This window comes from Anoxybacteroides tepidamans, assembly GCF_014201465.1.
Classification (GTDB): Bacteria; Bacillota; Bacilli; order Bacillales; family Anoxybacillaceae; genus Anoxybacteroides; species Anoxybacteroides tepidamans.
In genome coordinates this window covers 1-57671 of record NZ_JACHEP010000018.1, presented here as the reverse complement: position 1 = coordinate 57671, position 57671 = coordinate 1, and the positions used below count along the sequence as shown (strand labels likewise).

The 57671-nt window shown below is 42.9% G+C and carries 42 protein-coding genes, 3 pseudogenes and 2 riboswitches (1 of these 47 running past the window's edge); of the genes and pseudogenes, 40 read left to right on the top strand and 5 right to left on the bottom strand.

Annotation, left to right across the window (positions count from 1 at the left end; translation table 11 throughout):
- The 13 genes and pseudogenes from HNQ34_RS13205 to HNQ34_RS13145 form a co-directional block, all read left to right on the top strand.
- Nucleotides 1-552: the 3' portion of an ABC transporter permease gene (locus HNQ34_RS13205; protein ID WP_183255366.1), read on the top strand. 453 nt of this gene lie to the left of the window's left edge; 552 of the gene's 1005 nt are visible here — the last part of the coding sequence; the start codon falls outside the window, past its left edge; it ends in the stop codon at nucleotides 550-552.
- Between the two features lie 10 nt (nucleotides 553-562).
- Nucleotides 563-1729 (top strand): Gfo/Idh/MocA family protein, encoded by a 1167-nt coding sequence (locus HNQ34_RS13200; protein WP_183255365.1) that lies wholly within the window; start codon nucleotides 563-565, stop codon nucleotides 1727-1729.
- Nucleotides 1726-2697, top strand: a complete 972-nt coding sequence (locus HNQ34_RS13195; protein WP_183255363.1) for a sugar phosphate isomerase/epimerase family protein — start codon at nucleotides 1726-1728, stop codon at nucleotides 2695-2697. Before HNQ34_RS13200 ends, HNQ34_RS13195 begins: the two co-directional genes overlap by 4 nt.
- A gap of 605 nt (nucleotides 2698-3302) precedes the next feature.
- Nucleotides 3303-3443: pseudogene (locus tag HNQ34_RS13190) on the top strand (DsbA family protein); the annotation flags it as partial.
- A gap of 248 nt (nucleotides 3444-3691) precedes the next feature.
- Nucleotides 3692-4945: an RNA-guided endonuclease IscB gene (iscB, locus tag HNQ34_RS13185; RefSeq protein ID WP_312856132.1), complete on the top strand. Its 1254-nt coding sequence runs from the start codon at nucleotides 3692-3694 to the stop codon at nucleotides 4943-4945.
- Between the two features lie 453 nt (nucleotides 4946-5398).
- Nucleotides 5399-6190, top strand: coding sequence for a putative hydro-lyase (locus HNQ34_RS13180; RefSeq protein WP_183255357.1), 792 nt, complete (start codon nucleotides 5399-5401; stop codon nucleotides 6188-6190).
- Between the two features lie 344 nt (nucleotides 6191-6534).
- Nucleotides 6535-7296, top strand: a complete 762-nt coding sequence (locus tag HNQ34_RS13175) for an IclR family transcriptional regulator (protein WP_183255355.1) — start codon at nucleotides 6535-6537, stop codon at nucleotides 7294-7296.
- On the top strand, nucleotides 7283-8029 hold the full coding sequence (gene pxpB / locus HNQ34_RS13170) for a 5-oxoprolinase subunit PxpB (protein ID WP_183255353.1): 747 nt from the start codon (nucleotides 7283-7285) through the stop codon (nucleotides 8027-8029). The genes HNQ34_RS13175 and pxpB overlap by 14 nt, the downstream gene beginning before the upstream one ends.
- Nucleotides 8007-9011 (top strand): 5-oxoprolinase subunit C family protein, encoded by a 1005-nt coding sequence (locus HNQ34_RS13165; RefSeq protein ID WP_183255351.1) that lies wholly within the window; start codon nucleotides 8007-8009, stop codon nucleotides 9009-9011. Before pxpB ends, HNQ34_RS13165 begins: the two co-directional genes overlap by 23 nt.
- A 2-nt stretch (nucleotides 9012-9013) precedes the next feature.
- Nucleotides 9014-9772, top strand: coding sequence for a 5-oxoprolinase subunit PxpA (gene pxpA / locus HNQ34_RS13160; RefSeq protein WP_183255349.1), 759 nt, complete (start codon nucleotides 9014-9016; stop codon nucleotides 9770-9772).
- 84 nt (nucleotides 9773-9856) lie between these two features.
- Nucleotides 9857-11029 (top strand): NRAMP family divalent metal transporter, encoded by a 1173-nt coding sequence (locus HNQ34_RS13155; RefSeq protein WP_246364184.1) that lies wholly within the window; start codon nucleotides 9857-9859, stop codon nucleotides 11027-11029.
- 652 nt (nucleotides 11030-11681) lie between these two features.
- Nucleotides 11682-12727: pseudogene (locus HNQ34_RS13150) on the top strand (IS701 family transposase); the annotation flags it as partial.
- A gap of 9 nt (nucleotides 12728-12736) precedes the next feature.
- A riboswitch (cyclic di-GMP riboswitch) is annotated at nucleotides 12737-12820 on the top strand.
- 13 nt (nucleotides 12821-12833) lie between these two features.
- Nucleotides 12834-15209, top strand: a complete 2376-nt coding sequence (locus tag HNQ34_RS13145) for a PAS domain S-box protein (RefSeq protein WP_183255345.1) — start codon at nucleotides 12834-12836, stop codon at nucleotides 15207-15209.
- 463 nt (nucleotides 15210-15672) lie between these two features.
- Here the strand turns inward: HNQ34_RS13145 and HNQ34_RS13140 are convergent, their stop codons facing one another.
- Entirely contained in the window at nucleotides 15673-16833 is a 1161-nt protein-coding gene (locus HNQ34_RS13140; protein WP_183255344.1) for an iron-containing alcohol dehydrogenase, read from the bottom strand.
- 23 nt (nucleotides 16834-16856) lie between these two features.
- Complete coding sequence (locus tag HNQ34_RS13135; protein WP_183255342.1) at nucleotides 16857-17903, bottom strand: AbrB family transcriptional regulator; 1047 nt, start codon at nucleotides 17901-17903, stop codon at nucleotides 16857-16859.
- Nucleotides 17904-18970: 1067 nt separating this feature from the next.
- Here HNQ34_RS13135 and HNQ34_RS13130 point away from each other — a divergent pair.
- The 5 genes from HNQ34_RS13130 to HNQ34_RS13110 all read left to right on the top strand — a co-directional run bounded on the left by HNQ34_RS13130 (nucleotide 18971) and on the right by HNQ34_RS13110 (nucleotide 23373).
- Complete coding sequence (locus tag HNQ34_RS13130) at nucleotides 18971-19918, top strand: aldo/keto reductase family protein (protein ID WP_183255339.1); 948 nt, start codon at nucleotides 18971-18973, stop codon at nucleotides 19916-19918.
- 131 nt (nucleotides 19919-20049) lie between these two features.
- Nucleotides 20050-21027 (top strand): ABC transporter ATP-binding protein, encoded by a 978-nt coding sequence (locus HNQ34_RS13125; protein WP_183255338.1) that lies wholly within the window; start codon nucleotides 20050-20052, stop codon nucleotides 21025-21027.
- Nucleotides 21017-21790 carry an ABC transporter permease gene (locus tag HNQ34_RS13120; protein WP_183255335.1) on the top strand — a complete coding sequence of 258 codons (774 nt, stop codon included), beginning with the start codon at nucleotides 21017-21019 and terminating at the stop codon, nucleotides 21788-21790. Before HNQ34_RS13125 ends, HNQ34_RS13120 begins: the two co-directional genes overlap by 11 nt.
- A gap of 2 nt (nucleotides 21791-21792) precedes the next feature.
- Nucleotides 21793-22581, top strand: a complete 789-nt coding sequence (locus tag HNQ34_RS13115; RefSeq protein ID WP_183255333.1) for an ABC transporter permease — start codon at nucleotides 21793-21795, stop codon at nucleotides 22579-22581.
- A gap of 399 nt (nucleotides 22582-22980) precedes the next feature.
- Nucleotides 22981-23373, top strand: a complete 393-nt coding sequence (locus tag HNQ34_RS13110) for a hypothetical protein (RefSeq protein WP_183255331.1) — start codon at nucleotides 22981-22983, stop codon at nucleotides 23371-23373.
- 254 nt (nucleotides 23374-23627) lie between these two features.
- Here HNQ34_RS13110 and HNQ34_RS13105 read toward each other — a convergent pair whose 3' ends face one another.
- Together HNQ34_RS13105 and HNQ34_RS17575 are read right to left on the bottom strand one after the other, a co-directional pair.
- On the bottom strand, nucleotides 23628-24809 hold the full coding sequence (locus HNQ34_RS13105; protein WP_183255327.1) for an MFS transporter: 1182 nt from the start codon (nucleotides 24807-24809) through the stop codon (nucleotides 23628-23630).
- A gap of 94 nt (nucleotides 24810-24903) precedes the next feature.
- Nucleotides 24904-25145, bottom strand: a pseudogene (locus HNQ34_RS17575) (hypothetical protein); the annotation flags it as partial.
- Between the two features lie 367 nt (nucleotides 25146-25512).
- On the opposite strand from HNQ34_RS17575, the gene HNQ34_RS13100 reads away from it, so the two are divergent.
- The 20 genes from HNQ34_RS13100 to HNQ34_RS13005 all read left to right on the top strand — a co-directional run bounded on the left by HNQ34_RS13100 (nucleotide 25513) and on the right by HNQ34_RS13005 (nucleotide 50151).
- Nucleotides 25513-26577, top strand: a complete 1065-nt coding sequence (locus tag HNQ34_RS13100) for an ABC transporter substrate-binding protein (RefSeq protein ID WP_183255325.1) — start codon at nucleotides 25513-25515, stop codon at nucleotides 26575-26577.
- A 23-nt stretch (nucleotides 26578-26600) separates the two neighbouring features.
- On the top strand, nucleotides 26601-27374 hold the full coding sequence (locus HNQ34_RS13095) for an ABC transporter permease (protein ID WP_183255377.1): 774 nt from the start codon (nucleotides 26601-26603) through the stop codon (nucleotides 27372-27374).
- A gap of 2 nt (nucleotides 27375-27376) precedes the next feature.
- Entirely contained in the window at nucleotides 27377-28114 is a 738-nt protein-coding gene (locus tag HNQ34_RS13090) for an ABC transporter ATP-binding protein (protein ID WP_183255323.1), read from the top strand.
- Nucleotides 28115-28587: 473 nt separating this feature from the next.
- Nucleotides 28588-28672: riboswitch (cyclic di-GMP riboswitch) on the top strand.
- Nucleotides 28673-28693: 21 nt separating this feature from the next.
- Nucleotides 28694-29521: a GGDEF domain-containing protein gene (locus tag HNQ34_RS13085; protein WP_183255321.1), complete on the top strand. Its 828-nt coding sequence runs from the start codon at nucleotides 28694-28696 to the stop codon at nucleotides 29519-29521.
- Nucleotides 29522-29965: 444 nt separating this feature from the next.
- Nucleotides 29966-31900, top strand: coding sequence for an electron transport protein (locus HNQ34_RS13080; protein ID WP_183255319.1), 1935 nt, complete (start codon nucleotides 29966-29968; stop codon nucleotides 31898-31900).
- 68 nt (nucleotides 31901-31968) lie between these two features.
- A complete protein-coding gene (locus HNQ34_RS13075) occupies nucleotides 31969-32106 on the top strand; it encodes a hypothetical protein (RefSeq protein WP_183255317.1) in 138 nt (45 codons plus the stop codon).
- 851 nt (nucleotides 32107-32957) lie between these two features.
- Complete coding sequence (locus HNQ34_RS13070; protein ID WP_183255315.1) at nucleotides 32958-33689, top strand: SIS domain-containing protein; 732 nt, start codon at nucleotides 32958-32960, stop codon at nucleotides 33687-33689.
- A 102-nt stretch (nucleotides 33690-33791) separates the two neighbouring features.
- Nucleotides 33792-34982, top strand: a complete 1191-nt coding sequence (gene nagA / locus HNQ34_RS13065) for an N-acetylglucosamine-6-phosphate deacetylase (RefSeq protein WP_183255313.1) — start codon at nucleotides 33792-33794, stop codon at nucleotides 34980-34982.
- A complete protein-coding gene (nagB, locus tag HNQ34_RS13060) occupies nucleotides 34969-35724 on the top strand; it encodes a glucosamine-6-phosphate deaminase (RefSeq protein ID WP_183255312.1) in 756 nt (251 codons plus the stop codon). Before nagA ends, nagB begins: the two co-directional genes overlap by 14 nt.
- On the top strand, nucleotides 35721-36443 hold the full coding sequence (locus HNQ34_RS13055; RefSeq protein ID WP_183255310.1) for a GntR family transcriptional regulator: 723 nt from the start codon (nucleotides 35721-35723) through the stop codon (nucleotides 36441-36443). The genes nagB and HNQ34_RS13055 overlap by 4 nt, the downstream gene beginning before the upstream one ends.
- A gap of 53 nt (nucleotides 36444-36496) precedes the next feature.
- The gene (gene nagE, locus HNQ34_RS13050; RefSeq protein ID WP_183255308.1) at nucleotides 36497-37864 is read left to right on the top strand and encodes an N-acetylglucosamine-specific PTS transporter subunit IIBC; all 1368 of its coding nucleotides are present in this window, start codon (nucleotides 36497-36499) and stop codon (nucleotides 37862-37864) included.
- A gap of 142 nt (nucleotides 37865-38006) precedes the next feature.
- The gene (locus HNQ34_RS13045) at nucleotides 38007-38924 is read left to right on the top strand and encodes a DUF7916 family protein (RefSeq protein ID WP_183255306.1); all 918 of its coding nucleotides are present in this window, start codon (nucleotides 38007-38009) and stop codon (nucleotides 38922-38924) included.
- Between the two features lie 503 nt (nucleotides 38925-39427).
- Nucleotides 39428-40765 (top strand): FAD-binding oxidoreductase, encoded by a 1338-nt coding sequence (locus tag HNQ34_RS13040; RefSeq protein ID WP_183255304.1) that lies wholly within the window; start codon nucleotides 39428-39430, stop codon nucleotides 40763-40765.
- On the top strand, nucleotides 40762-42120 hold the full coding sequence (locus HNQ34_RS13035; protein ID WP_183255302.1) for a (Fe-S)-binding protein: 1359 nt from the start codon (nucleotides 40762-40764) through the stop codon (nucleotides 42118-42120). Before HNQ34_RS13040 ends, HNQ34_RS13035 begins: the two co-directional genes overlap by 4 nt.
- The gene (locus HNQ34_RS13030) at nucleotides 42117-43553 is read left to right on the top strand and encodes an FAD-linked oxidase C-terminal domain-containing protein (RefSeq protein ID WP_183255300.1); all 1437 of its coding nucleotides are present in this window, start codon (nucleotides 42117-42119) and stop codon (nucleotides 43551-43553) included. The genes HNQ34_RS13035 and HNQ34_RS13030 overlap by 4 nt, the downstream gene beginning before the upstream one ends.
- Nucleotides 43554-43669: 116 nt before the next feature.
- Nucleotides 43670-45853 carry a malate synthase G gene (locus tag HNQ34_RS13025; protein ID WP_183255298.1) on the top strand — a complete coding sequence of 728 codons (2184 nt, stop codon included), beginning with the start codon at nucleotides 43670-43672 and terminating at the stop codon, nucleotides 45851-45853.
- Between the two features lie 206 nt (nucleotides 45854-46059).
- Entirely contained in the window at nucleotides 46060-47259 is a 1200-nt protein-coding gene (locus HNQ34_RS13020; protein ID WP_183255296.1) for an NAD(P)-dependent malic enzyme, read from the top strand.
- A gap of 25 nt (nucleotides 47260-47284) precedes the next feature.
- Entirely contained in the window at nucleotides 47285-48064 is a 780-nt protein-coding gene (locus HNQ34_RS13015) for a fumarylacetoacetate hydrolase family protein (RefSeq protein ID WP_183255294.1), read from the top strand.
- A gap of 170 nt (nucleotides 48065-48234) precedes the next feature.
- A complete protein-coding gene (locus tag HNQ34_RS13010; RefSeq protein ID WP_183255292.1) occupies nucleotides 48235-49005 on the top strand; it encodes an IclR family transcriptional regulator in 771 nt (256 codons plus the stop codon).
- A gap of 153 nt (nucleotides 49006-49158) precedes the next feature.
- Complete coding sequence (locus HNQ34_RS13005) at nucleotides 49159-50151, top strand: NADPH:quinone oxidoreductase family protein (RefSeq protein WP_183255290.1); 993 nt, start codon at nucleotides 49159-49161, stop codon at nucleotides 50149-50151.
- A gap of 63 nt (nucleotides 50152-50214) precedes the next feature.
- Here the strand turns inward: HNQ34_RS13005 and HNQ34_RS13000 are convergent, their stop codons facing one another.
- Nucleotides 50215-51117 (bottom strand): LysR family transcriptional regulator, encoded by a 903-nt coding sequence (locus HNQ34_RS13000; RefSeq protein WP_183255288.1) that lies wholly within the window; start codon nucleotides 51115-51117, stop codon nucleotides 50215-50217.
- A gap of 133 nt (nucleotides 51118-51250) precedes the next feature.
- On the opposite strand from HNQ34_RS13000, the gene gltB reads away from it, so the two are divergent.
- Both gltB and HNQ34_RS12990 read left to right on the top strand, forming a co-directional pair.
- A complete protein-coding gene (gene gltB, locus HNQ34_RS12995; RefSeq protein WP_183255286.1) occupies nucleotides 51251-55810 on the top strand; it encodes a glutamate synthase large subunit in 4560 nt (1519 codons plus the stop codon).
- 40 nt (nucleotides 55811-55850) lie between these two features.
- A complete protein-coding gene (locus HNQ34_RS12990; protein WP_183255284.1) occupies nucleotides 55851-57332 on the top strand; it encodes a glutamate synthase subunit beta in 1482 nt (493 codons plus the stop codon).
- The last annotated feature ends 339 nt before the right edge of the window (nucleotides 57333-57671 follow it).

Below are 57671 nucleotides of genomic sequence, written 5' to 3'. Positions count from 1 at the left end.
AAAGGATTAGCAATGTGGATTACCGATACCGCTCCAGTTCCGATTGTTCACTCCACGTTTAACTTTTTATTCGGTTCAGGGGATATTGGATCCATCCCTATTTTACTAGTATGGACGCTCGTTATTACGGTGATTGGTCATATTATTTTGAAGAAAACAGCGTTTGGAAGACAGACATTGGCAACTGGCGGGAACGAGATGGCTGCCAAATTTACTGGCGTGAAAACGTCGAAAATTAAATTTCTTGTCTTTGTAGGATCAGGTTTAATGGCGGGATTTGCCGGACTGCTATATGCAGGTCGGATGCATGCAGGAAGATTTACGTTTGGTGAAGGGGATGAGTTATCAGTTATTGCCGCTGTTATCCTCGGTGGAACAAGTTTATTTGGCGGGGTTGGTACAGTTATTGGTACGGTCATCGGTTCTTTAATGATTGGTACTATTAACAACGGTTTAATCATTATGGGATTGGATGTTAGCCAACAAATGATTGTAAAAGGACTCATTATTATTTTAGCAGTGGCATTTGGAAGAAAAACATTGAAAAAATAGGAGGAAGCATATGTCGCTGATTAAAGTAGGGATTATTGGTACTGGTTTTTCAGCAAAATCGCATATAGAAGCATTAAGGCGATTAAGTGGCGTTGAAGTGGTTGCTATTAGCGGCAGCGCATTAGAAAAGGCGAAACGAATGGCAGAACAGTTTTCCATTCCGAATTTTTATGGGAGTGTAGACGAGTTAATTGAAGATTCGGAAGTAGACGTTGTTCATAATTGCACGCCAAACTATTTGCACTATACCGTGAACAAAAAAGTGTTAGAAAAAGGGAAGCATCTATTATCGGAAAAGCCATTAGCGATGACGAGTGAAGAATCCCGCGAATTAGTGGAGTTGGCTAAATCGAAACATGTAGTAGCCGGAGTATGTTTTAACTATCGGCATTATCCATTAGTGGCTCAGGCAAAGGAGCTTATTGATAAAGGGGAATACGGACCTGTGCATCTTGTGCATGGGACGTATCTTCAAGATTGGCTTCTGTACGATACCGATTATAACTGGCGGCTAGATGCAAAGAGAAACGGTAAATCCCGCGCTATTGCTGACATCGGCTCACATTGGTGTGATACCGTTCAATATGTGCTTAATAAAAAGATTGTCGAAGTATTCGCAGATCTAAAGACCGTGCATCCCGTACGAAAAAAACCGATTGGTGAGGTAGAAACGTTCCAAAGCAGAGGCCAAGAAGCGTTTGAAGAAATACAAATTGACAGTGAAGACTGCGGAAGTGTGATCGTTCATTTTGAAGACGGGACTCATGGAGCATTTGTTGTATCGCAGGTAAATGCTGGACGAAAAAACTACCTTACGTTTGAAATTGCTGCAAAACAAGGTACGCTTTATTGGAATCAAGAAGAGCCGAATAAATTATGGATTGGCAGGCGGGATGGAGGGAACATGGAGCTTATGCGCGATCCATCGTTGTTATCCCCTGTTGCCGCTGCTCTTGCTCACTATCCTGGCGGGCATCAAGAGGGCTGGCCGGATGGGTTAAAGAATTTATTTATTGATTTTTATACAGCGGTAAAAACATATCCGAATGTATCGGCATCCTCTTTTGCGACGATAGAAGATGGCCACCGCATTATGCAGTTAATCGAAGCGATTGTAAAGAGTAATGAAGAAAAAAGATGGGTCAAAGTAGAAACAGGACAGGAGGTGCTCCGATGAAATTAGGCGTGTTTACCGTTCTTTATCAAAACCTAGCATTCGAAGACATGCTGGATAAGATATGCGAGATGGGTATTGAAGCAATCGAGTTAGGTACTGGCAATTACCCAGGGAATAGCCATTGTAATCCAGATGAACTGTTGGAAAATCCGGAAAAAATAAGAACTTTCCAGCGTGCGATAGAAAGTAGAGGCTTAACAATTAGTGCGCTTAGCTGCCATGGTAATCCACTTCATCCCGATAAGAAGTTTGCAACTCAATCCCATGAAGTATGGAGAAAAACGATATTGTTGGCAGAGCGTCTAGGCGTTCCTGTCGTTAATGGTTTTTCCGGATGTCCTGGAGATCATCCGAATGCAAAATATCCGAATTGGGTTACATGTTCTTGGCCTCCTGAATATTTAGAACTATTAGATTGGCAATGGAATGAAGTCGTTATTCCTTATTGGAAAGAAGAAGCGAAATTTGCGCAATTACATGGAGTAAATCAAATTGCATTTGAAATGCATCCGGGGTTTGTCGTATATAATCCGGAAACTTTATTAAAATTAAGGGAACATGTAGGTCCTAGTATCGGTGCTAACTTCGACCCGAGTCATTTAGTATGGCAAGGGATTGATCCGGTAGAAGCGATTAAAAAGCTGGGACGGGAAAATGCGATCTTCCATGTTCATGCAAAAGATACGTACTTAGATCAAGCTAATATTCGAGTAAACGGTGTACTAGATACAAAGCACTACAGCAGAATTTTAGATCGCGCTTGGACATTCCGATCTGTGGGCTATGGCCATAGCGAAAAGTTTTGGAAAGATATGGTAAGTGCTTTACGGGCAGTAGGATATGATTATGTTCTTTCTATTGAACATGAAGACATGCTTGCCTCTATTGATGAAGGATTAAGTAAAGCAGTAAATTTGCTAAAAGGAATTCTCTTTAAAGAAACGCTCAGTGAAATGTGGTGGGCGTAAACGTATATATGCCGAAGCAAAGGATTGCCTGTTGATTATAGGTAATCCTTTCATAATTTTAGGGAGGTGTTTAGCGTTGAAATTCAAGTCGTTCACCAGCACGATATGTCCGAACATGGACTAGGCACGGCTGTTTTCGCAGTCTCTTCCAAAGGGGCAAGAATACTTTGACTGACGATTATCATCATAAAGTTGTATTTGCTAATTGAATTTTGAGCCACTCCGATTACATCCTTGTGAGCCACTTAAAAATTGACAAATGGTAAATCTGGGGCGTCTTGACATGGAGCCTCTAGAGGCATGATTTCACTCGAAAGGCGACACATCAAGGTGTTTCGATAGGCAACAAGCCTATCATGCCTCTCACTCCATATCAAGACGGTGTTTTCGCTGGAAATGGAGTGGCTCACGTTTTTACGAGCGAAGTGGCTCAATTTTATGTTAGCAAAAACAAAAGTAAAATAATGGATAATCAACACTCGTGTTATAGGAAGAATTTACGATAGGTTTCAATGAAAAATTAAGGAAGCATATGATTCGACATAAAGAATTGAAAGATGTATATTTGAGATACAAAAATGAGTTGAAATTGTGGAGGTTTTTTAATGACATTGAGTATAAAAGTATATTCCGACTATGTTTGTCCATATTGTTTTCTAGCCAAAAAACCACTGGAAGATGCTGTGCAAAATAAAGATGTTAACATTGAGTGGATGCCTTTTGAACTAAGACCTAAGCCAAGTCAACTACCCACCACTTAAAGCCTTGGGCTTTTGAAGTGGGGGCTTGTAAAAAGCCCTAGTTGACTACCCCAAGTCTTTCGAGGACTACGTTGGTTGGGTCATGACACCTACGAATGCTCCTCTAGTTCGTAGCCACTGTCGTTGATGGTTAAAAGTCCTGATGGGTAGGGACGGTGCTGTCAACATCACAAGCCCTTCCAACATGGGGGAAGAGGAAGAACACTCCGCGAAAGGAGGTACACGTCTTGTTCGTGTACGTGATCAATAAGCATGGGAAACCATTGATGCCGTGCTCGCCAAGAAAAGCAAGGATATTGTTAACAAACAAAAAAGCAAAAGTAGTAAAAAGAACCCCGTTCACGATTCAACTACTATACGGTAGTAGCGGATACAAGCAACCTATTTCTTTAGGTGTAGACGCAGGAGCAAAACATGTGGGGCTATCCGCTACCACAAAAAATCAGGTGCTTTTGGAAGCAGAAGTACAATTGCGTACGGACATTCAAGAATTGTTAGCAACGAGGAGGCAATTTCGCAGAAGCCGAAGAAATCGAAAAACAAGATATCGAAAAGCCCGATTTTTGAATCGTAAGAAGCCAAACGGTTGGTTAGCCCCTTCGATTCAGCATAAAGTGGAGAGTCATATCAAATTAGTCAAATGGGTACATTCGCTGCTTCCGATTACCCATATCACCGTTGAAGTGGCGCAATTTGATACTCAAAAGATAAAGAATCCTGATATTCAAGGTGCAGCATATCAACAAGGAGAGCAATTGGGCTTTTGGAATGTGAGGGAGTATGTATTGTATCGAGACGGTCATACATGCCAATGGTGCAAAGGAAAGTTGAAAGACCCTGTACTGAATGTCCATCATATCGAAAGCAGAAAGACGGGTGGCGATTCTCCGAGTAATCTCCTTACACTGTGCAAAACTTGCCACGATAGGATTCATCGAGAGGGATTAGAACACGAAATACAGCGGAGATTCCCTTCGTTGAAAGACGCTTCCCACATGTCCATGATGCGTTGGTTCATCTGGAATGGACTAAAGAAAGTGTATCCGCATGCGAAGCACACGTATGGATATATCACCAAACACACTCGTATTGTGCATAGATTGGCAAAAACGCACATGGTCGATGCTCGTTGTATCAGTGGGAATCCTCTTGCCACACCGAGCGACACGGTGTTTCTGTTGAAATTTGTTCGCAAAAATAACCGTCAACTACACAAAGCAACCATATCAAAAGGCGGAAAAAGGAAAGCCAATAAGGCGGAACGGTTGGTCAAAGGGTTTCAGCTATTTGACAAAGTGATGTACCATCGCCAAGAATGTTTTGTGTTCGGCAGAAGAAGTAGCGGATATTTCGATCTTCGGTTGTTAGATGGCACAAGAATCCATGCTTCGGCAAGTGTTAAGAAACTAAAAAAAGTGGAGCATGCGAGCACATTATTAATCGAAAGGAGGAAGGGTGATTCCTCCCCGACTTTCGCTCTTGCTTAGAAGTCGGGGTCTCCTCGCCCGATTATGATGAATTAAGTAAACAACGCTCTGTTGAAGCGATGGAAGGATTTGTTTGCGATGTGGACGGCTGTTGCTAAAACAGTTTAGTTTCAGGTGTTGATAAGGATCATCTCGGTTAACAGCCCGCCATTTGCCTTCATTTGAGTTAAAAAAGCTGCCCTTAAAGATTCTTGAAAGAGTTCTTTGAAGGCAGCGTTTTTAAATTATTTAGGCGTTGGGAAGGTTTTATGTTAATTTTTTATAAAATCTATAAAAAGTGGTTCATCACCAATTCGGATTCACAGGTTGTGAAGTGTGAGTTAATAGAGTAAAATGATGGTATTTATAACCCCTTGGTGCTAGATAGAGACCTTAGAGCAAAATAGCCCTTGCATGAAATTTCCTTTAAAATGAAAGCGCCAACCTACATATGAAAGGAGAAAAAAGAGAGAAATGAACGAATTATCAACTGCCCACCCGTCTAAGGTTCGTGACTATATTCGCAAAAACGAATGGAGGCAGCCTACCGCAGGTCTTGCCAATGGCTACACGCAAGCCAATCTAGTTATCTTAAAAAAGGATCTGGCTTTTGAATTTTTATTATTTTGCCAGCGCAATCCCAAACCTTGCCCGGTTATTGATGTAACAGAGCCGGGTTCTCCGGTTCCGCAGCTCGTTGCTCCTGACGCTGATTTACGAACGGATCTCCCGAAATATCGAATCTATCGAAACGGCGAATTAGTTGAAGAAGTCGATAATATTGTTTCCTATTGGGAAGATGATATGGTTGCTTTTTTGCTTGGCTGCAGTTTTACTTTCGAAAAGGCTTTGCTGGATAACGGAATTTCGGTTCGCCATATCGAATGCGAAAGTAATGTGCCGATGTATAAAACGAATATTCCTTGTGTGAAAGCTGGACGTTTCGAAGGTCCTATGGTTGTTAGCATGCGTCCGATTCCGGAAAAAGATGTCGTGCGCGCCGTTCAGGTAACGAGTCGTTTTCCAGCTGTTCACGGAGCACCTATTCATATTGGGAATCCTGCATCCATTGGCATTCGCGATCTGCAGAAGCCGGATTTTGGTGACCCTGTTCCTATAAATGATGGGGAAGTCCCAGTGTTTTGGGCATGTGGAGTGACACCACAAGCGGTAGCGATGCAAGTGAAGCCGGAATTGATGATTACCCATGCACCAGGGCATATGTTTATTACAAATTTACGCGAGGAACAATTTGGAATATTATAACGAAGAAATGGATTGCAAAAGGAATCAGCTTTATAAATTAAGCTAGATTCCTTTATTATTTTATTATAATTTAAACATCTCCCCTATCCTTGCGCATTTTCTCCACTCTAGAGAAGAGAGCTTATTAACTATATAAGCTCAACTGTTTTACATCCCATTCATTGAGCAAATGTATACATGTCGTCGATAAGCAACATAATTACTAAGATGCAAAAATCTTTGCTGAACTTATATAATTCGTAAATTCTCATTGATTTTTATTTTATCGATAAATATAATGGATTATAAAAAATATTCATTTTTCGGAACATTTATTTCGTTATTCGGAACAAAAGGGGATTTTTATGAATAAAACGGTAGTAAAAACGCTCGAACTATTGCAATTGTTTATAACACATGAACAGCTGACGCTGCAAGAAATGGTGAAGCTGACAAAACTGCCAAAAACATCGGTTTTCCGGATGATTCAGTCATTAGTGGCAAGCGGCTTTCTAAAAAAAGATGGGGAAGCTTATGAACTTGGGTTGTCCTTATTGCAGTTTGGCTGTTTAGTTGCAGAACGATTGGATGTTCGAAAAGCAGCATTGCCAATTATGAAGCAATTAAAAGAAGAAACGAATGAAGCGGTTAACTTAGTCATTAAGGATGGCGATGAAGCAATTTATGTAGAAAAAGTAGAAACATCAGAACCCGTTCGAGTGTATACAAGGGTAGGAAGAAGAGCCCCGCTTTATGCTGGAGCTTGTCCGCGCGTGCTGCTTGCCTTTATGCCAAGTGAAGAGCAAAAGAAATATCTTGACCATGTCGAATTGATCCCAATTGCCTCAAAAACGATTGTTGATCGTGAGCAATTAAAGACTGTGATAAATGAAGCAAAGGAAAAAGGATATACGGTGAGCCATTCGGAATTAGCCGACTATTCTTCTGCTGTTGCTGTTCCGATTTTTAATCACGAAGGAAAGGTTGTAGCAGGATTAAGTGTCGTCGGACCGGAAAATCGCTTTCAGCCTTCTTATATTGAACAATTAGTTCCACAATTAAAACATGCAGCAGAACAAATTTCAAAAGCACTTGGTTTTATTGGAGGAAAAAATGTTGAGCTATGAGCTGATACCGCTTAGTGAGAATGCGTTAGTAATCAAATTTGGCGAACAAATTACTCCCGATGTTCATCAACGAGTTCGCCAAGTTGCTACCTATTTTACAGAGCATCATGTCGAGGGAATTATTGAGGTCGTTCCTGCCTATACAACTGTTACCGTCTATTATGATCCAGTACAGTTCGCAAAAAATACAAACCGGAAATCGGATATAGAGGTTCTTCCTTTTGAAAGAATTTGTACCGTACTGAAAAATATCCTTTCGTCATTAGAGTCTGCCAATACTCCTCAAGGAAATGAAGTCGTGATTCCTGTTTGTTATGGAGGAGAGTTTGGACCGGATTTAGAAGAAGTAGCGAGAAGAAATCAATTAACACCTGAAGAAGTGGTCGATATTCATACGAACGGTCATTATCTTGTGTACATGATTGGATTTGCGCCGGGATTTGCTTATTTAGGCGGCATGTCAGAAAAAATTGCCACACCGCGGAAAAATTCGCCACGATTACATATTCCTGCTGGATCTGTTGGCATCGCCGGAATGCAAACGGGAGTATATCCGATTGAAAGCCCAGGAGGATGGCAATTAATCGGAAGAACACCGCTCCAATTATTCCGTCCACATCATCCTCAGCCGAGTTTACTACAAACTGGAGACCGTGTTCGCTTTCAAGCGATAACGAGGGAAGAATATAAGCAGCTTCAGGAGGAGAACAATGGGGATTCGTGTTATTCGTAGTGGATTACTAACTACGATTCAAGATTTAGGTCGATTTGGTTTCCAAAAGGACGGCGTGATTGTGAGCGGGGCAATGGACCAATTTGCGCATCGCATCGCCAACATTCTTGTCGGAAATGAAGAATCGGAAGGTGCGCTGGAGATGACGTTAATTGGTCCAACACTTGCTTTTGAGGAAGATGCATTGATTGCAATATGTGGCGGGGAGTTTGAAGCAAGCATCGATGGACAGGAAGTACCGTTATGGCGCCCTATTTTGGTTAAACAAGGCAGTGTACTTACGATCGGGCATTGTCGCGTAGGATGTCGGGCTTATTTGGCTGTGGCCGGAGGTTTTCATCTTCCCAAGGTGATGAACAGCCAATCCACGTATTTACTTGCACGTATCGGAGGTTTTCAAGGAAGAGCTTTGCAAAAAGGAGATGTGCTTTTGCTTCGGGAATCAGGGCGAAAGCTTGAGTTGTTGCGATTCTATAAGAACAAAACACTTCTTCCTTTTATAGCGATGAGCTGGGGAATTTCATTTGGGCTTCGTGCCTATTTTTACGGATCACCAAAAACGATTCGCGTCATTCGCGGTGCACAATTTACTGATTTTACGACGCAAAGCCAAGAATGTTTTCTGACTCAACCATATGAAGTAACTCCTCAATCGAATCGAATGGGCTATCGCCTTGATGGACCTTCACTTGAGAGAAAACGGTCAACAGAAATGGTTTCGGAAGCAGTCACTTTTGGAACAGTTCAAGTGCCGGCTGAGGGAAAACCGATTGTATTGATGGCGGATCGTCAAACGACAGGCGGTTATCCGAAAATTGCGCAAGTCATTGCTGTCGATTTGCCGATTTTAGCACAAACAAGACCAGGAGAACGGATTGTATTTCGCGACATTTCATTTGAAGAAGCACAACGATTATATCTTCAACGCGAATTTGAGCTTAAGCAATGCAAAAAAGCGATTATATCGAAAATGGGGGAATAAGGGTGTATCGCGTCGATCTTAATTGTGATATGGGAGAAAGCTTTGGAGTATATCGGATCGGGAACGATGAAGATATTTTAAATTACGTGACATCAGCGAATATTGCTTGCGGGTTCCATGCTGGTGACCCATCAACGATGCGCAGAACAGTCTACATGGCGTTAGAAAAAGGGGTGAGTATCGGTGCACATCCGGGGCTGCCAGATTTAATCGGATTCGGAAGAAGAAACATGGCGATTACCCCGGAAGAAGCGTATGATCTCATTGTTTATCAAATAGGAGCATTATATGGTTTTGTAAAGGCTGCAGGCGGAAAGATGCAACACGTGAAACCGCATGGCGCCTTGTACAATATGGCTGCAAAAGACCGCGCACTTTCAGAAGCGATCGCAAAAGCAGTTTATGACATTGACCCAACGTTAGTGTTGTTTGGATTAGCAGGAAGCGAATTAATTAAAGCAGGAGAGAGAGTTGGCTTAAAGACAGCCAATGAAGTGTTTGCCGATCGTACATATCAGCAAGATGGTTCGTTAACACCACGTCGTGAACTTAACGCTTTAATTCATGACGAACAAGAAGCGATACAGCAAGTGATTCGCATGGTGAAAGAAGGAAAAGTGCGGTCACAGCAAGGGACTGATGTGGAAATCCAAGCAGATACGATTTGCATTCATGGCGATGGAGCGCATGCGTTAACATTTGCGAAAAAGATTTTTGAAAAATTAACAGAGGAAGGAATTAAAATTCAATCAATTCGTTAATGACAAGGAGGAGAAGAAATGGTTGAAAAAAGTGAAACAAAGAAGGACACAGTGATAAAGGCGACAACAAAACAACCTTCGCGTATGAGTTTGTTGATTGGTGCGGTATTTTTAATGGCTACATCAGCCATCGGACCGGGATTCCTCACGCAAACAACCGTATTTACACAACAATTGGCCGCAAGCTTTGGTTTTGTCATTTTTATTTCTATTTTACTTGATATCGGCGCACAGATGAACATTTGGCGGATTATCGCTGTTTCTGAAAGACGAGCGCAAGATATTGCAAACTTAGTATTACCAGGGCTTGGATATTTCGTTGCTGTCCTTATTGTTCTTGGCGGCTTGGCATTTAATATCGGGAATATTGCCGGTGCTGGTCTTGGCATGAATGTCCTTTTGGGAGTTTCACCGGAACAAGGTGCCATTATCAGCGCAGTAATTGCTGTTGCTATCTTTATTGTGCGTGAAGCGATGAAAGTGATGGATCGCTTTACACAGTTATTGGGAATTGTCATGATTGGTTTAACGCTATATGTAGTATTTACAGCAAAACCGCCAGTTGGGGAAGCGGTAGTAAAAACGTTCATCCCTGATAAGATTGACATGATGGCCATTGTCACGCTCGTCGGTGGTACTGTTGGAGGCTATATTACGTTTGCAGGAGGCCACCGTTTGTTAGATGCAGGGATTAAAGGGAAGAATGCTTTACCGGAAGTGACGCGCAGTGCCATTTCTGCTATCGGTGTCGCTTCTATTATGAGGGTCGTACTATTTTTAGCAGCGTTGGGTGTTGTTGCTAAAGGGCTTGCACTTGATTCTTCCAACCCGCCAGCTTCTGTGTTTCAGTTAGCGGCAGGGAACATAGGATATAAGCTGTTTGGCATCGTTATGTGGGCAGCAGCGATCACATCGGTTATTGGTGCGGCTTATACATCTGTATCCTTTATTCGTACGTTTCACAAAAATTTAGAAACGTACCATCGATGGATAATTGTTGCTTTTATCGTCATCTCTACCATTGTTTTCGTATCGATTGGAAAGCCGGTAAAAACGTTAATTCTTGTCGGTGCATTAAATGGTTTAATTTTGCCAATTTCTCTTGGAGTCATGCTGATTGCTGCATACAAACGCAATATTGTTGGCGATTATAAACATCCGCTTTGGATGACGATTTTTGGTAGTATTGTCGTGATGGCTATGGCTTATATGGGAATTTACACATTGATCACCCAAATTCCACAGTTATTTTCATAAGCTAAGCAATTGTCGAACAGTACCTGTGACACTTTAGAGTATGGCGAAGATTGGTAGGATAAAACATCCATGAGTAATTTTTACTCTCCACCCAAACATGAAAACAACGCTCATGGATCGTTTCTTTTCACAGAAAAAGAGAGCCTGTGATATTCCAAAAAAATCACTTGGCTCTCTTTCTATTTTTAAGGTCCGTCACTACAACGTGTGCTTGACAAGTAATCGGTTTTACCGAATAAATATTATGCATAAATAAGCAATTTCCTTTTAACTGTAAGTAGAGCATTTTATTAAAAAGTCAAGCACCATTTTCGGTGAAGATCCCTTTTAAAGGGAAAAATGATAAAAAACTCGAATACCGATGAGTGGGTTGTTTTTTGTTCGTTTCTCTTTGGAAAAATCAATATCGCAAAAAGCTCCGGATGTAAAAAGGATTGACATTTAGGTTGCGAAGTTTATACAATGTTAGTGATATAAGGCAAAAAAAAATAAAAGTTGTCTTTGTAAGCCCCATTTGTACAATTACTTATTTACTGTAGATGAGCAAATCCACTAACATAAATTTAAAATCGAACAAAAAAGGAGACATGAATCCGATTCCTTGATTAGAATAGATGTGTCACCAAACCATTCACAAGGAGGTTCATGTCTCATGGATCAATTAGCACATCATCAAGGAACCCACAAGTTTTTCACGATGTTGGGATTGGCGCTTTATTTCTCGAAACCTGTCAAGAAGCATCTCGTTCATATCGTTGATGCGATGATCACGAAAGGCTTTTCTGGAACATTGACCGATCTTCACCATTGGAGCTTCCATCCGAATCATCGTACGACACTCAGCGATTTTTTCACGACAAGCTCTTGAGATGAAGACATGTTACTTCACAAGCTCCAGCAGTAAATGCTTCGTCGTATCGAACGGATCGTCAAACAAGGGAATCAACCCATTTTTGTTTCGATCGATGATACGATTTGCCGCAAAACAAAGCCTTCGTCACGGACAACGCACGCCATTCAAGGGTGTGATTGGCATTATTCCCACACAGATAAAAAGTCCATTTAGGGACATTCTCTCGTCTGGCTCATGGTTCATACGATGACCCAAGCGCTTCCCTTCGCGTTTCGCCTTTACGACAAGGCAGCTAGGAGGAACTCACGATCGAGATGCTTTCTTCTTTGGATGTGCACCGTCCCGTTTGTTTATGTGCTGATGGACTCTTTGTATCCATCGCAAACGCTTATGGAAGCCTGTCTGAAAAAGGGATTCCACGTGATCGCGATGCTCAAGACCAATCGGCTTCTTTATCCAAAAGGTATAGCGGTTCAGGCGAAGGCGCTTGCCCGCTCCATCGAACCGAAAGACACTACCTCATCACGGTGGGCGAAGAGCGTTATCGCTATGAAGGTGCGCTCAACGGTCTCGATCATGCCGTGGTGCTACTCGCTTGGAAAGCTGATCAGCCGATGACAACTGAACATCTTCATTGCGTCTTGAGCACCGACGGGAATTGAGCGATGAAGACATCTTGTGCTACTATACCACACATTGGTCAATCGAATGGTTTTTTTCGGCAAGCGAAAGACCAGCTGAAGCTCGATGGGTACCGCGTTCGCGGGCGTCGGGCGGTAAAACGGTATTGGGTCTTGGTACAGCTTGCTTATGTGTACAGCATGTTCGAGTCCAACAGCGATTTTAAAGTTTAATCCAGATAAAGGCAAACCTGTACGAAAGTCGGGGACGCAAAGCCACAGGTCTAAGGCAAATGCTATGACGGCTGGGTTGCCGAAGGAGGAACTACAAATGAATCTGTTATCGAGAGAATCATTCTTTGAAATCTACAGATCTATTATTGAATATAATCCTGATGCGATTTTTATTCTTTCCATAGATGGAAAGGTCATTGAAGTGAACCAAGCCGTAACGATTATGTTTGGCTATTTAAAAGAGGAGGTTCAAGGATGTTCATACAAAAAGATGATGTTTCCAGAATTAGAAAAAATAAACCGATATTTTGATGAGGTATTACAGGGAATTTCATCAGAGTTTGAGACGGATGCATTTCATAAAAGCGGGAGTATTTTACATATTCGAGTCAAGTTTATTCCCTTGATTATAGGTGTTGAAGTAGTAGGTGTCTGCTGTGTTATAAAAGATGTAACAGAGCTACAGAAGATGAAAGCATTTTTAAGCGAGATGGAACAAAGGGTTAAAGCTCTTTTCAATTCCACTGGTGATGCTATTGACATTTTGGATTTGGAAGGGAATGTTCTAGATGTAAATCCTGCTTTTGAAGAAATGTACGGATGGAAAAGAGAGGAAGTAATTGGAAAGTTATTGCCGATCATCCCCGAATATCAGTTAGCTGAGGCTCAATCTTTAGTGGAAAAGGCGAAATTAGGTGAAAATATTACTGGATTTGAATCGATTTGTATCAAAAAGGACGGCACGCCTATCGATGTTAGTTTAACACTTTCGCCTATTCGGGATTCCAAAGGAAACATTATTGCAATATCTGGAATTACTAGGGATATTTCAGGACAAAAACGATTGGAAAGATCTCTGAAAGAAAGCGAAGAACGTTATAAATCGTTGTTTGAATACAATATCAACATGATTTATTCCATAGATTTGAATGAATGTTTTATCGATGGAAATCCATCGTTTGAGCAGGTTACAGGATATTCTGTTGATGAACTTCGTGGAACGTCTCTTGTACCGCTTATTGTCCCAGAGTATTTAGAAGTCATGAAAGAAAGTTTTAAGAAAGCTGTTCAGGGAGAGACTCAGCGATATGAATGTTTCATTTACAATAAAGAAGGACGAATGATTCCTTTGATGGTAACAAATGTTCCCATCATCGTGAATAACGAAATTGTAGGTGTATACTGCATCGCTTTAGACCTATCTGATGTTAGAAAAGCAGAAAAGGCATTAGAAGAAAGTGAAGAGCGTTATCGAAAGGTAGTCGAGTTGTCGCCAATGGGAATTGTTGTTCAGCAGAAAGGAAAAATTCTCTATGCTAATCGAGCCGCTTTGAAAAGTATGAAAGAGGAAAATCTAATTGGTCAATCGATTTTCTCCTATATTCATCCTAATTATCATGAATTGGTCAAACAAAGAGTTGCGGAGGCGGAAATAGGGGAAGAGTTTCTCTTTACCGAAATGCAATTCATCCAACGAGATGGGACAATCATTGATGTGGAGGTCGGTGGAGTGTTGATGATTTATAATGGCAGTCCCGCCACGTTGATCATGTTTAGAGATATAACCAAGGAAAAACGTTTTGAAAGAGAGTTAAAGGAAAGTGAAGAGCGCTATCGTTTGATTGCGGAAAATATGACCGACCTTGTAGGGATATTAGATCTTAATGGAGTAGTAAGGTACGCTTCCCCATCCCATGAATTCGTATTAGGTTACCCGCCCGAATTTTATGAAGGAAAACTTGCCTTTGATTTGGTTCATCCTGATGACATTTCGCATGTTCAAAAGCAATTTATGAATATAGTTCGGGCAAAGGAAACTCAGATTGTTGAGTTTCGTTACAAACATGTGAAAGGAAATTATGTATGGGTGGAAGCAAAGGGGACGCCTGTTTTGGATGAGATTGGGAATGTTATCCATTTCCAAGTTGTAGCCAGAGAAATTACGGAGAGAAAATTGTTTGAAGAAAAACTAAGATATATGGCTTATCATGATACATTGACTGGAATACCTAATCGCAGTTTCTTTCGAGAAAGATTGAAACAAGCCCTAAAAGAAGCAGAGCGATATAAACGAAAACTTGCCGTCATGTATATGGATATGGATAAATTCAAATACATTAATGATACATTTGGTCATGATGTAGGGGATGAACTTCTCAAGCAATTCTCTCAAAGGGTGCAAGGCTTTCTTAGAGAAAATGATACGCTTGCACGACAAGGTGGAGATGAATTTACCATTCTTCTTTCTGAAATCAAAGAGGAGGAGGCTATACAAATAGCTGAACGAATCTTGACCTCTCTCCAAAATCCATGGTATATTGGGGAACACGTTTTTCATACGACTGCTAGTATCGGAATTGCCTTTTATCCTACAGATGGAACAACGCCTAGTGAACTGATGAAACATGCGGATGTTGCGTTATACGAGGCGAAGAGGAATGGTAAAAATAACGTTAAGACATATTCATCATAGACTCGATGTCTGTCAGAGCGATCCCAAAGCGCCTACTTTTATGTATGTCTTGTTATTTTGCAAAAAAAACAGGAAGTCGCCAATTGACTTCCTGTTTCACCATGTTTTTAGCTGATTCATTGTCTGATCTGTTGTACCACCGTTTGTACCATACGAATGGTCACTTCCTGATGGGTTACGAAACGAATGATCCGACTGGAATTGCTAATATTCCGGAATCCTTCAGACGAGCAACAAACTGTTCATTCGCTACACTTGTTTCTTTAATATTACAAAATCACAAAGAATAGTATTCGTTTCCACACCATCAACATCCGTCCGTAAACTTATATAGACCCCGATGCCGAAAAAATTCGGCGCCATCGGAAGGATGAAAATACTCTTCTGTTGAATGTTTTAAGCTATCCGCCATTATGCATCAGCGATTGGGATCCGCTGCGCTTTTTTTAAGTGCTTATACGATTCAAGCATTGTACGCTTCTTCTAGAATATTAAGATAATCTTCGGCCGTCACCGTTCGGACGTTGCTTGGAGTAGAGCGGTTTTGCATTGCCAATTCCACAATTTTTCCGAAGTCTTCTTTACGAACACCAGGTAAGTCTTTTAGCTTTGGAATATCCAAATTATGAGTAAATGCTTCAATGCCTTCAATCAATTTTTCGACTGCTTCTTCATCTGAATCTGATTCTGTCGCAAACTTCATATACCGCGCCAATTTGGCGTGCATCGCCTTGTTCTCTTCCGCATTAAATTTCAACACAAACGGCAAAAAGACAGCGTTCGCGACACCATGTGGTGTATCGTAAAGCCCACCTAGTGCTTCCGCTAAACAATGGACAGCCGCTACGTCAGCAGACCCGAAACATAACCCTGCAAGCAAACTACCTTGCAGCATGTCGTATCGAGCTTCTACGTTTCGGCCATCCCGATATGCTTCAGGAAGGGCTGATACAATGATTTCCATTGCCCTTGCTCCCATTGCTTGCGATATTGGGTTCGTCACTTTGCACGTATAGCCTTCGATTGCGTGAACTAACGCATCAACCCCAGTCGCAGCCGTCACTGATTTCGGCACGGTGAACGTAAGCTCCGGATCAAGAACAGCCAGTATCGGACGCAACGCAACATCTTTCAACGTCAATTTCCGGTGGGTGGAAGCTTCCGTAATGACGGATGAACGGGTGACTTCAGAGCCTGTTCCCGCTGTTGTGGGGATACAAATGATTGGAGCAACGTTCTCATACCGCCGCTTTCCTTCGGCATACTCGATCGGTGTCCCGCCATTCGGTCCAATAAGAGCAATCGCTTTTCCGGTATCCATGGCGCTTCCGCCGCCGATGGCGACAACGGCATCCGCGTTCTGTTCGTTAAAGCGCTTCGCACCTGCCAAGCATTCCGTGTCGCGCGGATTTTGTGACAACTCGCTGAATAATGTTGCGCGGTAGCCAGCAGCCTCCAATTTCGCTTGGATCGGCTCAACCAAACCCGCCTGAACGACTCCTGGGTCACTGACAAGTAAAATGGATTTTCCGATTTGCAGTGATTCCAACAATTCCGGCAGCTGCTTTGATTTCCCGATTCCCATTTCAATGCGTGTCGCGCAGTAATATTGAAAACTCTTCATTATGTATTCCTCCTAAGCAATATTTAATTTTGAAAAAACCATTTTAATACGTTTGGTACAACGAGAATAATAAAAAGAAGACGGATGAATTGCAGCGAGCTGACAATCGCCGGGTCACCGCCTACCGATTCGGCTGTCAATACCATTTCGACAAGTCCGCCCGGCGCCATGCTTAAAATCGCGGTTGACAATGAAAGATGGGTCATTTTCGCAAACAGGTAACCGCAGCTGAACGAAACGGTAATTAGCACCAATGTCAGTAAGAAGTAGATCCAGCCAAATTTCCCGCCAAGTTTCAAATCTTCGATAGTTATGCGATTGCCCATGCTCATTCCAACGCTAATTTGCGCAAAAATCAATAGCCAAACCGGAATTGTCGGCAATGGTATGCCGATGACATTCATAACTGCTGTCGCTGCTAAAGGTCCGATGACAAAGGCGGCAGGAACAGTGTTTCGAAGCAGCCAGCCAGCAGCGATACTAACCGCAAACCAAAGATAGTGGCCGTTTGACTCATGAGCGCGGAGATGGAACAAATTATTTCGTGAAGAATGACCGTCAAATAAATGAACGACAACAAACGGTACAATGAACACAACGGTAAGAAGACGAATCGTTTGAAAAATCGTAACAAGCGCTGTATTCGCTTTTAACGATTCGCTTGCCGCAACCATTTCGGATAATCCGCCGGGGATTGAGGCAAACACGCTCGTCACGCGGTCGATCCCGATAAATCTTGTGACGAAGATGCTGTTTAGCACATTGATACTAATAATGACAATCGTAAGTGTGAAAAACGGGACGATATATGGTCCGACAGTGATAAACGTTTCTTTTGTAAACGATTGTCCGAAATAAATCCCTAAAATGATAAGCCCTACATTTGTAAGGACTGTCGTCGTCGCTAACGTCCGTTTCGTTCCCGTCTTCCACAACAGCATCCCCGTAATCGGCCCAAGCATCCAAGGAATAGGAAGGCTTAAAACATAAAACAAAAGTCCGCTCAATCCTGCAATGACGTAGGTCTCGAGTATTTTAGTTAATGAAAGTTTTCCATTCGTCAGTAACATTTTCTAAAGCTTCCTTTCTATGCTTCCTGAAAATACCCAAGTTCCAAAATATTGGTTTATCACCACGAAATGTACTTGACAAACAAGTGATGTTGTGAAGCGAGCGATACCGCTTATTGTTTATTTAACTTTCATTTACAATTATGTATAAACAAGTATCAAATCTGCTTTTATAATCAAGCACAACTTTTGGTGAAGAGCCAAAATGTTCGAGGAGAGCATACGTATTTTCTATATCTCAGTGAAAATATTGATGTGACGTTTACAAAAGAATTTTACGTTTTATCCGCCTATCTTCTATTCTAAGTGAAAATATTGGAATTTGAAAGGAATTTGTAATGAAATCAGCTAACAGTACGAATATATAGATGCAATTTGAAGCTTTAACGTTTTCGTCTTTTATGGAGTAATCGGTGTTTTTCGACTGTCGGGTGACCGAACAACAACGCTTCCAGACAAATACATTTGTCTGTGAAGCGATTGGTTGTTCGGTCCTCTGTCACGCGAAGGCGTGACGAAGGCAAGTCACAGACTTGCTTCTGACAGTCGAAAAAAATAGGGAGTCTACTTTTTCGTCAACCATAAGTTAAATCTCGCAGTTGTATTTATATAGTCGCTTAACCGTATAAGAATTAGGGGCAGACTACTGGAGCGTCAACGAGAAGCGAAGATCGTGCGTCAAACGGTGAAGAAATTAGAGGGGTTAGGGTATGAAGTGAAGGTAGAAAAAGTGGGTGCGTAAGGGAATTAAACCATATATAAACTTTAATACTTACTTTGGAAATTATATTCCAAAGGCTAGGTGGGGGTTGTTTTTTGCCAAATTTTGTTTTCAGGATAGTATGTCTAATTATTAAGATGAAACACATTTAAATCTTTAAATGAATGCTGTCGAATGGGTTGCAGGAGTTGTAGAATTTTGTTGATTATGATTGGTTGCGAAACATGGGTTACTATAATAAATTTAGATTGGAAAGCCGACATAGAGTAAACCGCTTGAGCTGATTAAAAATGGTTTACATATGTTGAAAAATCATCTGTATTTAAAACAAAGGAGGAGTTATCCAATGAAGTATCGCAAACTTGGACGAACAGGGTTAAAAGTAAGTGAAATTAGTTTAGGAAGCTGGCTTACATATGGAAACTCTACGGAAAAAGAAACGGCTATTAAGACAATCGATAAAGCATATGAGTTAGGAATTAACTCGTTTGATACGGCAAACGTATACGCAAGAGGAGAGGCAGAAAAGATTGTTGGGGAAGCATTACGAAAATATCCAAGAGAATCTTATGTTATTGCAACAAAAGTATTTTGGCCGATGGGAGAAGGTCCGAACGATCGCGGTCTTTCAAGAAAGCATGTGTTCGAACAGCTTCATGCAAGCTTAAAACGTTTGAACTTAGAATATGTAGACATTTACTACTGTCACCGGTATGACAAAGAAACACCAGTCGATGAAACGTTGCGAACGATTGATGATCTCATTCGGCAAGGGAAAGTTTTGTATGTTGGTGTTAGCGAATGGACGGCTCAACAAATTCAAGAAGCTCTCGGCACGGCAGATAAATATTTGCTCGATCGCATTGTTGTAAACCAGCCTGTCTATAATATGTTGAATCGTTATATTGAAAAAGAAGTCATTCCGGTTTGCGAACAAAATGGAATCAGCCAAATTGTTTTTTCTCCATTAGCACAAGGAGTTTTAACAGGAAAATATAAACGGGGCGAAAAATTACCGGTGGGAAGCCGGGCAACAGATCCAAAATCGAATATGTTTATGAATGAGCTATTAAAGGATGAAGTTTTAATCAAGGTTGAGCAATTACAAAAAGTGGCTAATGAGTTAGGTATTAAGCTTTCACAATTAGCTTTAGCTTGGGTTTTACGTCAACCGAATGTTGCCAGCGCATTAATTGGGGCAAGTAAACCAGAGCAGGTGGAGGAAAATGCGAAAGCGATAGATGTTCAGCTTTCCAGTGATGTAATCGCAAAAATTGAGGAAATTCTCGCATAAATGTCCGTGCTGTCAACGAAAAGAGGAGTGACAGGCTTCAATAAAGTAAGAAGCCTGTCTTTTTGTTTGCACAGCGGCAATCGCTCGTATTAATATAAATCGGAAGAGAAGCGAATGAGGGAGGGGAAATCATGATTGCAGTGAAGCATTTACATAAATCGTTTCGAGTTCATGTTCGACAGGCACGGTGGATTGACGCGGTGCGCCATTTATGGAGGCGGCAATACCGAACGGTCGAAGCGGTGAAAGATATTTCCTTTACAATTGAAACAGGGGAAATTGTCGGTTTTTTAGGTCCGAATGGAGCGGGAAAAACGACGACGATGAAAATGTTAGCGGGACTGTTGTACCCAACATCTGGAGAGATTACAGTCGGAGGATTTGTTCCGTTTGAACAAAAGCCAGAATTTAAAAAAATGATGAGTCTCGTTATGGGGCAAAAGAGCCAGCTTATTTGGGACATTCCTCCGATGGAAACGTTTTTAGTAAACAAGGCGATTTATGACATTGATGACCGCACGTTTCGGCGGACGCTTGAAGAACTCGTGGAGTTGCTTGAGTTGCAGCCGCTGCTGACCAAACCGACGCGAAGCTTATCGTTAGGGCAGCGAATGCGCTGCGAGCTGGCAGCGGCGCTATTGCATCGACCGGCTATTTTATTTTTAGATGAACCGACGATTGGGCTTGATGTACATACGCAAGAAAAAGTGCGGCGCTTTATTGCCGAGTACAATCGCGAATATCAAACGACCATTTTATTGACATCACATTACATGGGCGATGTGACAGCACTTTGTGACCGCGTGATGATTATCAACCACGGGATGCTCATTTACGACGGTGAGTTAAGCGTATTAACGGAAACGTTGGCACCGTATAAGCGGTTGGAAATCCATTTCCCTATAGTCCCTTCAGTGCCGTGGGACGATTACGGGGAAGTCGTGGCGATGGAAGACGGAAAAGTGACGCTGCGCGTTCCCCGCGACAAAGTAGCGGAAGTATCGGCACACGTTTTGCAACACTTCCATGTACATGATTTAACCATTCAAGACCCGCCGATGGAAGAAGTGATTACGCGGGCGTTTCAGGAGGGTTTGCATGGTTCGTAAGTATATTGCTCTCCTTCGTATGAAGTATGTAGAAATGTTAGCATATCGCCTCGCAACGATTGTGTGGATGACGGGAGCGGTGGTACAGCCGCTTATTACGATGATCGTCTGGATGAACATTAGGCCGTCGCAATCGGATGCATTTGTTTTCTATTTTATGGCGCTTATTTTCGTGGAGCGGATGACGAGCGCATGGGATGTATGGGAGCTTGATCGGGAAATCCGCCACGGCACGTTTTCGACATATATTCTTCGGCCGCTTCATCCGATTCACTGGGCAATTGCGGAAAATATCGTTTATAAAGGATTGTTTCTTGTTGTGCTTGTACCGTTTTGGGCGGTGTTGGCTCTGTTTGTTCCCGTGTTGCGCCTTGATGTCACAGGAACGCAAATGCTATTGTTTTTGCCAGCGCTTGTTCTTGGGATGATGTTGCGATTTTTATTTAGTTATACTTGCGGCCTTCTTGGCTTTTGGATCACAAAAGTTACAGCGGTATACAGCATGATGGAAGTTGTTTCCTTGTTTTTGTCCGGACGGATTGCGCCGTTGTCGATGTTGCCGCCGGTGTTACAGCAATGGAGCATTTTTTTGCCGTTTCGCTATATGATCGGATTTCCAATTGATATTTTGACCGGAGCGGCAAATCGGGCGGATATTGCCTTTGGATTTTTAGTTGCATCCGTGTGGGTCATGCTGTTGATCGTTGCATTATGCTTGCTATGGAAAGCGGGATTGAAGAAAAATCAGGCGGTAGGTGGATAAGAATGGGGAGATACTGGCGAATTTTCCGCGAATTTTTTCGAGCGTGTTTTGTCGAAGAACTGGAGTATCGGAGTGAATTTCTCAGCAATTTACTGTCCAGCTTTTTCGGTATCGGAATTGCAATTCTAACTGTAAAAATCTTTTTTTACCAAACGGATCAATTAGGCGGATGGACGTATGCTGATGTGCTTGTGCTGCTCGGTGTGTTTAATACGCTGCGGGGATTGATCGATTTTGCGTTGCGTCCCAATATGCCGCGCTTGCTTGAACACATTCGCAAAGGAACGTTGGATTATATTTTAACGAAACCAGTTGACAGCATGTTTTACGTTAGCTTTCGCCATTTAATGTTTTGGCGGCTGATTGATGTGCTGCTCGGCCTTGGTGTGATCGGGTACGGATTAGTCCAACAGCATTATATGCCTTCATTGTTAGACGTGGCGATGTTTGTCATAAGCATCGGTTCCTCGTTCGTGCTCATTTATGCCCTTTGGATGATGTTAATGACTACGTCATTTTGGGTTATTCGCATCGATGATTTATCCTTTATTTTTGATTCATTTTTCGAAACGGCCCGTTTTCCGTCCGGCATGTACCGCGGCTGGCTTCGTATCATACTGACATACGTACTGCCGGCTGCGGTCATTACGAACATGCCAGCACTATCTTTGTTAGGAAGATGGAATGTTGTCACCACAGCGGTATCGGTTGGCATCGCCGGGTTCTTTTTATGGCTATCCCACCGCTTTTGGCGCTTTGCGCTTCGCTCGTATACAAGTGCGAGTAGTTAATTTTATTTCGGCCTAAAAGCAAACGAACTTGTAACGATCGATATTAACCACATTTTTTCATTTTGATGTATAGATCCCCAAAACAGAGCCGCTTCATAGCTATCGGAGGTGAAGCGAATGATATTATGTTTAGCAACAGGAGAGAGTCACGGTGATAGCAGCAAAAACATTGTTATTGGACAAGTGTGTTGATTAACCAATAAAAACCAGTTGACATCGCTCTATTCCTAGCTTTTCTGCCGTAGTCGGCAAGCATCAGTATAAATGGTTTAGAAAACATGATTATTGCTTAATGCCCTCGGCATCTGCGCGCGGTTTCTTGATGAGTGGCCATTTAAGAAGGAAAATGTTAGCTTTTTGTCGTATGGGAATAAGTAACTACCATTAGGAGGTGATTCAATGAACGATGGACAAAAAGCATGGCTGGACAGCTTGACGGTGGAAGCGTTGGAGCGTTTTTCTGAAGGCATGATGGCGGTTGCGGAAAATGGCGAAGACAAAGAAAGGCAGCGATTTTATGAAGGAATGGCGGTCGCTAGCAAACTCGCAGCGATGAAACTTAAAGGGGAGTTTGAATATATTGATGAGACATTGATCCGTCATATGTACGAGAACATGAAAATGCTGAACGTGGTAGAAATAAACGATACGTTCGCAACGGCTCAAGAAAATATGAACGAACGCTGCTCTTTTTGCTTGCGTGAAAAAGCTCGCCTTGCCAGAGGGCCGTTTGCCTCGATTTGTGAAGACTGTCTGCAATTTGGGCTGCAGGTTATTGAAAGTCAAAAATGATGGTTTCACAACGATAGAGGATGAAAAGGAAACAAGATGAAATGTAGTAAAGATATATATGTGGGGCGGTCGTTGTGACGGGGCATTTATTATAGATGCAGTTTGGAACTTTAACGGGTTCGTCTTTTATGGAGTAATCGATATTTTTCGGCTGTCGGCAAGTCACAGACTTGCCTCTGACAGTCGAAAAAAATAGAGAGTCTGCTTTTTCTTTTTCGTCAGCCACCCTTCCTCGATTATGGTAAACGTGGGAACTACTCGAGCCGCTTCTGAGCATAGCCGATCAGCGGATAGCTTACTAGCAATAACGTAACAATAAACGTGATGACGCCAAGCCAATGAAAGTGCGTCCAAAAATAGCCGCCGGCTGTGCCAGCAAGGCTGGAACCTAAATAATAAAATAAGAGGTAAAGGGAAGACGCTTGCGCTTTATTCGTCTTTGTACGTTCGCCAATCCAAGTGCTCGCAATCGAGTGACAGCCGAAAAAGCCAAAGGTAAATAGCGAAAGTCCGATGATTTTGACAACAACAGACGGAACGAGCGTAACAGCTGCACCAAGCACGGTCAATGCGACTGAAATGCTTAGCACCAGCGCATGGCCGTGTAAATCGGCTTTTCTTCCCATATAAACGGAGCTAAAACTGCCGAATAGGTACACGATAAATAGAAATCCAAGCACGGACTGGCTGAACGAATACGGCGGTTCACTCAATAAAAAGCCGATATAGTTATACAGCGTTACAAATCCGCCCATAAATAAAAAGCCAAGCACAATGAGAGCCATTAACGGTTTATTGCGCAAATGAACGGTATACGCCTGCAGCGCAGTTTTGCCATTGAGCGGTTTTTTTATCGAATGACGAGGCGCCGGGAGAATGAGAGCAAAAACCACGCTTAATAGAAGTGAAATTGCCCCAATGGAAAATAACGCCGTCCGCCACGAAAACAAATCGGTCAACACGCCTGTTACAATTCGCCCAGCCATGCCGCCGATGCTAGTCCCACTAATATAGAGACCCATCACTTTTCCGATCCCAGCCGGATGAAATTCCTCGGCGACGTAGGCCATCGCCAGGGACGGGATGCCCGCGGCCGTCATGCCGAGAAACGTGCGTGCAAGGACAAGGGAAAGAAAATTAGGGGTAAGTGCCATGACCATCGCTAATATCGATGTCAGCAGCATGGACATTACCATCACATTCTTTTTGCCGATGCGGTCGGATAAACTAGCCGCTATGAGCATTATTACCGCTAACGTTCCAGTAGACGCGGATACCGTTAAACTAGCAGAAGCGGCGGAAACGTGAAATTCTTTCGCAAAAATTGGCAACAGCGGCTGTGTCGTGTATAAAATGGCAAAGGTGACAAATCCGCCGAAAAATAGTGACAAACTTGCTTTTATGTATTCGACGCTGCCTTTTTGGATGTACGTCAATGTTCTCGCCTCTTTTGTTTCGTTTATTGTTAATATAATTAAATGTAACTTAAAAACTGTAGATGAGCAAATTTGATGAATATTACGAGGCGATTCGATGCTTGGAATGAAAACTTAGGATGAATGGATATCGGTCAGCGCTCTGGCAAATTCTTTTGTCGTTAAGGCACGATATATAGGTGGATGATTCATCACAGGCTTAATACAGCACCAGCCCCAACATTGATCTCAAAAACTTGTCGATTCTTTGGTGATATGATAATCTATTCATAAGACATGAACCTCTTTGTAAGAATGAGTTGGTGGCACATTTATTCTAACTAAAATAGGGTCCATGTCTTTTTTTCTGTGAAAATAACGATCCGTGTGTGAATATTTTCATGCTTGGGTAGCGAGCAAAGCTTGTTCATGAACGTTTTATTTGTAAATTTATGTTAGAAAATTTACTCAAGTGCAGTTATATAGATTATGCACAAATATGCTGGGGAAGCGTTGGAGTATTCCTAATAAAGAATTTCCTATTTTTCGTTTTTGTTTTCCTCTCCATACAAGCCGATATGATATAACGTGGCGAGTGATCAGCTGGATGTAAAACAAAATTTCAACTTATATACTTGACAAAAAATACGATTTTTACATACAATAACCCTATTAAACAGGTAGGAAATATAAGAATAAATAAAATAATAGGGGGAAGACTAAAATGAAAGAGATAAGATGGAAAAAGAGATTAATCGTTGCAACGGCAGCTTTTGGGTTGCTTTTTGGCACAACAGCGTGCGGAAATAATGGAAATGTTTCAACCTCACAGCAATCAAGCGGATCGAATCAAAAAAGCGATAGTGATCAACTGCAAGAAATACGTATAGGTTATTTAAATGTCATGGACGATGCGCAAGCGATGTTGGCGAGCGAAGGTGGATTTTATAAGAAACATGGTTTAGATGTAAAGATGCAAATGTTTAATAGTGGCACGGATCTTATTAAGGCAATTGTTGGCGGACAACTGGATGCTGGCGTGCTTGGGTTTACGAATGCGTTAACGTGGTTAGATAAAGGTGCAGATATTAAAATTGTTGGCGGGGCTCAAATGGGATATCACAGCATGTTAGTACGCAAAGACAGCGGAATCGAGTCATTGGCTGATTTGAAAGGAAAATCCGTCGCTTCTCAGCAACAAGGCAGCACGGCTGACATTGTGTTGAACGGAGTTGTCTGGAAAAAAGCAGGTATTACGAAGAATGATGTTCAAATGCAGTATGTTTCACCATCTGTCGCAATACAGTCTCTTGCGGCTGGAAAAGTAGATGCCGCTTTTGTATTCGAACCTTATGATTCGATTGCCCGCTTAACGACGCCTGTTAAGCAAATTTATGAAGTGGGACAAGAATGGCCGTTCCCTTGCATGGTCGTCATTACATCTGGAAAAATGGTTAAAGAAAACAAAGACGCTGTTTATGCTTTGTTGGATGCACAAAAAGAGGCAGTTGAAATGTTAAAAGAAAAACCGGCAGAATCAGCTAAGTTGATTACGAAACACTTTATTAAAGAAAACGAACTTGAAACGTCAGACGGCAAAAAAATAGCGGCAATGAAAGTGATTGAAGAATCTATTAAATCACAAACGTTCGAATGGAAGATTACTCCTGAGCAAGTTGAAAAGATGCAGGAAATTGCCGATATGATGGTCGAACAGGGGATTTTAAAAAGAAAGATCGATGTGAAGAACGCGCTTGATTTAAGCTGGCAAGAACAAGTAAAAGAATAATAGCAGGGATGGCGGTGCAAAAGATGAACTCGCAAACGTGGAAAAAAATTTGGCCTTATGCGGCAGCAATCGGAACGTTGTTATTGATCTGGCAAATCGCTGCTTTTTTCTCCCCGCCTTATTTGCTGCCGGGAGTTCCGGCCGTGTTGGAACGATTAGGTGCTGGAATAACAGAACCTGAATTTGTTACGTCTTTAAAAGAAAGCTTGTTTCGCCTTGTCGTCGGTTATCCAAGTGCATGCTTACTCGGTGGGCTATTAGGATTATTGGCAGGTCTTTCACGAGGATTTGCTGTTTATTTGCGAAGCTTGATTGCCATTTTACAATCGATTCCGCCAATTACTTGGATTCCGTTTTTGATTATTTTGTTTGGGTTTGGTAATGTTCCGATTATTACTGTCATTATTATTGCGAGCTTTTTCCCGATGGCTTTATCCGTCATGAACGCAACAGAAGGAATTAACCGTACACATCTTGAAGTGGCGAAAGTATTAGGGGCTACGAAAGGGCAACTTTTACGAAAAGTATACCTACCCGAAACGCTGCCTTCCTTTATCACGGGAGCTCAAGTCGCATTCGGAAATGCGTGGCGTTCTCTCATTGCGAGCGAAATGGTGGGCGGAGCGTCAAGTGGCCTTGGATTTTCCATCAAATTTGCCGGAGAGGTTGCGCAAATGACAGACGTATTAATGTATATTGTGATCATTGGTCTGATTGCTGCTTTCTTTGACCACGTCATACTTGAGTGGTTAAAGCGGCGAATGTTAAAGTGGCGTTATATCGGGGGGGCGAAATGATCATGCAGACATTAGAAATACAAAAGGTTCATAAATCGTTCGGCTCTCTAAAGGTGCTCGAGGATGTCAGCCTAACGATTGAAAAAGGAAAATTTGCTGCTATTGTCGGTCCTTCAGGATGTGGAAAAAGCACGCTCTTGCGAATGGTAGCAGGATTAGAGAGACCGGATGAGGGAACTGTTCAAGCAGACGGAAAAACGATTGATCATCCTTCCCCGCGGCGGATGATGATTTTTCAGGAGCATGCCCTGTATCCATGGTTAACCGTCGGAGAAAATGTTGAGATGGGGTTGGAACTGGCCGGTATTTCAAAGGAAGAGCGGCGGAATCGGGCACAAAAGGTTTTAAAAACAGTAGGGCTTGAAGGCTTTTACCATTATTATCCGAGTCAGTTATCAGGTGGAATGCGTCAGCGTGTTTCGATTGCTAGAGCGCTTGTTATGGATCCAGATGTATTGCTTCTTGACGAACCATACGGAGCGTTGGATGCTATGACTCGCCTAACAATGCAAAACGAGCTGCTGAAAATTTGGGAAGGTTCTGGAAAAACAATGCTGTTAATTACTCATGATATTGATGAAGCTTTATATTTAGCCGATCGAATTTTTGTCATGAGCTCTCGACCAGGAAAGTTAGTTCGAACGATCGATCTCGATCTTCCAAGACCCCGCAGCCGTCATGGCCAACGAATAGGTGAACTAAGACAAGAAATTATGCAGCTTCTTGGGCTGGAAGAATAAAGAGAATTGCGACAGTTCGAGTTAGTTTGTTTTGGGCAGTATGGGGCTGACCGTACCTGTAAGCGCCTGATCTCACGCACAATTCATCATAGTTTATACGATGATTGTGTGGAAGGTCGCTTCATCGGGTCAGCCTCTTTTTTCTGTGAAAATCATCGATCCATGAGTGGTGATTTTCATACCCCGGTAGAGAGCGAGACTCATTCATGACGTTTTATGAAAAACAGTGTTGCCGACGATGGTGTGGACTGCGGAAAAAGAGAATTCTTTCCCTTTTTTGATGATAGCTTCTGAACGGTGAACCTATCGTCATCGGAGGTGTTCAATCGTTTTATAGGCAATGTCTTGCTTTTTTCCTTTCACTTAGGAGAAGCATTTGCTGGAATGAACCTATGTGATACAGTGTTGGAGTTTATATATTTTACAATAGAAATTGATACTTTTATATGGTATTATTATCATAGTTTTTTACTCTACGAAAAAGGCAAAACTGTCGAAAGGCGGTGACGCAAAGCCAAAGGTCTAAGGCGGAAACGCTATGACGGCTGGGCTGCCGAAAGGAGTTAATATTCAGTAAACATGAATAAAAAATTATTATTATGGTTATTTATTGTCATTACAATGATTTTACCGTTTGTTCTCTTTATATTTTTTCCTTACAACGCTATATGGTCATTGCTTTTGATACCCATAGTTTTTGTTGTTGTTGCTTGTCAAAAATGGGGCGTTGCTATTTCGATCACTTTTCTTCTAAGCGTGTTGGAATATGCCTTTACATTCACTTATTACGGTTTTTCTCGTACACTTTTCGTTGAATTGTTGATTGGTACAATTATAAATTATTCCATATTTTTTACGATAGTATACTTTAAAATTCAATATGAAAAATTACTCAAAAAGGTTCAAAAACTCACTGTAATTGATCCGCTTACAGGCGTTTATAATAGAAGATATTTTAATTTGTATATAGAGAAAGCTATTCCCTTAGGTGAACGAACAGGGTCACCTTTTCATCTCATTCTCATTGATATTGATCATTTTAAAAAAATCAATGATACGTATGGCCACATGTTTGGGGATGAAGTGTTGAAAAAGGTTGCTAGATTAATTAAAGCAAATGTCAGGAAATCGGATGGTGTTGTTCGTTTAGGTGGAGAAGAGTTTGCAATTTTAGTGTCTGAAACAACGACCGAGGAATGTCAATTGCTTGCCGAACGAGTTCGCCAAGCCATCGAATCAGCTGATTTTATTTATGAAGGCAAGAAGGTGCATGTAACTGTTAGTGTGGGATTAGCCACATATAAAGGTACGTCAGTGCCAAAACTGATTGAACAAGCGGATCAAGCGTTGTATCAAGCGAAAGCAAACGGGAGAAATCAAGTGGTTATATTCAGTCATCATTATTGATGGCTTTTTTATTTTGCTTGACGTGTATTAAACAATCGAGCGATCACATGAAAGAAGATTGTGTCAATCATGAATTTGTTGTTGTGTTTTTTGAATATCTTATCTGAATTCATGATTGAAGTTGTGGGTCTGTAACCGTTCCTTGCATAGCTATATTTTTCGCCAAATATACATTTTTAAACGCAAAAAGTTCATGGGGTTCTAACATTTCGTGTGTTCCTGTTGTTCGCATTGTGTTTCACTACCTTCCGAGAAATAGTTTGTGCCATGATCTGACATGTATGTCTTGCGAATATTGTAAAAAACAAACGGATTGGTCAGACTAGCTTTTTACTATACATTTCATGCCAAACAAGAGATGAGCGTGCTAAGAAGTGACTAATTCGAAAACAGTGAGGATACAATATACATGTTACAGCTTTTGCAATAGGTGGTGAATAACAGATGCGCAACAAGTATATCGCTATCATCATTGTTTTGCTTCTCATCGGAAGCAGTTTTTTCTATTACGCTCATGTCGAGTATGCCTTGTTGCCGGCGGAGGAAGATACGAAGCGATACGCGGCAAATGAACGGACAGGTGTGGACGTTTGGGGAAATTGGATAGACCAACAAAATGGAAACATTAAAAAGTTGTCAGTACATGAAGCGGATCCATCTTCCGTTGCCGGAGCAGTCCGAGTCGATGATCGGCTGCTTCAATTAGGACGGGAAGTATTTTATAAGGAAACGTTCGGAAATGAAGTATTTTTAACGGATATTATGGGAATTGTCAACGGTCCGTTGACGATGGCCAACATAGCAAAAGCCATTATGGCGCTGCGGGGAAAAGGAACAACCAATTTACAAGTTGAGCTGGCCGAAGACATTACCATCGGCGACCGAATATACAAAAAAGGGGAGAAAGTTGACACTGGTATTGATGTACCAAAAGGAGCATACGCACCGTTAGGAATGCCGGTTGTCTGGAATGACGGGAGGCTTCGCGTCGGTATTAGCTGCGCGGCGTGTCATGCAACTGTGGATCCAGCAACGAAAAAAGTAGTAGAAGGAGCTCCGAACAACGATTTAAATGCTGGCCTTTTACTAGCGCTCGCAACCAATTCAGCTGCTTATTTTACACATGCCAATATTACTTCATTGCAACATTACATTCATTCAGTTGACCGATCGATAGTGGATTCAAAAGGAAGGAAAACTCCCCTTCCTGACCCGCGGTTGCTTGAGAAGGAAGTTGATCGGATTTTTGGCAGCTGGCCGCGCGGCAATTTTGATTCAACGATTGATATGAAAGCAAATCCTTCACAAATACCGGATTCTTTTACACTCGGCGACCACCCATATGGATGGAGCGGATTTGCGGCTGCGGGACCGTTTCGAGGGTTGGCTGTGTTCAGCAATAATGTTCATGCGCAAAATGCAGATTCACTATCGCAATCAGAAATTAGTCAAGCGCTTTTTGGGATCGATAAGGAAGTATATCTCGGAACGATATTGCAAAATGCTGCGAATCCTAAATTCCGATATGAACCGAATAAAAAGGAAAAGCCGTCAACGTTTTTTACAAAAGTGGATCCGACCCCTGGCGTTGTCGGAGTCAACAAGCTCGTTGCTCCACCGCAATTTCCGAAGGTGTCGCTCGTTGCCCCGGACGGGCTAATCGTCAGTGAACCAGGATACCGGTTTAACGAGCAAAATTATGCGGTAGCTGCTTGGCAAAATACCATTAACCCTCCGGCAGCAACAGAGCGAGTAGCGCAGGAACAAATTGAGCACGGCCGCGACGTATTTGTCCGGGCAGGATGTATTCATTGCCATGCCGGTGCTTATTTAACCAATAATCGCGTTGTTTCTGCGAAAGTGGTCGGCACCGAGCCGTCGCGGGCGCAAGCGTTGAAGAAAACAGAAAAAATATTTGGCGAAGCTGTCTTGTACGCGCCAGATACGCCTGTTCCTATTCCGGACAACCCGCAAATATTAAAAGTACCGACAGAACATTTGGATAAAGAACAAATACGGTTGGCATTTGCACACGGTGATTCTCTAGGAGGCTATAAAGTGCCAAGCTTAATCGGGGTTGCTTGGAGCGCTCCGTACCTTCATGACGGCGGTGTTGCTGTAGGGCCGAATGGAGAGATGGGATTAGCCGGAACGGTCGAAAAAGGAATCGTTCCTGATGCACGCAACAGCCTTCGTGCTCTCATTGACCGAACTCTCCGGCAGCAAGTTATACGCGCTAACAGCTCGGAGCAAAAACTTCGCAACGTTCATGTAAGCGGCGATGGTCATCGCTATTGGATTGATGAACAAAACGGCTTTACAAAAGTCGAGCAAGAAGCGGTTATTAACTATTTGCTTTCCCTCACTTCTCCGAAATAAAATTGGAAGCTGTTCACTTGAAAAAAATCTTCCCTTTTGCCACATACTAATGGACAAGGGGGAAGAGTATGAAAGAAACATGCTTCTATTGTCAATGTGAGTGCAACGAAGTTCATTATGTTTCCTTTTATACATTAGACGAAGAGCGCGTGGAAACATTATGTCCGGAGTGTTATCAAGAATGGCTGCAAGGAATCAAAGGATAAAAAAACCGCACCTTATTGTATAGGTGCGGTTAAAAAATTTTTGTCATGTTTCTGAGTATAGCGAGGATTAATGATATGGGAAGCCGCAATTTCCTAAACAGAATATGACTTTCTTGCACTGAATTTCCCGTCGACTAAAGCCCTAGGAGTTCTTAGGGAGGGTACGGCGTGACTTTGCATGAAGCCTTGATCACGTTCCCTAAGACTTTCACAGGCAAACACCACATCGATGCCTATCGCTCTGTGCGTCCGATCAAGCCGCTTTTTATCATCTATATAAATACAACTGGGAGGTTTAACTTATGGCGGACGAAAAAGTAGACTCCCTATTTTTTCGACTGTCGGAGGCAAGTCTGTGACTTGCCTTCGTCACGCCTTCGCGTGACAGAGGACCGAACAACCAACCGCTTCACAGACAAATGCATTTGTCTGGAAGCGGTGTTGTTCAGTCACCCGACAGTCGAAACATACCGATTACTCCATAAAAGACGAAAACGTTAAAGTTCCAAATGGCATTTATAATAATCCCATTATATACATGAGGATTTGATAAGTTTAATGGTCTTTTATCGACTCCATTCTGTAAGAAGTAAAAGTAATAAGTTCGCGACCTTGATCCCGCCACGCTCTATACGGATAAACGCTTGATAAGGCGAACGTGCAACGCTTCTTTTTGATTGGGAGGGTGTCCGATTTTAGGACACCTTTTTCTTCAAATTCATTGTAGAGCGATCATCTTTTTACTGCAATTTTTTATTTCCAACATTTTCATTTATAACATGTACATTGACTTTTGTGTGATAGATTTGTCAAAATTTTATGAAGGAAATTGTTATGAAAGGATGTTTGCGATGTTTGAGTATTTTCAGCATCTTCATCAGTTGCTCACAGCAGTAGAACAAAATGAAAGAGAAACATTATTGCTTGCGGCCACAAAAGTAGCAGAATGCATTCAAAACAATGGGATTGTCCAGCTGTTTGGCTGCGGGCATTCGCACTTATTGGCGGAAGAAGTATTTTATCGGGCAGGGGGGCTTGTGCCAATTAAGCCAATATTGATTGAGCCGTTGATGCTTCATGAAGGAGCTATTCGTTCATCGCAACTAGAAAAAGAAATCAATTATGCTCGCACGTTTTTAGAGAAAGAAGAGATTTGTCAAGGAGATGTTGTGTTTATCATTTCAACATCGGGGTGTAATCCGGTACCAATTGATGTGGCGTTATTTGCTAAACAACATGGGGCTTATGTTATCGGTTTAACATCGCTAGCATGTTCGAAAGCGCTACCACCTTTGCATCCAAGTGGAAAGCGTTTGGCGGAGTGTGTAGATCTTGTTATTAACAATTATTCTGTAGAGGGAGATGCAATTTTAACCCATCCTTTGATTTCGGTTCCGTTTGCTCCAACTTCGACTGTTATTGGCGCAGCGATTTTACATGCGGTTTTTGCTGAAGCGGCGATCATCATTGCAACCGAAGGAGCTACTCCTCCGATTTTTGTAAGCAACAATATTCAAGGTGGGAAGGAACATAATCAAAAATGGGTCGAAATGTACTGTGATCGAATAAAGTTATTGCAATGAAAATTTTTTGTGCTGTCAAATTCGAAGTAGAAATATTTTTTAAGTGGTATAGACAACTAGATTATAAGATGTTAATATAAGTGTAGAAGGAAGGTGTAAAACGTGGATCGATTTTTATTAACGAATGCAACGGTATACGCAGAAAGAGAGCGAATAGAACACGGAAGTATATTGGTGGAAGATGGGAAGATCACTTATGTCGGTTCAATGATGCCGATTTCGGATGCAAAAGTGATTGAGCTTGACCATTGTGATTGCATAGTCCCTGGTTTTATTGATATTCACATTCATGGGGCTTCTGGTGCAGATGTGATGGATGCGACAAAAGAGGCGTTACAAACGATGGCGTCTGTTTTGCCGCAGGAAGGAACGACGAGTTTTCTTGCGACAACGATGACGGCACCTGTTGATTATATTGAGAGAGCGGTGCGAAATGTAGCGCATTATATGCAGTTTCATAATCAGCCGGGAGAAGCCGAAGTGCTCGGGATTCATTTAGAAGGGCCATTTCTGTCACCAAAGCGGGCGGGAGCACAGCATCCATGCAACATTATAGAACCGAATGTAGAGCTGTTTAACCAATGGCAAAAGGAAGCAAATGGAAACATTCGCCTCGTCACGCTTGCTCCAGAAGAACATGGCGGACTGGCGCTTGTTTCTTATTTAAAAGAAAACGGTGTTGTCGCTTCAATAGGTCATTCCGATGCCGTTTATCAACAAGTAAAAGAGGCGATTGAAGCAGGGGTTACACATGCAACTCATTTGTTTAATGGAATGCGCGGGATTCATCATCGCGAGCCGGGAGTTGTCGGGGCGGTGCTTATGCACGATGAAGTGGTCTGTGAGCTGATTGTTGATGGAACTCATGTCGTGCCGGAAATGGTTCGCTTTGCTTATCGAAACAAAGGAAGGGAAGGCCTCATTGTCATTACGGATGCGATGCGTGCGAAATGTCTCGGAGAAGGAGAATACGAGCTAGGAGGGCAGCGAGTCATCGTTCAAGGGCAGCAAGCGACATTGCAAGACGGAACGTTGGCAGGAAGCATTCTGAAATTCAAAGATGCGGCGAAAAAAATGATCGAATTTACTGGTTGTTCACTAGAAGACGTGATTTTCATGGCAAGTTGGAATCCTGCCAAACAATTAGGTGTTCTTGATCGTAAAGGAAGTATTCGTGTAGGTAAAGATGCGGATCTTGTTGTACTCAACGAAGCGTATGAAGTCGTCATGACATTTTGCCGCGGAAAATTAGCCTATTCAAAGCTAGAGGTGTTTGCAGATGAGAGTCATTGAAGTGAACGATTATTATGAGTTGAGCCAAAAGGCGGCAGAAATGATTATTGATCAAGTTAGAAAGAAACCCGACTCTGTACTTGGTTTAGCGACAGGGGAAACAGTACTCGAAACATACGCCGCCATTGTGAACGACTACCAGCAAAATCAAACATCTTATCGACATATTCGCACTTTCAATTTAGATGAATACATTGGTCTAGCAGCTGACCACCCGAATAGTTATCACTATTATATGAATGAACATTTATTTCGCTTCATCGATATTCCGATGTCGCAAACATACATCCCAAATGGGCTTGCAGATGATATTCCAGAAGAATGTATTCGTTATGAAAAGTTGATTGGACAATGTGGCGGAATTGATTTACAAATACTAGGAATTGGAAGGAACGGTCATATTGGTTTTAATGAACCAGGCACTTCTTTTGACTCGACTACTCATGTTGTTGAACTTGCTCATTCAACAAGAAAAGCAAATTCACGCTTTTTTTCTTCTCTTGAAGAGGTGCCAACTCATGCAATTACAATGGGGATTGCAACGATTATGAAAAGTAGACAAATCATCTTATTAGCATCTGGGGAGAGGAAAGCGCATATTATGTCTCAACTTCTCGAAGGGGAAGTAACACCGAACATTCCAGCTTCGATTTTAAAAACACATCCGAATGTCACGATTATTGCTGATAAAGAAGCTTTATCACTTATAGGCAAAGAACAAAGAAAGGTGTATGTGCAATGATTAATAAACATTCTCCTCTTCCAATTTATTACCAACTAGAACAAAATATTAAAGAAATGATCGAAAAAGGGGAGCTGAAACCAGGGGAAATGATCCCATCGGAAAGAGAATGGGCGGAAACATACGAAATTAGCAGAATGACTGTTCGTCAGGCAATCAACAACTTAGTGAATGATGGCTATTTAGTAAGAAAAAGAGGAAAAGGAACGTTTGTCGCTACAAAAAAAATTGAACAGCCTTTAAAAGGATTGACGAGCTTTTCCGAAGATATGCGTGCAAGAGGAATGGAACCGGGGGCGAAAGTACTTGATTTCCATATAATTCCTGCTAATCCATCTTTAGCAGAGCAGCTTGATGTCCGAGAAGGAGCAGACATTTATGAAATTCGCCGTATTCGGCTTGCTGACCAACTGCCGATGGCTTTAGAAACAGCATATATATCTTGTTCACTCGTTCCGAATTTGGCGGCGGAAAATATAAGCAGTTCTATTTATGATTTTATTGAAAATAAACTAGGATTAACGATTCGATTTGCAACACAAGTATTAGAGGCATCGGTGGCACGAAAGATGGAAGCAGAAATGTTACAAATTAAAGAAGGTGCCCCAGTTTTACTCATTCAGCGAAATAGTTATTTAGATAACGGACAACCACTAGAAGTTGTCAAATCTGTTTATCGAGCAGATCGTTACAAATTCATGATTGAGATGGAACGATAACGGAAGAAAAGCAAATCATTTGCTTTTCTATATACAATCAAGGGGGAATTACAATGTTAGGATTTTTGCAGCGGATTGGGAAGGCGCTTATGCTTCCGATTGCCGTCCTTCCTGCGGCAGCGCTATTACTCCGTTTAGGGCAACCAGACTTACTGAATATTCCGTTTATTGCGGCAGCAGGGGATGCGATTTTTTCGAATTTAGCTTTATTGTTTGCACTTGGTGTAGCAGTAGGGTTGGCTAAGGATGGAAATGGTGCGGCAGCTTTAGCAGGTGCGATTGGGTATTTTGTATTAACAAAAGGAACAGCAGCAATCAATAAAGATATTAATATGGCGGTATTAGGTGGAATTATTTCTGGTGTTGTCGCAGGTATGTTGTACAATCGCTATCATAATATAAAATTACCAGATTGGCTCGGTTTTTTTGGCGGCAAACGATTTGTGCCGATTATTACCTCATTTGTGATGCTTGTGTTAGCCTTAGTTTTTGGGTATGTATGGCCTCCAATTCAACACGGAATTAATACGTTAGGTGAATGGATTGTTGGAGCAGGTGCGCTTGGAGTCGGTATTTTCGGCTTTTTAAATCGTTTATTAATCCCTGTTGGATTGCATCATGTGTTAAATAGTTTAGTCTGGTTTGTATTTGGTGAATTTAATGGTAAAACGGGCGATTTAAATCGTTTCTTTGCTGGAGATCCTAGTGCAGGTATTTTTATGGCTGGCTTTTTCCCAGTGATGATGTTTGGGCTTCCAGCAGCGGCATTTGCTATGATTGCTGCAGCGAAAAAGGAGCGTCGTAAAGCGGTTGCTGGTGCACTGATTGGGGTTGCATTCACATCGTTTTTAACAGGAATTACGGAGCCAATTGAATTTTTGTTCATGTTTTTATCACCGCTGCTTTATTTTGTTCATGCAGTTTTAACAGGTCTTTCTTTATCGATTGCCACGGTTCTGGGGATTCATCACGGGTTTGGTTTCTCAGCCGGAGCCATTGACTATTTTCTAAACTTCGGAATTGCGCAAAAACCGTTGTTATTGCTTGTGCAAGGAATTGTTTATGGTGTGATTTATTTCGTTGTCTTTTATTTCCTTATTAAAAAATTGGATTTAAAAACGCCTGGACGCGAAGATGAAATCGAAGGGGAGTTTACTGAAAGCGGCATTGCTCAATCAGGTGTCAAATATGAAGAACTTGCAGCTAAATATATCGAGGCGTTAGGTGGAAAAGAAAACATTGCACACATTGATAATTGTGTGACGCGTCTACGGTTAAAAGTGCATGATATGTCAAAGGTGAACGAAAGTGAGCTAAAAAGATTGGGAGCAAAAGGTGTCATTCGCTTGAATCAAACCGATTTGCAAGTCGTAGTCGGTACAGATGTAGAATTTGTAGCAAATGAGATGAAAAAATCATAGTTATAATACTTTACGCACTTTGAGGCTGATCAAAAAGCAAAGTGTCATCCAGACATTTATTGGTCAGCCCTGTGTCTTTTTATAGTCTCATAATTTAGAAAAAAACAGATGTTGTTTAATTACATATCGAAGGAGTGTCCTTATGAAACGTTTATTAGATTGTACAGCTTCTGATTTTCGCTGTATGAATGGGAAACAATTAAAGCAATCGATTAAAGCATCTGAAGGAAGAGTGATTGTTTCGGAAATCATTGGAGCGTTTACGTCTCTTTATCCATCAGTAACAAACGCGGAAATCGCCGCTGCTTTTGGTGCTGATTTATTGCTGTTAAATTTTTTTGATGTGTTTGTCCCGTATTTTAATGGTTTAGATATGAATGAGCCGAATCAAATTGTAAAACGTCTTAAGGAGCTAACAGGACGTCCGATTGGTGTCAATTTGGAGCCTGTCGATCCGAACGCTAAACAGCTGGAAGATTTAACATCGCTTTCTAAAGGGAGATTGGCGACAGATGAATCGTTGCAGGAAGCGAAGAAGTTAGGGTTTGATTTTGTTTGTTTAACAGGCAATCCTAAAACAGGCGTTACTAACGACGAAATTGCAAAAGCGATTGAAAAGGCGCGTTACGTCTTTGGGGACGATGGTTTGATTATTGCAGGAAAAATGCACGGGGCAGGTGTTGCCAACGAAATCGGGGCAGGCATTGTTTCCGAAAAAGTAATGGAACGTTTTATTAGCGCAGGAGCTGATGTTATTCTCATGCCGGCACCTGGAACCGTTCCAGGGGTAACATTAGAAAAAACAGAAAAACTTGTCCGGTTCGCACACGAAAAAGGAGCATTAGTCATGCTGACAATTGGTACAAGTCAAGAAGGAGCGGACGAGCATACGATTCGCCAAATTGCGCTCACAAGTAAAATGGCTGGGGCAGATTTATATCATATCGGTGACGCTGGTTACCATGGCATTGCAATCCCGGAAAACATCATGACTTATTCAATTGCGATTCGCGGCAAACGTCACACATATGTCCGCATGGCCAGCTCTCCATTACGATAAATGAATGATGACCGCACTATGAAAGTGAAATACTTTCATAGTGTGGGTGAGATGAAACTTTTAGTTCCTAAGCCTCTCCAATCAATTCATGCCCAAAGTTGTGATGTTTCTCTTCTTCTACAATTTACATTCTTAAACAAAATGTGTACCACGCCCTAATTCTTGAGTTTTTAGTGCTAATTCCATTTTTCAAATACATTAGGGATTCTAAAAATTCTATTCCAGTTTTCTCATCTCAATAGTAAAGTAGGATTATATAGACTATTTAATAAATTCTAAAAATTAATTGAAAAATAACAGGAGAGATGGTTTAATAGTAATGTAGGGAGGCGAACAAAAAAACAAACGGCTCATGTATTTTGTTTATATACATTTTTTAGAAGTGGGGTGGGGGACATTTGTTACAACTTAGACGGCGCAGCTTCATACAAAGAAGTATATTTTTTTCTCTATAATAAGAAACAGTGTTTGTTATTACAGAACAAAAAGAGGAGGGTTGAGCCTTGATTGTAACAGAACTTGTAGCAGAATTAAAAGCGATTTTACCGGAAACACAAGTGGAAACGGAAAAACAAGCATTGCATCCACTTGGCAATAGCGGCAAAGTAGCGGTATATCCACAATCAGAGGAAGAGGTTTCCAAAATCCTTCAATATGCTAATACTAACGGGAAAAAGATCGCCATTATCGGCGGCGGAACGAAACGCGGATTTGGCGGTTTGGTCGAATGTGCAGATATTTTGCTGTCATTAGCGAATTACAGCGGAATTGTCGAACATGCGGTAGCTGATATGGTCGTCACCGTTAAATCAGGTACCCCGTTTCAACAATTACAAGATTATTTAGCTGAGTATAATCAAAAAGTGGCATTGGATCCTGCGTGGCCGCAATACGCAACGGTTGGCGGTGTCATTGCCGCGAATGAAAGCGGTCCTAAACGGCTTGGTTATGGTTCTGCTCGAGACAGCGTGATCGGGTTACGAACCGTTTATCCGGACGGAACGGTCATTCGCTCAGGCGGCAAAGTGGTAAAAAACGTGGCCGGCTACGATATGAACAAGTTATTTATTGGATCGATGGGAACGCTCGGGATTTTATCGGAGGTGACGATTAAACTCCGTCCGCTACCGAAATATGAAAGCCTTGTGCTACTATCTTTCCAAGAAGGAAATATAGAGAAAATTCGTTCGTTTGCTGTGCAATTTCTCGACTCGATGATGGAGCCTGTTTGTTTGGAATTGTTAAACCCATCTTTGTCCGAACGACTTGTCGGTCGCCGTGCTTACACGTTAGCGATCGGTTTTGAAGATGTTGAAAGCGCCGTTCATTACCAAGAAGAGTTTGTCAAACGCATTCAACCGTCTGACACGGCCATTACCATCCTTGCCCAGCAAGAAGCCCAATCCTTTTGGAGCTCTTTCTACACGATCTGTCCGAATGGTGCGGCCGCTCATTATGATGAGAGCGCTAACATTGAAGCGGCTGTCAAAATTGGAGTTGTCAATCTCGATGTTATGAAAGTTATTCGGGAGAGCGAATTGTTGCAAGATGTTTGTCATGTAAACATCGAAGCACACGGAGGATTAGGGCACGGATTATGTCAAGTGTATATAAGAGGAGCAGCTGAATCAGTAATAGCGGCGATTGAACGGTTGCAGGCGATGGCAGCACAGTTAAGAGGATATGCTATTGTCAAGCATTTGCCGTTTGCACTGCGTCGCAACATCAATGTGTGGGGAGAAAAGCCATCCTATTTCTTCTTGTTAGAAGGAATCAAAACGAAAATCGACCCGAATCGAATTTTAAACGACCAACGGTTTGTAGGGGGGGATCTAACATGAGTTTGCGGGAAAGTGATATCAAGCAAGGACCGGTGTGTACGACAGGCAGTTTAGGAAATTATTTATGGAACGATTTGCCGGATCCGAACAAATGGGCGGATTGCGTCCATTGCGGCATGTGTTTAGAGTCGTGCCCAACATATGAACAGACGGGGCAAGAGCAACATTCGCCGCGTGGACGGGTGCATCTAATGAAATCGGTAGCGGAAGGCAAACTCGAAATCAATGAAGACTTTATCGATCCGATTTTTGCATGCTTAGATTGCCGTGCGTGCACAACCGCTTGCCCTGCCGATGTTGATGTCGGCGGTCTTATTGAAGAAGTGCGAGGGCAAATTCGCCAAGCGATTCCGTTAACCGGATGGAAAGCATTCGTTAGCAAGTTTTTCTTGCAAGGAGTGTTTCCACATCCAACCCGCTTGCATGCGTTAGGGAACTTGTTGAAGCTGTACCAAAAAAGCGGATTGCAAAAATTAGCGCGCAAAACGAAGCTTATTCATATTATGCCGCAGCATTTAGCGGATATGGAAGCGATTTTGCCAGAAATAAGCGAGCCGGTGCGAAAAAAATATAAACATGCCAATGTCATTAAGGCAAAAGGGGAAACAAAGCATACGGTCGCATTATTGACAGGGTGTGTCATGGATGTGATGTTTAGTGATATTAATGAAGCGACGATCCGCGTGTTGACGAGAAATGGAAATGATGTGGTCATTCCGCAAAATCAAACGTGTTGTGGGGCGCTGCATGTGCATGCTGGTGACAGGGAAACAGGCCGGGAACTTGCGAAACAAAATATCGAAGCGTTTCAGCATGTCGACCGCGTCATTGTTAACGCGGCTGGCTGCGGCTGTATGCTAAAGGAGTATCCGGAATTGTTCCGTAATGATCCGGTATGGCATGAAAAAGCGGAAGAGTTTTCACGGAAAGTAGAAGATATTTCAAAATATTTGTACGACACAGGATATGAAATACCGAAAGCACAGCTAAATACGCGCATTACGTACCATGATGCGTGCCATTTGGCGCATGGTCAAGGAATACGTCAAGAACCGCGTGCTATTTTATCGAGCATTCCTGGCGTAGAAATGGTGTATATGCCGAACGCCGACCGCTGCTGTGGTAGTGCCGGTATTTACAATATTACCCATCCGGAGATGGCAGGTGCGGTGTTGAAAAGCAAAATGGAAAACGTTCCTGAGGACGTCGAATTGATTTCAATGGGAAACCCAGGCTGTATGCTGCAAATGGCGATGGGGGTACTTAAGCACGGAAGAAATCAAAAAGTCGTGCATACTGTACAGCTATTGGATTGGGCGTATCAAAAAGAGGAAGGGAAGGAGGACCGTACATGAGGGGAAAAGGCATTCATACGAACGATCCACACATTCAAGCGTTAGCCCGTATCGTTGGCGACGAGAAATCGATTTTATATAAAAAAGAAGATTTACTTGCCTATGATTGTGACGGATTTACAGTGCATCGCCATTTGCCGAAAGCGGTCGTGTTTCCGAAAAACACCGAAGAAGTGGCGGCTATCGTCAAATATTGCCATGAACACAATTTGCCGTTTCTCGCTCGCGGAGCAGGGACAGGGCTAAGTGGAGGAGCGATTCCGTTAAACGGTGAAGTCATTATTAGTTTAGTGCGGATGAAACGCTTGGTTAGCGTCGATTTAGAAAACCGTCGCGCAGTTGTTGAACCGGGGTTTGTCAATTTAAAGTTAACCAACTCGATCTCTGATCGAGGATATTACTATGCGCCTGACCCTTCAAGCCAATATTGCTGTACGATCGGCGGCAATGTTGCCGAAAATGCTGGAGGGGCACATTGTTTAAAATATGGCGTCACAACGAATCATATTTTAGGACTGGAAGTCGTGCTACCAAATGGCGAGATTGTCGAGATTGGCGAAAACGGTATTCCTGATCCGCCGGGGTACGATTTGCTTGGATTATTGACTGGCTCGGAAGGGACACTCGGCATCGTTACGAAAATTACGGTGCGCATTTTAAAAAATCCGGAGGCCAAGCAGACGGTGCTTGCCTATTTTGACCGCGTTGCCGATGCAAGCCAAGCCGTTTCCGACATCATTTCCGCCGGAATGGTTCCAGCCGCTTTAGAAATGATGGACCAAACAGCGATTGAAGCGGTGGAAGCAGCCGCGTTTCCCGTAGGCCATCCGAAAGATATTGAAGCATTGCTATTAATTGAGGTGGACGGCATTTCTTCTGGAATTGCTGAACAAATCGAAGCAATTTTGCACATTTGCCGCCAGCGGAACGTTCGCGAAGTAAAAGTGGCGCAAAATGAACAAGAACGGGCAAGATGGTGGGCGAACCGGAAAACCGGATTTGGTGCGATGGGGGCCATTTCGCCGGATTACTTAGTACAAGACGGGGTCATTCCGCGCAGCAAGCTACCGGAAGTATTACAACAAATTCAACAAATCAGTCAAAAATACGGATTGCGCATCGCAAATATTTTCCATGCAGGAGATGGGAATTTGCATCCGCTCGTGCTATTTGACGCAGAAAAACCAGGAGAAACGGAAAAAGCGCTAGCAGCCGGAAGCGAATGTTTACAAGCATGTGCCGCGGTTGGCGGCTCGATTACGGGAGAGCATGGGGTTGGAATCGAGAAAAAAGAAGAAATGCGCTTTATTTTCAATGATGAGGAAATTATCGCACAAACGAATATTCGTGATGTTTTTAACCCGAAAAACTTATTGAACGCTGGAAAGCTGTTCCCAACACCAGGGCGTTGTGTCGAAGTAAAAAAGGGATAAAATCGCCAGAAAATGATTGAAATGACTTTCGCTCCATGATATGATTTTGGTAAATAATTAAGAAACAGTGTTTCGTAATAACAAACAATAAAGAAGGGGAGAAAGGGGAAAAGAGCATGTCAAAGTACGTGAAAGTAGGAAATCTGCAAGTAGCCGAACTATTTTACGAGTTTATGAACAATGAAGTCATTCCGAATAGCGGGGTAGATCGCGATCAGTTTTGGGCGGACTTCGGAACGTTAGTGAAAGATTTAACGCCAAAAAACAAAGCGTTGCTTGCACGTCGTGATGAAATTCAAGAAAAGTTAAATGAATGGCATAGGGAGCATCGCGGAAATATCGACTTTGCGGAATATAAAGCATTTTTAACAGAAATTGGTTATTTAGAGCCAGAAGTGGACGATTTTACGATTACGACAGAAGGAGTCGACGATGAAATCGCCGTTCAAGCCGGACCGCAGCTAGTCGTACCAATTACGAACGCCCGCTATGCACTCAATGCGGCGAACGCTCGCTGGGGCAGCCTTTATGATGCGCTGTACGGAACGGATGCGATCAGTGAAGAAGATGGCGCGGAGCGTGGTAATACGTATAACCCAGTTCGCGGTGAAAAAGTAATCGCTTACGCACGCGAATTTTTGGATCAAGCCGTACCGTTGAACGGCTACTCTCATAAAGACGCTGTGAAATATGCAGTGGTCGACGGAAACCTAGTTGTTACTGTCCGCGACGGCCATACGGCAACGCTCCAAGACGAAACAAAATTTGTCGGCTATCAAGGAAGAGCGGAAGAGCCGTCAGCGCTCTTATTAAAAAATAACGGACTGCACATTGAAATTCAAATAGACCGCGATCATCCGATCGGAAAGACAGACGAAGCGGGGATAAAAGACATTTATTTAGAGGCGGCACTCACAACGATTATGGATTGTGAAGACTCTGTGGCAGCGGTAGATGCCGAAGATAAAGTGCTTGTATATCGCAATTTGCTTGGCTTAATCAAAGGGGATTTAACCGCTACATTTACAAAAGGAAATAAAACGTTGACGCGTGCGCTAAATCCAGATCGCACTTACCAAACGTCAAGTGGTGAAGAAATCACATTGCCGGGCCGCTCGCTTATGTTCGTCCGCAATGTCGGCCATTTAATGACGAACAATACGGTATTGAACGAAAACGGCGAAGAAGTATACGAGGGAATACTCGATGCGGTTGTGACAAGTTTAATTATGAAACATTCGTTAATCGGCAACAGCCGTTATCCAAACTCGAGAAAAGGCTCCATTTATATCGTCAAACCGAAAATGCACGGCTCCGAAGAAGTAGCATTCGCCAACGAGCTGTTTGACCGCGTCGAAGATATGCTCGGTTTAAAACGAAACACGATTAAAATCGGTGTCATGGACGAAGAACGCCGCACAACGCTCAACTTAAAAAACTGCATTTATCAAGTGAAAGACCGGATCGTGTTTATTAATACCGGCTTCTTAGACCGTACGGGCGATGAAATCCATACGTCAATGGAAGCAGGACCGATGATTCGTAAAAACGATATGAAAACGTCGACATGGCTGCAAGGATATGAGAAATCGAACGTCAGCATCGGTCTTTCTGTCGGTTTCCAAGGGCGGGCACAAATCGGAAAAGGAATGTGGGCAATGCCGGATATGATGGCGGAAATGCTCAAGCAAAAAGGAAGCCAATTACAGGCAGGCGCCAATACGGCATGGGTTCCTTCCCCGACCGCCGCAACGTTGCATGCGCTTCATTATCATCAAATTGATGTGGCAAGCGTACAAAATGAGTTGCGCAAAGAAAACAGCGATTATCGCGATGACATTTTACAAATTCCGTTAGCTGTGAACCCGCAATGGACACCGGAAGAAATTCAACAAGAGCTCGATAATAATGCACAAGGTATCCTCGGCTATGTCGTTCGCTGGATCGATCAAGGGATCGGCTGCTCAAAAGTGCCGGATATTAACAATATTGGGTTGATGGAAGACCGCGCGACATTGCGTATTTCAAGCCAGCATATCGCGAACTGGCTGCATCACGGCATTTGCACGAAAGAACAAGTGCTCGAAACGTTGAAGCGGATGGCGAAAGTCGTGGATGAACAAAACGCCGGAGATCCGGCATATCGTCCGATGGCACCAGATTATGAAAACTCGGTGGCATTCCAAGCGGCATGCGATCTTGTATTCAAAGGTTACGAGCAACCAAACGGCTATACAGAACCGATTTTACACCGCCGCCGTCTAGAAGCAAAAGCGAAGTTTGCTTCTGTTAAACAATAAACGATATTGCGAGGGCATTCTAGTAAAATAGAATGCCCTTATTATAAAAGAAAGTACATCGCCCTAATTTTTGGAAAATTTTCAGTCCAAATTTCGCGGTTTAATATGTCGGAATATTCAGATACATTAAACACTAAAATTTCATAAAAAAGGAGGTGCAAACCCTAGTTACACAAAATATTGTCGGTCAGTAACTAGGTCAGGCTATGCAAAACCTTCGGGAAAAATCGTTAGAATTTCATAAGCAAGCGAAAGGAAAGTTAAGTGTAAACGTGAAAGTGCCGTTAGAAAATGCAAGTGATTTAAGTTTAGCCTATTCCCCGGGGGTAGCAGAGCCGTGCAAAGACATTTACGAGAATCCGGAGAAGATTTATAGCTATACGATGAAAGGAAACTTTGTTGCCGTTGTTTCCGATGGATCTGCTGTATTAGGGCTGGGGAATATTGGGGCTGAAGCATCGCTGCCGGTCATGGAAGGAAAAGCAGCATTATTTAAAGCGTTTGCCGATATCGACGCTGTGCCGCTTTGCATGAACACGAGCGATCCAGAACAAATCATTCAAATTGTGAAATCGTTGGAGCCGACTTTTGGCGGGATTAATTTGGAAGATATTGCAGCACCAAATTGTTTTATTATTGAAGAGAGATTAAAAAAGGAAATGAACATTCCGGTGTTTCATGATGACCAGCATGGAACGGCAATTGTCACGGCAGCCGGGCTGTTGAATGCACTGAAAATTGTAAATAAGCGGCTGGAAGATTGTAAAATTGTTGTCAACGGTGCAGGGGCGGCCGGCATCGCGGTTACAAAACTACTCCTTTATATGGGAGCTGGCGATATTATTTTATGCGATTCCAAAGGAACGATTTTTAAAGGTCGCCCATATGGGATGAATCCGATGAAAGAAGCGCTAGCGGAGATGACGAATAAGCGTGGTGTTCAAGGGTCGCTGCATGACGCCATGAAAGGTGCCGACGTGTTTATCGGGGTTTCGGTGGCTGGTGCGGTGACACCGGAAATGGTGCAATCGATGAATGAAGGTGCGATTGTGTTTGCGATGGCCAATCCGACCCCAGAAATCATGCCTGAAGCAGCGAAGGCTGCTGGAGCTGCAGTGGTAGGAACAGGGCGTTCGGATTTACCGAACCAAGTAAACAACGTGTTGGCGTTTCCAGGTATTTTTAAAGGTGCATTACGGGTAAGAGCCACAGAGATTAACGAGGAAATGAAGTTAGCGGCTGTATATGCGATTGCGAATTTGGTTAGTCCGAACGAGTTGACGAACGATTATGTCATTCCACATCCGCTTGATCGGCGGGTTGTAGAAGCAGTAGCCAATGCGGTGGCTCGCACGGCTGTAAGAACAGGAGTTGCGAGAATTGCCGAACTAGATATAGAGCAATAAAACGTTATTAGAAAGGGTGCTTTTTATGAAATTTGCTCGATTTGTTATTGGTGGGAATGTATGTACAGGTGTGGTGACGGATGATATCATTCGAGAAATATCTGGTGATTTGTTTACAGATTGGGAGTATACGGGAAAAGTATTTCCTAAACAAGACGTTACTTTTCTTGCACCGCTTGTGCCAAATGAAATAATTGGAATTGGTGCAAATTACGTAGCGAAAAAGGAAGATCTCCCTGAAGTGTTGCCCGAAATTCCGGTATTTTTCTTTAAACCGTCTTCATCGGTTATCGGACCTGATGAAGAAATTGTCATTCCAAACGGGATTGAACAAGTCAAATTTGAATCGGAATTAGCTGTTATCATCGGAAAAGAGGCAAAACACGTTTCTGAAGAAGAAGTTCTAGACTATGTATTCGGCTATACGATTGCTAATGATGTGACAGCACCGCAGTTTTTTCATCAAGATGGACATTGGACGATTGGTAAGGCATTCGATACGTTTACACCGCTTGGTCCTGTGATCGAAACAGAGCTAGATCCGTTTGCCGTACGCGTTACCGCTAAGCTAAACGGAGTTGAAAAACAAAATAGTCCAACAGAATTAATGATTATTTCGATTCGCAAAATGATTTCCTATCTCACGAATGTGATGACGTTGAAGCCAGGAGACGTTATTTTAACAGGGAGCCCTGTCGGAGCCGAATTAGTCGGACCAGGTGATGTCATTGAATGTGAGATTAAGGAGATTGGCACGTTACGAAATACGTTTGTATTGGCGAAAGAGCGGGCGAAAGTGCTGTAAGTGAAGGACAAATTTTTATTTGTACTTTATTTCAATAAAATGCTTTTAGGATGAGCAGTGAATTTATAAGCTGCTTGAATCTCTTGCTTGGAACGGAGAAGTTTACGAAACGCCCGGCGCAAATGTGCTATAATACTATTTATGATGGCTTATGCAAGGAGTGAATGCTTGTGGAAAAAGAGAATATAGTAAAATCTGTGAGCCGGGCGTTACATATTATAGACATCGTTAGTTCGAAAAAAGATGGCTTAGGTGTTACCGAGATTGCGAAGCAGATGGATATTAATAAAAGCTCTGTATATCGTATTTTGTCTACGCTTGTTCGATATGGATATATCGAACAGGACGAAGAAACAGAACGCTACAAACTTGGCTATAAATTTCTAGAAATGAGTTCGAAATTGCTTGAGTCCATCGATTTGCGGGCCGAAGCAAAGCCGTATTTGCGGGAGCTGGAGAAGGCAACAAACGAAGTCGTTCACCTTGTGGTATATGATCAAGGGGAAGTCATTTATATCGAAAAACTGGAAGGAACGGAAACGTTGCGCATGCATTCAAAAGTCGGAAAGCGGGCACCGATGCACTGTACGGCAGTTGGGAAAGCGATTCTTGCCCATTTGCCTTTGCGCGTTGTGCTTGATATTTTAGAAAGGAAAGGAATGCCGCAGCATACCGATCACACGATTACGGACAAAGAAATGTTTTTGCATGAACTTGCTGTGGTGAGGCAAAAAGGCTATGCGCTTGATTTAGAGGAAAATGAGTACGGGATTCGCTGCATCGCTGTCCCGATTTTTGACCATTCCGGAAACGTCATTGCGGCAGTGAGCGTGTCTGGTCCGACGATTCGTATGACGGATGAGCGAATCGAACAACTCCAGGCCCACATGAGGCATATCGGTAAACAAATCTCGGCAAGGCTTGGATACAGCGAACAATAAAAAAATAGCTCGGTATAGGATATGCCGGGCCGTTTTTTGTTATACACTTACATGACAGAAGGTGCAACACTAAGTATAAAATATTTTGCTGCCACAGAACAATTTTGTTATTGTTAAGCTAAGAATATGGAAAAACTTAGAGGGGGATATTGTGTGAACGAATTTCGAGCATTAGTCGTCAACAAAACAGAAACCGATTTTACGGTGAAAGTGCAGACAGTTTCAATGAATGATCTTCCGGAAGGTGATGTCGTCATTCAAGTCGCTTATTCGAGCGTCAATTATAAAGACGGCTTAGCGAGCATTCCTAACGGGAAAATTGTCAAAACGTATCCATTTATTCCAGGGATCGACCTTGCAGGAGTTGTCGTTTCTTCGAAAGACCCTCGCTTTCAAGAAGGGGACGAAGTGATTGCGACAAGCTATGAAATCGGAGTTTCCCATTTCGGTGGTTACAGCGAATACGCTCGTATTCCTGGCGACTGGGTTGTTCCGCTTCCAAAAGGATTGACGTTGAAGGAAGCGATGGTGTTAGGGACAGCTGGATTTACAGCCGCCTTGTCGATTCATCGCTTAGAAGAAAACGGATTGTCTCCCGAAAAAGGCAAAGTGCTCGTCACTGGTGCGACAGGAGGAGTTGGAAGTTTAGCGGTAGCGATGTTGGCTAAACGAGGGTATAACGTCGTTGTTAGTACAGGGAAGGAAACAGAACATGAATATTTGCGCAAGCTTGGTGCGAAAGAAATTCTCTCACGGGAAGAGGTTTGCCTTGAGCAAATTCGACCGTTAGATAAACAATATTGGGCAGCTGCTGTTGACCCAGTTGGTGGACGAACGCTTGCCACTGTATTGAGCCGCATTCAATATGGCGGATCGGTCGCTGTAAGCGGGCTCACTGGAGGAACCGATGTGCCGACAACGGTATTTCCGTTTATTTTGCGCGGCGTGAATTTGCTTGGCATTGATTCAGTGTACTGTCCGATGGAATTGCGGTTAAAAATTTGGGAGCGTATGGCTAATGATTTGAAACCAGAGCAATTGCTAGATGCCATTGCGCAAGAGATCACTCTCGAACAGTTGCCAGAAGCACTTTCTAACATTTTAAAAGGAAAACTGCGCGGCCGAACGGTTGTCAAGCTGTCGTAATCCATTAAAACGATTGGAACATAGAGAGCCATTTGTAGTACGTTGGCTCTCTTTCACTATATTTCATCTATATCTTTCTAAAACAGAGAAAAACTGTTTTACAAATTCATAAAATACTTTGACAGACGGAGCGAGGTCGTGTTGATTGGAGATGATGATCCCGACATTTCGCTTCACTTCCGGCATTTCAATCGGAATTTTCACGGTAAAGCGAGGCATTGTATCGTAAAACGTATTTTCCGGAAGCAATGTGACGCCGATGCCGGCAGAAACGAGCCCTTTAATCGCGTCTAAATCTTCGCCTTCCGATGAGATGATCGGGGAAAACCCGGCCTGCCTACATGCATCAAGCACAATTTTATGCAAAATATATCCTTCTGGAAACGTGACAAATGGTTCGTCACGCAGCTCATTTAATGTTAAGCTTTTTCGCTTGGCAAAACGGTGATGGAGCGGCAAAAGCACAGCAAACGATTCGATGAACAAAATCTCTCCTTTAATTTCCTTGTCTTCGGTTGGCACAGGTCCGAGAAAGGCCAAGTCAATTTCCCGTTTTTTCACCGCCTCGATTAAAAATTTATAGGAACCTTGCCGTAAATGAAATTTGACATTCGGATGCTCATCTTTAAAGGCGGAAATGACCATCGGCATCGTATGGCTAGCCAAACTAGTCGGGAAGCCAATTTTAATCGTTCCGCGTTCAGGATCTAAATATTCTTCAATCTGTTGTTTTGCATGATTGACGGCCCGCAACACCGTTTCCGCATGAGGAAGAAAATATCGTCCAATCGGAGTGAGCCTCACATTTCGTCCTTCTCTTTCAAACAGCTGTACCCCCAACTCTGCCTCCAAATTGGCGATTTGTCGGCTGATGGCTGACTGGGCGACATGAAGCGTTTCGGCCGCTTCCGAAACATGTTCCCGCTTGGCAACTTCCACAAAATATTTCAGCTGTCTTAGTTCCATTTCCTACCCTCCTCTTACTATTTATCTCAAAATGAGATTGATTTAATCTGAATTATATATTGTTTATATGAATTTTGGAAACTACAATTACAATTACAGACTTCATCGGTGAAAGGAATGGGGGAGAAGACAGATGAAATACGATGGACTACCGAAGGCGCAAGGTCTCTACCGTCCTGAATTTGAGCATGACGCATGTGGAATCGGTTTATATGCCCATCTAAAAGGGAAGCGATCGCATGATATTGTGAAAAAAGGACTTCATATGCTTCGTCAATTAGAGCACCGCGGCGGACAAGGAAGCGACCCTGAGACGGGAGACGGCGCGGGCATTATGGTACAAATTCCGCACGAGTATTTTCAAACAGTTTGCGGAAAAATGAAACTTCCGCCAAAAGGTCGGTATGGCGTCGGGATGGTATTTTTACCGGAAAATGAGCCGGAACGGACACATTATGAAAAGGAAATAAACGAAATTATTCAAAAAGAAGGCCAAACGTTGTTAGGCTGGCGGACGGTGCCTGTAAATATCGAAAAACTTGGAAAACTCGCCAAACAAAGCAAGCCGTTCATTCGTCAAGTGTTTATTGGGGCGAGCGACGATTTGCAAGATACGCTTGCTTTTGAGCGAAAATTGTATGTGATTCGGAAACAAGCGGAAAAGCTGGCGCCAAACAGCGAATTTTATTTCGCAAGCCTTTCGAGCCGTACGATTGTTTATAAAGGATTATTAACGCCAGAGCAGCTCGATGAATTTTACGTTGATCTTCAAGATGAACGTTTTCAATCGGCATTTGCGCTCGTTCACTCTCGTTTTAGTACGAACACGTTCCCTAGCTGGGAGAGAGCCCATCCAAACCGGTACCTCATTCATAATGGTGAGATTAATACACTCCGGGGTAATGTCAACTGGATGGCGGCTCGGGAAAAGCAATTTGCTTCTGAACTTTTTGGGGACGATTTGCAAAAAATTACCCCAATTTTAGACATGAACGGAAGCGATTCGTCCATTTTAGATAACGCGTTTGAGTTTTTCGTGTTGGCTGGGAAAAAGCTTGCGCACGCAGCGATGATGCTCATACCGGAACCGTGGTTTTGGGATCGTGAAATGGATGATGAGAAAAAGGCGTTTTACGAGTATCATAGCTGTTTAATGGAGCCTTGGGACGGTCCAACAGCCATCGCATTTACAGACGGAAAACAAATCGGAGCGATTTTGGACCGCAACGGGTTAAGACCGGCACGGTATTATGTCACGAAAGACGATTATATTATTTTCTCATCAGAAGTCGGTGTGATTGACGTTCCTCCGGAAAACGTGCTGTACAAAGACCGTCTAAGCCCTGGCAAAATGTTGCTCATTGATTTAGAACAAGGAAGAATCATTTCCGATGAGGAAATGAAGGCGGAAATCGCCAAAGAAAAGCCGTATCGCAAATGGCTCGACGAACAGATGATATCGCTTGATGATCTTGATATTCCAGAGCAGACAGAGCGAGTGAAGGATGTTACGAAACTACAAAAAGCGTTCGGCTACACATATGAAGACGTGGAAAAAACGATGTTAGCGATGGTACAAGACGGAAAAGATCCGGTCGGAGCGATGGGGAACGATGCGCCGCTTGCGGTTTTGTCTGATCGTCCGCAAAGCTTATTTAATTACTTTAAACAGTTATTTGCGCAAGTAACCAACCCACCGATCGATTCGATTCGTGAATATATCGTCACATCGACGATGACGCTGCTCGGGAAAGAAGGAAACATCCTTCATCCGGATGCTTCAGCTGCCCGCCGCATTCGTCTCGATTCGCCGGTGCTTTCAAACGAAGAGCTCGCTGCGTTAAAAGCGAATCCGTATCCGGAGTTCCGCTCTGTCACGATTCCGACATTGTTTACGGATGATTTAAAAGAAGCGCTCGATCAACTTTGCGAGGCAGCTGACCGGGCGATAGAAGACGGCGCAGTGCTTCTTGTCTTATCTGACCGCGGTGTAGACGATAAGCACGTAGCGATTCCGACATTGCTTGCGGTTAGTGCCCTTCATCAATATTTGATTCGAAAAGGGACGCGTACGAATGCCAGCATTATTGCAGAATGCGGAGAAGCACGGGAAGTTCACCATTTCGCCGCATTAATCGGATACGGTGCGGACGCTGTCAATCCGTATTTAGCGCTTGAAACGATTCGGAATGCCGTAGAGAAAGAAACGGTTTCGTTCACGTATGAAGAGGCGGTGAGCAAATATAAAAAAGCAGTCACAGATGGCGTAGTAAAAGTCATGTCAAAAATGGGCATTTCCACCGTGCAAAGCTATCGCGGCGCGCAAATTTTTGAAGCGGTCGGTATCGGAGAAGACGTCATCGAGCAATATTTCACCGGAACGGCTTCGCAAATTGGCGGAATTGGTTTAAACGAGATTGCCAAAGAAGCAAAAATGCGCCATGATGCTGCGTTCCAAACAACATACCAAGATGAAACGTTAGACTCCGGCAGCGAGTTTCAATGGAGAAGAAACGGAGAACATCATGCCTTCAATCCGAAGACGATTCATATGCTCCAATGGGCGTGCCGGAAAAATGATTATCAACTCTTTAAACAATATTCAAAACTAGCTAATGAAGAGAGTCTAACGTTTTTGCGAAATTTGTTTGAGTTTGACGAAACGAGAAAACCGATTCCGATTGAAGAAGTAGAACCGGTAGAATCGATTGTGCGCCGCTTTAAAACAGGAGCGATGTCCTACGGTTCGATCAGCCAAGAAGCTCATGAAGCGCTTGCGATTGCGATGAACCGCATCGGCGGAAAAAGCAACAGCGGCGAAGGTGGAGAAGATCCGAGCCGTTACGTTCCAGATGAAAACGGAGATTTCCGCAGAAGTGCGATTAAGCAAGTTGCTTCTGGCCGTTTTGGCGTTAAAAGCCATTATTTAGTGAACGCCGATGAACTGCAAATTAAAATGGCGCAAGGGGCAAAGCCTGGCGAAGGAGGGCAACTGCCTGGGAATAAAGTCTATCCTTGGGTAGGAAAAGTGCGCGGTTCTACTCCTGGTGTTGAATTAATTTCACCGCCTCCGCACCATGATATTTATTCGATTGAAGATTTAGCACAGCTCATTTATGATTTGAAAAATGCCAACCGGAATGCGCGCATTAGCGTAAAGCTTGTGTCTAAGGCAGGCGTTGGAACGATTGCCGCTGGTGTAGCGAAAGGTGCTGCGGACGTCATCGTCATTAGCGGCTATGACGGCGGTACAGGAGCGTCGCCGAAGACGAGTATTAAACATGCGGGACTTCCATGGGAGCTCGGCCTTGCCGAAACGCATCAAACGTTAATGTTGAACGGCTTGCGCGACCGCGTCGTGTTGGAAACGGATGGTAAATTAATGACAGGACGTGACGTTGTGATGGCAGCGTTGTTTGGTGCGGAAGAATTCGGGTTTGCGACAGCACCGCTTGTCGTGCTAGGTTGCGTCATGATGCGCGTGTGCCACTTGGATACATGTCCTGTCGGCGTTGCGACGCAAAATCCGGAATTGCGCGAGAAATTTATGGGCAAGCCGGAACATGTGGTGAATTTTATGTATTTTGTCGCCCAAGAAGTTCGGGAAATCATGGCGCAGCTCGGATTCCGGACGGTGGAAGAAATGGTGGGAAGAGTCGACGTATTAAAGGTGAGCGAGCGGGCGAAACAACATTGGAAAGCAAAGCATTTAGATTTATCCCGCCTATTGTATCAAGTGGATGGCGCGCGCACATTCTCGCGTCCGCAACATCATAAAATCGAAGAATCGCTTGATTACAATGAACTTTTACCAGCTGTTGCTCCAGCGCTAGAGCACATGGAAAAAGTGGAACTGCATCTTGATATTCGCAATGTGAATCGTACGGTCGGCGCGATCGTCGGAAGCGAAATTTCGAAGCGTTACGGAGAAGAAGGGCTTCCGGAAGATACGATACGCCTTCATTTCAAAGGTTCTGCCGGTCAAAGCTTTGCCGCATTCGTGCCAAAAGGAATGACGATGACTCTTGTTGGCGATGCGAATGATTACATCGGCAAAGGGCTTTCTGGAGGAAAAGTAATCGTCCTTCCGCCTGAAGAAGCATCTTTTGCTTCAGGTGATAACGTGATTATCGGGAATGTGGCGTTTTATGGAGCGACATCCGGGGAAGCATACATTCGCGGACGTGCGGGCGAAAGATTTTGCGTCAGAAACAGTGGGGTAAACGCTGTTGTCGAAGGAGTAGGCGATCACGGCTGTGAATATATGACGGGAGGCCGCGTCGTCATTCTCGGATCTGTCGGCAAAAACTTTGCGGCAGGGATGTCTGGCGGCATCGCCTATGTGTTAGCTGACAATGAAGAGCAGTTTGCACGGACAGCGAACCGGGAAATGGTGCTGTTCGAATCGCTTGAAGATGAACAGGAAATCAGAGAAGTGTATGAAATGATTTCGAAGCACTATCAATATACAGGAAGTCCGAAAGCGGCTCATATATTGGCACATTGGGATCAGTTCGTCAGAAAATTTGTCAAAGTAATTCCAAGAAACTATAAATTGATGATCGAAACGATCGAGAAAATGGAGCATTCCGGTTTGTCGAAAGAAAAAGCGGTGTTTGCCGCATTTGAAACCGTTGCGAAACAAAAAAAAGCGATAACAAACGAACCGAAGCTAGAAGCGGTCGCGAAATAAGCGGCCGCCTTCACACAGCGGAAGAGGAGGGAGACCGACAATGGGAAAAGCGACAGGGTTTATCGAATATACGCGCGAAGAAGAAGTGAAACGTAAACCGCTTTCCCGCCTTGATGATTGGAAGGAATATACGTTGCCGTTTTCCAATGAAACGCTTGCCAGACAAGGTGCCCGCTGTATGGACTGCGGGACTCCTTTCTGTCATATGGGGATGGAATTGAACGGTTTAACATCTGGCTGTCCGATTCATAATTTAATTCCTGAATGGAACGATTTAGTATATCGCGGCAGATGGAAAGAGGCGTTAGACCGTCTTTTAAAAACGAACAATTTCCCGGAATTTACAGGAAGAGTTTGTCCGGCTCCATGCGAAGGTTCCTGTACGGTAGCGATTTCTGATCCGGCGGTAGCCATTAAAGGCATTGAGCGGGCGATTATTGATAAAGGATTTGCGGAAGGATGGATTCAACCGAGAATTCCAAAAAAGCGAACAGGGAAAAAGGTGGCGATTGTCGGATCAGGGCCTGCCGGTCTTGCTTGCGCCGATCAATTGAATCAAGCCGGGCATTCGGTAACGGTCTATGAACGGGCTGATCGCATTGGTGGGTTATTGATGTACGGCATTCCAAATATGAAACTTGAAAAAGAAGTGATTGAGCGGAGAGTCCGTCTGTTAGAGGAAGAAGGAATTTCATTTGTGACAAATACGGAAATTGGAAAAGATATGACCGCAGAAGAACTCCGTTCACAATATGATGCCGTTGTATTATGCACAGGCGCACAAAAACAACGTGATCTTGTTATTGAAGGAAGAGAATTAGATGGCATCCATTTTGCAATGGACTATTTAACGGTTGTAACGAAGAGTTTGCTTGATTCGAACTTTAAAGATGGGAATTTTATTGATGCGAAAGATAAGCATGTGATCGTTATTGGCGGTGGTGATACAGGAGCGGATTGTGTCGCTACGGCGCTAAGACAAAAATGCAAAAGCGTCGTTCAATTCGGCAAGCACCCTGCACTGCCGGAGAAGCGGACAGAGGATAACCCTTGGCCGCAATTTCCGCTCATTTTCACGCTCGATTATGCGTATGAAGAAGCAAAGGCCAAATTCGGTGACGATCCTCGCCAATATTGCATTCAAACGAAAAAAATCGTTGGGGACGAAAACGGAAAAGTAAAAGAGCTTCATACGATTCAAATGGAAAAAACGGTCGATGAAAGCGGTAAAGTGACGTTTAAAGAAATCCCTGGAACGGAAAAAATTTGGCCTTGTGATCTTGTATTTATTGCTATTGGCTTTGAAGGACCAGAACAGCCTGTTTTAGAGCAGTTCGGTGTAGAGACCGTCAACAAGAAAGTAAAAGCTCCTTACGGAAAATATACAACAAATGTAGAAGGGGTTTTTGCCGCAGGGGATGCAAGAAGAGGTCAAAGCTTAGTTGTATGGGCGATTCACGAAGGACGGGAAGCAGCGAGAGAAGTAGACCGCTTCTTAATGGGAACGACGAATTTGCCATAAACATGCGTTTTATGATTTGGTAAGAGATAGGCTGTCTCAAAAGGTCGTCTTCCTTCAAGGAAGATACAATATATAGTTTTACGAAAGTGTTTCGTGCGTATATATGGTGATAAGAAAGGGTGCCCCCACTAGCGTTGCATATATGTTTTAAATTTACTGTTTAACTATAAATTTACTTTTACGAAGGGACAAAAAGGCAACCTCCAACTAAAGTTCGCTTTTTGTCCCTTATATTTCTATATTACCCTTATTTATCCTTTTCTGATTCCTTTTAGCTTTTCTTCTTGTCCTTCTTCGGCTTAATCATCGCTACCGTATCCGCAAAAATCAAATCGGCTT

Excerpts from the sequence above, each read along its gene's own strand:
- HNQ34_RS13200 (WP_183255365.1), top strand. The coding sequence starts at position 563 with ATGTCGCTGATTAAAGTAGGGATTATTGGTACTGGTTTTTCAGCAAAA.
- HNQ34_RS13195 (WP_183255363.1), top strand. The coding sequence starts at position 1,726 with ATGAAATTAGGCGTGTTTACCGTTCTTTATCAAAACCTAGCATTCGAA.
- HNQ34_RS13180 (WP_183255357.1), top strand. The coding sequence starts at position 5,399 with ATGAACGAATTATCAACTGCCCACCCGTCTAAGGTTCGTGACTATATT.
- HNQ34_RS13175 (WP_183255355.1), top strand. The coding sequence starts at position 6,535 with ATGAATAAAACGGTAGTAAAAACGCTCGAACTATTGCAATTGTTTATA.
- pxpB (WP_183255353.1), top strand. The coding sequence starts at position 7,283 with ATGTTGAGCTATGAGCTGATACCGCTTAGTGAGAATGCGTTAGTAATC.
- HNQ34_RS13165 (WP_183255351.1), top strand. The coding sequence starts at position 8,007 with ATGGGGATTCGTGTTATTCGTAGTGGATTACTAACTACGATTCAAGAT.
- HNQ34_RS13155 (WP_246364184.1), top strand. The coding sequence starts at position 9,857 with ATGAGTTTGTTGATTGGTGCGGTATTTTTAATGGCTACATCAGCCATC.
- HNQ34_RS13145 (WP_183255345.1), top strand. The coding sequence starts at position 12,834 with ATGAATCTGTTATCGAGAGAATCATTCTTTGAAATCTACAGATCTATT.
- HNQ34_RS13140 (WP_183255344.1), bottom strand. The coding sequence starts at position 16,833 with ATGAAGAGTTTTCAATATTACTGCGCGACACGCATTGAAATGGGAATC.
- HNQ34_RS13135 (WP_183255342.1), bottom strand. The coding sequence starts at position 17,903 with ATGTTACTGACGAATGGAAAACTTTCATTAACTAAAATACTCGAGACC.
- HNQ34_RS13130 (WP_183255339.1), top strand. The coding sequence starts at position 18,971 with ATGAAGTATCGCAAACTTGGACGAACAGGGTTAAAAGTAAGTGAAATT.
- HNQ34_RS13125 (WP_183255338.1), top strand. The coding sequence starts at position 20,050 with ATGATTGCAGTGAAGCATTTACATAAATCGTTTCGAGTTCATGTTCGA.
- HNQ34_RS13120 (WP_183255335.1), top strand. The coding sequence starts at position 21,017 with ATGGTTCGTAAGTATATTGCTCTCCTTCGTATGAAGTATGTAGAAATG.
- HNQ34_RS13115 (WP_183255333.1), top strand. The coding sequence starts at position 21,793 with ATGGGGAGATACTGGCGAATTTTCCGCGAATTTTTTCGAGCGTGTTTT.
- HNQ34_RS13110 (WP_183255331.1), top strand. The coding sequence starts at position 22,981 with ATGAACGATGGACAAAAAGCATGGCTGGACAGCTTGACGGTGGAAGCG.
- HNQ34_RS13100 (WP_183255325.1), top strand. The coding sequence starts at position 25,513 with ATGAAAGAGATAAGATGGAAAAAGAGATTAATCGTTGCAACGGCAGCT.
- HNQ34_RS13095 (WP_183255377.1), top strand. The coding sequence starts at position 26,601 with ATGAACTCGCAAACGTGGAAAAAAATTTGGCCTTATGCGGCAGCAATC.
- HNQ34_RS13090 (WP_183255323.1), top strand. The coding sequence starts at position 27,377 with ATGCAGACATTAGAAATACAAAAGGTTCATAAATCGTTCGGCTCTCTA.
- HNQ34_RS13085 (WP_183255321.1), top strand. The coding sequence starts at position 28,694 with ATGAATAAAAAATTATTATTATGGTTATTTATTGTCATTACAATGATT.
- HNQ34_RS13080 (WP_183255319.1), top strand. The coding sequence starts at position 29,966 with ATGCGCAACAAGTATATCGCTATCATCATTGTTTTGCTTCTCATCGGA.
- HNQ34_RS13075 (WP_183255317.1), top strand. The coding sequence starts at position 31,969 with ATGAAAGAAACATGCTTCTATTGTCAATGTGAGTGCAACGAAGTTCAT.
- HNQ34_RS13070 (WP_183255315.1), top strand. The coding sequence starts at position 32,958 with ATGTTTGAGTATTTTCAGCATCTTCATCAGTTGCTCACAGCAGTAGAA.
- nagB (WP_183255312.1), top strand. The coding sequence starts at position 34,969 with ATGAGAGTCATTGAAGTGAACGATTATTATGAGTTGAGCCAAAAGGCG.
- HNQ34_RS13055 (WP_183255310.1), top strand. The coding sequence starts at position 35,721 with ATGATTAATAAACATTCTCCTCTTCCAATTTATTACCAACTAGAACAA.
- nagE (WP_183255308.1), top strand. The coding sequence starts at position 36,497 with ATGTTAGGATTTTTGCAGCGGATTGGGAAGGCGCTTATGCTTCCGATT.
- HNQ34_RS13045 (WP_183255306.1), top strand. The coding sequence starts at position 38,007 with ATGAAACGTTTATTAGATTGTACAGCTTCTGATTTTCGCTGTATGAAT.
- HNQ34_RS13035 (WP_183255302.1), top strand. The coding sequence starts at position 40,762 with ATGAGTTTGCGGGAAAGTGATATCAAGCAAGGACCGGTGTGTACGACA.
- HNQ34_RS13030 (WP_183255300.1), top strand. The coding sequence starts at position 42,117 with ATGAGGGGAAAAGGCATTCATACGAACGATCCACACATTCAAGCGTTA.
- HNQ34_RS13025 (WP_183255298.1), top strand. The coding sequence starts at position 43,670 with ATGTCAAAGTACGTGAAAGTAGGAAATCTGCAAGTAGCCGAACTATTT.
- HNQ34_RS13020 (WP_183255296.1), top strand. The coding sequence starts at position 46,060 with ATGCAAAACCTTCGGGAAAAATCGTTAGAATTTCATAAGCAAGCGAAA.
- HNQ34_RS13015 (WP_183255294.1), top strand. The coding sequence starts at position 47,285 with ATGAAATTTGCTCGATTTGTTATTGGTGGGAATGTATGTACAGGTGTG.
- HNQ34_RS13000 (WP_183255288.1), bottom strand. The coding sequence starts at position 51,117 with ATGGAACTAAGACAGCTGAAATATTTTGTGGAAGTTGCCAAGCGGGAA.
- gltB (WP_183255286.1), top strand. The coding sequence starts at position 51,251 with ATGAAATACGATGGACTACCGAAGGCGCAAGGTCTCTACCGTCCTGAA.
- HNQ34_RS12990 (WP_183255284.1), top strand. The coding sequence starts at position 55,851 with ATGGGAAAAGCGACAGGGTTTATCGAATATACGCGCGAAGAAGAAGTG.